We start from the raw sequence: 56,306 nt of genomic DNA, 5'->3' as shown, positions 1-56,306 counted from the left end.
CGGATTCGTCGCGGAAACGACGCACGTCCTCCGGATGGCCGCGGCAGGGATCGTGGCCGGCGGCGAAGTACAGGGCCGGCGGCAAACGGGCGCCTTGGGCGGCGGCGCCGTAATCGAAGCCGTCGTCGCTGTCCACCCAGGGCTTGGGCTGCGCCCACAGCTTGCTTTGCAGATGGCTCTTGTCGCTCTCGTCGTCCGCCCCCAGCCGGATGCGCCGCGCCGGCAGATAGCCGAACAGGCGGATCAAGACCCGCGAGGCGATATTCCACATGAAGTCCACCTCCACCAGCTTGTTCAGATTGCGCACCCGCACGCTGCGCTTGCTGCCGAAGTAAACCAAGCTGGCCACTTGCTCAGCCAGCTCGGGAAAGCGGATCAGGCAGCTGGACATATGCACGCCGCCCCAGGAATGAGCCATCCAATGCAGCGGCGCGCCGTTCTTGAGTTCGCGGATGTGGCGATGCAGCGCCGGCAAATCCTCGCAGATGGTCTCGGTCTGCCCGTGGCGCGAAGCGCGGCTGATCTTGGGCAGGCTGCGGCCGCGGCCCCGCAGATCGGCGACGAACACATCGTAGCCGGCCTCGGCCAGGTAATGAGCCAGCCCTCTGCCGGAATCGCTGTAAAAAGTGCGGCCGTTGGCCATCACCCCGTGCAACAACAGCACCGGCGGGCCGTCCTCGCGGCAATAAATGCGTTTCAGATACAGCTGCTCGCCGCCCACCGCGACAAAGCGGTCCTGCTGGCGCTTTTCCATGCCTTCTCCTCGTATCGGCGTCTGCTTCGTCGTCTGCGCGACAATTCAAACAAGCGCTTGATCATGACAAAAAAGCCGCCAAAGAGAAAGCCCGCCCTGCGTCAGAACCTGTTCAAAGTCTATCGAGCCAAAGCGAGACAAGGCGGACACGGCTGAAGAAGCGGAATGTACGGGTGGTAATGAGCATTCTGAAGACGTTTTCAACGCCGTATCGCCGACGCGCAGCAGATCGTAAACAGGCCCTCAGGGCCTGTTCAAAGTCTCGCGAGCAAGGGCGAGACAAGGCGAAAACGAGCGAAAAAGCGGAGTGTACAAGTGGTACATGAGCATTTTGAGCTTGTACTCACCGTGCAACGCTTCACGAAGCGCAGCAGACTTTGAACAGGTTCTCAGGTCTTCAAGGCCGAAGCCTGCCACACGCCGCCGCCCCGGGCCTGCCGCAAGGCCTCGCCGCGCAGCGCCAGCCACCAGGCCAGCGCGCACAAGCTCGCCATCGCCGCGAATAAAGTCCCGCCGGACGCGCGGGCCAGCATCCAGCCGGCCAGCATCGGCCCCAGCGCTCCGCCCAGACTGGCCAGATTCTGCGCGCCGTAGTAGACGCCCTTGCAGTCCTCCGGCGCGATCGCGTCTATGTACAGGTATTCGGCCGGCACCAGCACGATCTCGCCCACGGTGAACACCAGCATCGCCGCGCACATGCCCAGCAGCCCGCCGGGGACCCAGCCCAAGCCCAAGGTGCCCAGCCCCAGCAGCAGAAAGCCGGCGCCGATGGCCTTCATCAAGCCGGCGTCGCCTATCCGCCGGCCCAGCGGGTATTGCAGCAAGATCACGCCGACCGCGTTGCAGCTGATCAGCGCCGACATCCAGCGCAGCACCTCGGCCTCCGGCAAGCTCTGCATCAGATACAGGGGCAGATAGCTGGAAAAACGCGCGTACACCAGGTTGGCCAAGGCGCAACTCAGGGTGAACAAGACCAGCACCCGGTCTTGCCGCAAACGGCCCAGCGTCGCCAAAAAGCCTGGCGCAGGCGCGCCGGCCTCCCGGCTGGGCGCGCAAGGGCCGCGCGGCGTCGCCGCTCCGCCGGCCGCGGCCAGCGCGATCGCGCACCAGAACGGCCAGTTCCCGTCCCAAGCCAACAGCAGGCTGCACAGCAAGGGCCCCAGCGCCCAGCCGACGTTGGCCAGGGTGTAACGCAGGGAAAAGGCCTTGCCGCGCCGCTCCGGCGGCAGCAAATCGCTGATCATGGCCTTGATCGCGATGCTGTGCACCGCCTGGCCGATCTCGCTGAGCGCCAGCGCCAGCGCGCTCCACCACAGCTGCTGGCTCAGCGGCAGCACCAGATAGTTCAACGCGATCAAGGCCGCGGCGCCCAGCAGCACCGGCCGCCGCGGCCAACGATCCAGCAAATGGCCGCCGTACAAGCCCATCAAGGCGGACAGCAGCAAGACGCCGCCCAGCAGCAGGCCGGTCTGCTCGCCGCTCAAGCTCAGTTGCCGCCCCAGGGTCAGCACCAGCAGCGGCGCGATCACCGCCCGGCTCATCGTCAACAACCAGGAGCCGGCCAGCAGCCAACGCACCTGGATTTCTTTTTCGCCAATCATGCCAAGGCCTATGCAAACAGGAAGTGCCCCCAGTATCCTGCTAAAAGCGGAATGTAAAAATGGATGCGAACCAAACAAATTGCTTCCGCTTTTAGCCTAGTCCTCAACCGGAAACGAGCATGAAGCTGGAACGACAATATCAGGCGCTGCACCAGGCCTACGCCGGCCGGCAGCCCGCCCAGCCGGGGCTGGCCGAGCTGTGCGCGCTGTGGGACTGCAGCGAGCGCAACGCCCGGCTGCAGCTGGCCAAGATGCGCGAGCGCGGCTGGCTGGCCTGGGAGCCGGGCCGGGGGCGCGGCCGCAAATCGCGGCTAAGCCTGCTCTGCCCGCCGGAACAGCTGGAATGGCAGCGTCTGCAGCGCTTGCTGCGCGACGGCAAGCTGGAGCAGGCCTTCGCCCAATTGCCGCCGCAGCGGCGCGAACAATTGCTGAGCGCGCTGCCGCAATACCTGGGCAGCGCCGCGCAAGGCCGCTGCCTGCGCATCCCGATACCGCATGCGCCGCTGAGCCTGGACCCGGTCACCGTCAGCGGCCGGCTGGAATCCCATCTGGTCCGGCAGATATTCGACCGGCTATGCCGTTTCGACCGCGCGCTGCAAAGCCTGCAGGGCGGCCTGGCCCATCACTGGGAAAGCGACGCCGCGGCCAGGCGCTGGCGCTTCTGGCTGCGCCCCGGCCTGCAATTCCACGACGGCTCGCCCTTGCAGGCCGACGCCGCGGCCGCCAGCCTGCTGCGACTGCGCGAATCCGACAATCCTTATCAGCGGCAATACCGCCACCTGAGCGCGGTCGAGGTCCACGATCCGCTGTCCTTCAGCTGTCGCTTGGACGACGGAGATTTTCTATGGCCGCAGCGGCTGGCCACCGCCAACAGCTCCATCGTCCCCTTGCGGCGCGGCGCCGACTTCGAACGCCTACCGGTGGGCAGCGGTCCATTCCGGGCGCTGCGCCACAGCGAGCAGCGGCTGAGCCTGGCCGCCTTCGCCGCCCATTACCGCGAGCGGGCGCTGCTGGACGAGATCGAGCTGTGGTTCATTCCCTCCGGCGACGACGGCCAGGACTTCCACCTGCGCCTGGATTACGCCAACGACGACGCCAACGGCACGCTGCAATCGGCCTGCACCTATTTGCTGCTGAACCCGGCCTTGCCGGACAGCGAGCGCGCTCCGCTGATGCGCTGGCTGGCCGAGCCCGCGCTGGTCCAGGTCAACGACGTTCTGCAGACGCCGGCCGCCGGCCTGCTGCCGGGCTGGCGCCACCCCTTGCCGCGGGCCGAGCGCCGCCCCCGGCTGGACCGCGCCCGCCTGCGCCTGTTCCATTACGACCTGCCCTGCTTTCCGCCGCTGGCCGCCGCCATCCGCCAGCGCCTGGCCGCCCTGTCCATCGACCTGGAGATCCACGCCCTCAGCCGGCGCGCCTTTTTTCACGATCAGGACTGGTGGCGGCAGGCCGATCTGATGTTGTGCAGCGAGGTCTTGCACGACGATCGCGACTACAGCTGCCACGAATGGCTGGGCACCCGGCAACCGTTGCAGCGCGGCCTGGGCGCGGCGGCGCAGGCGCGGCTGAACGCGCAATTGCGGGACATCCAGCGCCAGCCGGACACCCAACAGCGGATGGCCGGTTACGCCGCCATCGGCGACTGGCTGTGCGCCGAGGGCTGGGTGCTGCCGCTATCGCATGAGCGCCAGGGCCATCAAGCCAGCCCGCAACTGGCCGGCCTGCAAATGAGCGAAAACGGCTGGACCGATTTCGCCGGCCTATGGCTGAGACCTGTCCAATCGGACTGATACGCGCGCGTCCCGCCACATTCCGTCCGCGCCGGGGCTTGAGAATCCGCGCGGCGTCCCTATATCGACAACAGGGCCCGTTTTACATCTAATCCATTGATCTAAAAGGAGAGTAAGATGAACATCCTGCCTTCCCGCGGCAATGTTAGCCTGTTTGACGAACTGTTCCGCGACTTCAGCCCCGGCTTTTTCATCAAGCCGCTGCACGGCGATCCCCTGCCCAGCCAGATCAAGATCGACGTGAGGGAATCCGAAACCCAGTTCACCGTTCACGCGGAAATCCCCGGCGTCGGCAAGGAGGATATCCATGTGGAAGTGGACGGCCCGCTGGTCACCATCAAGGCGGAAGTGCGCCAGACGGACAGCGAGCGCAAGGACGAACGCCTGCTGCGCACCGAGCGGTTTTACGGCGCGGTGTCGCGCAGCTTCCAGCTGCCGGCCGAGATCGAACGCAACGCGGCCAGCGCCAAGTATGAAAATGGCGTGCTCAGCCTGACGCTGCCGAAGAAACAAGGCGGACAGGGCGGGCAACGGCTGCGCGTAGAATAAGCCGCGCCGGGCAACCCAAGCCGCCATGAAAAAAGCCCCGGTTTGAAACCGGGGCTTTGTTTTGAGCGGCGCGAGACGGCTCAGGCTTCCAAAATCTTGGACACGATCTCGTACACGTCCTTGGACAGCGTTTGCCCGGCCAGGCGCTGCAATTGCTCGCGCATCAGCGCCTGACGCGCCGGCTCCAGCTTCTTCAGCCGGCGGAAGGCGTTGACGATGCGGCTGGCCACCTGCGGATTGATCGCGTCCAGCGCCAGCACCTGATCGGCGAGGAAGCGATAGCCGCTGCCGTCGGCGGCGTGGAACAAGGCCATATTGGCGCCGAAGCTGCCGATCAGCGCGCGCGCCTTATTGGGGTTCTTCAAGGTGAAGGCCGGATGCTGCATCGCCGCTTGCACGTGCTCCAGCGTGCCCGGCAGCTGGCTGCTGGCCACCAGCATGAAGAACTTGTCCATCACCAGCGCGTCGCCCTGCCAGCGGGCGGCGAAGGCGGTGAAGCAATCGTCGCGCTCGGCGCCGTCGCGATCGCGCAAGGCCAGCATCGCGCCCATCTGGTCGGTCATATTGTCCGCCTCCTGGCACTGCTTGGAGGCGGCCTCCGCCGGCCAGGCGTCGTCCAGGCGGTTCAGCATGGCCAGCGCGCGGTTCTTCAGATCGCGCTTGCCGGCGTCCTGCGGCTTGTAATCGCGGGTCTGGCTCAGCTCGTACGCCTCGCGCCACTCGCCGCGCAGCGCCTGCGCCAGCTCGTCCAGCACGAAATCGCGCACCTGATGGATGCTCGCCGGGTTGGCCGCCTCCACCATCTCCAGGATTTCCGCCTCGGAAGGCAGAGCCAGCATCAAGGCCTTGAACGCCGGATCGGCGACATGGTCCTTGAGCACCGCGCGGAAGGCGGCGACGAAGGTTTCCGGCAACTTCGGCTCGCCGCCGGCGGCCAGCGTCGTCAACAGCTGCTTGAACAGGCGCTCGGCCAAGGTCTGGCCGGCCTCCCAGCGGCTGAAGCTGTCGCTGTCGTTGGCCATCAGGAAAGCCAGTTGGTCGTCGCGCCAATCGAAATCCAGCTTCACCGGCGCGGAGAAGCCGCGCAGCAGCGAAGGCACCGGCTCGGCCGGCACGTCGACGAAGGTGAAGCTCTGCTCCGCCGCCTTGACGTCCAGCACCCGGGTGCCGCCCTGCGCCTCGGCCTCGCCCTCCAGCCGCAGCGGCAGGTCGGCGCCGTCCGCGCCCACCAGACCCAGGGCCAGCGGAATGTGGAAGGGCTGCTTCTGCTCCTGGCCCGGGGTGGCCGGGCAGGATTGGCGCACGTTCAGGGTGTAGCTGCGCGCCACGCTGTCGTAACGGCCGCTGACGCTGAGCACCGGGGTGCCGGCCTGGCTGTACCACAGGCCGAACTGACCCAGGTCCACGTCGTTGGCGTCGGCCATCGCCGCGCGGAAGTCGTCGCAGGTCACCGCCTGGCCGTCATGGCGTTTGAAATACAGGTCCATGCCCTTGCGGAAGCCGGCTTCGCCCAGCAAGGTGTGATACATGCGCACCACTTCCGCGCCTTTTTCATACACCGTCATGGTGTAGAAATTATTCATCTCGATATAGCTGTCCGGGCGGATGGGATGGGAGGTGGGGCCCGCGTCCTCCGGGAACTGATGAGCGCGCAGGCCCTTGACGTCCTCGATGCGCTTGACCGCGCGGCTGCTCATGTCGGCGCCGAACTCCTGGTCGCGGAACACGGTCAGGCCTTCCTTCAGCGACAGCTGGAACCAGTCGCGGCAGGTGACGCGGTTGCCGGTCCAGTTGTGGAAGTATTCATGGCCGATCACCCGCTCCACGCCCTGGAAGTCGGCGTCGGTGGCGGTGTCCTTGCGCGCCAGCACGTACTTGGTGTTGAAGACGTTGAGGCCCTTGTTCTCCATCGCGCCCATATTGAAGTCGCCGACGGCGACGATCATATAGATGTCCAGATCGTATTCCAGGCTGAAGCGCTGCTCGTCCCACTTCATCGAGTGCTTCAGGGACTCCATCGCGTGCTGGGTCTTGTCCTGATCGGCCGGTTCGGTCCAGATCTCCAGCGCCACTTCGCGGCCGCGCATGGTGACGAACTTGTCCTTCAGCGCCGTCAGCTTGCCGGCCACCAAGGCGAACAGATAAGACGGCTTCTTGTACGGGTCCACCCACTTCACCCAGTGGCGCTTCTTGTCCACCATGCCCTCGCCCACCTTGTTGCCGTTGGAGAGCAGCACCGGGAATTTGTGCTTGTCCGCCATGATGGTGGTGGTGAACTTGGCCATCACGTCGGGACGGTCCAGATAATAGGTGATTTTGCGGAAGCCTTCCGGCTCGCATTGGGTGAACAGATTGCCGTTGGACGCGTACAAGCCCATCAGACTGGTGTTGGCCGCCGGATCGATCTCGGTTTCCACTTCCAGGATGAAGCTGTCCGGCACGCCGCGCACGGTCAGTTGATCGTTGGCCAGCGCGTAGCCGCCTTCGCCCAGGCGTTCGCCGTCCAGCGTCACCGCCACCAATGCGGCGCTGCCGTCCAGCACCAGATCGTCCTGGCGCGCGGCCTTGTCGTTGCGGGTCACCACCAGGCGCGCGTGCACGCGGGTGGCGTCGTCTTCGATGTCGAAGCTCAGATCGACGCGGTCGATCAGAAAAGCGGGGGCTGCGTAGTCGTTGCGGTACTTGACTTGCGGCTGTTGAGCCATGTCTACGTCTCCTTCGATGCCGGCTGCGCCGGTCTTGGCTGGAGGGGGACGACGCCGGGCAGCGGCGCCGACCCGATGAATATTAGCGGCGCAGCCACTGCGCGCCGCCGTCCTGCAACAGCAGGCGGCAGGCGTCGGCAGGAGCGGCTTGCAATTCCACTTGCGCGCTGATCAGTTCGTCGCGGCGGAACCAGTGCAGTTTCAGCTTATCGCCGGGCTGGTAGCGCGCCAGCGCCTTGTCCAGGTCAACGGCCTTGAGCTTGTCTATGGCCACGATCACGTCGCCGCCGGACAGGCCGGCGCCTTGCGCCGCGCCGCCGTCGTAGACATTGAGCACGCGCACGCCCTGGGCCTCGGCCACGGCCTTGATCCCCAGGCTGGCCGGCGCAGGCTTGCCGCTCAACGCCAGGCCGCCGCGGTCGCCGGCGTTGACCGCCGGCTCGAAGCGCAGCTCCACGCCCTGGGCCGCCAACAGTTCGGCCAGCGGCAGGGACTCAACGCCGCGCAGCGCGCGATCGAAAAAGGCCTTGAGGTCCAGGCCGGTGACGGCCTGCGCCTGGCTTTCCCACTCGTCCTCGCCCAGGCCCTTGCCATCGTCCAGCCATTTGCGCCACAGCGCGCGCATCACGTCGTCCAGCGACTGACGGCCCTGGCTGTCGCGGCGTATGGTCAGGTCCAGCGCCAGCGCGGCCAGCGCGCCCTTGGTGTAATAGCTGACGATGCTGTTGGGGCTGTTTTCGTCTTGCCGGTAGTACTTGGTCCACGCTTCGAAGCTGGATTGCTCCAGCGTCTGCTTCAAGCGGCCGGCGCCGCGCTCGACGCCGCTGATGGTTTCCGCCAGCAGGCCCAGATAGCGCTTCTCGTCTATCAGGCCGCAACGCACCAGGCTCAAGTCGTCGTAATAGGAGGTGATGCCCTCGAAGGCCCACAGCAGACGGGTATAGCCTTCCTGGTTCAGATCGTAGGGCGTGAACGCCGCCGGCTTCATCCGCTTGACGTTCCAGCTGTGGAAATATTCGTGGCTGATCAGGCCCAGCAGCTTCAGATAGCCGTCGCCGATCTCCTCTACGCCCTGCTGCGGCAAGTCGTCGCGGTTGGCCACCAGCGCGGTGGAGGCGCGATGCTCCAGGCCGCCGTAGATGTCCTTGCCGACGAAAAGCATGAATACGTAGCGCTCGAAGGGCGCCGGCTCGCCGAACAGCTTGATCTGGTATTCGCAGATTTTCTTGGCGTCGCGCGCCAGGCGCTTGAGGTCGGCGCGGAAGCGGCCGGAGACGACGAATTCGTGCGGCACGCCGCAGGCTTTGAAGCTGACGCGTTCGAAAGCGCCCAGTTCCACCGGGTGGTCGATCAACTCGTCGTAAGAGGCGGCCTGATAGCCGCCGAAGCCGGTTTTCTTGTCCGCGCCGCGCTCCGGCAAGCTGGTCGCCACCTTCCAATCGGCGTAGGCCTTGCCTTCCGGCGGCAGGATCTCCACCTCGCAAGCCTCGTTCTCGTAGCCGTCCGCCGCCAGGAACACGCTGCTGCCGTTATAGAAGCCGCGCTGCGCGTCCAGATAAGCGCCGCGCACCGACAGATCAAACGCATAAACTTTATAGCGTAGAACCAACGAGCCCTTGACTGGCGCGGCTTGCCAACTGTTTTTTGTCAGCTGGACCAGCCGCACCGCTTTTCCCGCGGATTCCGCGCGAATTTCCACAATATGTTTGGAGAACTCCCGGATCATGTAACTGCCGGGAATCCACGCCGGCAATGAGAAAATCTGGCCATTCTTGGCGGGCCGGGAAACGGTCAGGACGACCTCGAAAAGATGCGCCTCCGGGGCGCTCGGACATAGGGTGTAGCGGACGGAAACGGTCATGATCTGCCTGCAATCGTTGCAAAACCTTCTGATTTTAGCACTTGCCGCGGGTAAACGCTGCGTTTTATGACATCTTGATCCAGGTCAAGAAGGCTGGGCCGCCAGACAATACAATCTCGGTCAGTAGCAACAGTATTTGCAAGAACTGTCACGCTCGCTTGAGACATAAATAAAGACAAATGGGAAAGCGACATCCCCCGGCCGTCCAAACTGGCCCGATATGGGTAATTGATTTAGAATGCCGGGTTAACTAAATGGGGAAATTGCGCTGTCGCAATACGGGATGAACTGCTAATACAGACATCAGTACCGCTGCGATCTGGGTCAAGCGCTTGATTTTAATAAAAGTCGTTTTCCCTGCGGCATCGTCTGGATACAGTCACATCGGTACAGATGGGGACAGTTTCCCGGACTTCAAGCCGCCGATTAGATATGTCACGTTCTGAGTTAGCAACCTTGGAGAAAACCCTAAATGGAAACGCAATCCACTTATAACTATAAGGTGGTGCGCCAATTTGCCATCATGACCGTCGTGTGGGGCATTGTCGGCATGTTGGTGGGCGTCATCATTGCGGCCCAACTGGTCTGGCCCGAATTGAACTTCGGCCCCTGGTTCCACTTTGGCCGCCTGCGTCCTCTGCACACCAATGCGGTCATCTTCGCCTTTGGCGGTTGCGGCCTGTTCGCCACCTCCTATTACGTGGTGCAGCGTACCTGTAACGTCCGGCTGATCTCCGACAAGCTCGCCGCCTTCACCTTCTGGGGCTGGCAGCTGGTGATCGTGCTGGCCGCCATCACCTTGCCGCTGGGCCTGACCACCAGCAAGGAATACGCCGAGCTGGAATGGCCGATCAAACTGCTGATCGCGGTGATCTGGGTTGTTTACGCCATCGTTTTCTTCGGCACCATCGCCATCCGCAAGGTCAAGCACATCTACGTGGCCAACTGGTTCTACGGCGCCTTCATCCTGGCCGTGGCCCTGCTGCACATCGTCAACTCCGCCTTCGTGCCGGTGTCGCTGTGGAAATCCTACTCCGCCTACTCCGGCGCCGTGGACGCCATGGTGCAATGGTGGTACGGCCACAACGCCGTGGGCTTCTTCCTGACCGCCGCCTTCCTGGGCATGATGTACTACTTCATCCCGAAACAGGCTGGCCGTCCGGTTTACTCCTACCGCCTGTCCGTGGTGCACTTCTGGGCGCTGATCTTCACCTATATGTGGGCCGGTCCTCACCACCTGCATTACACCAGCCTGCCTGACTGGACCCAGTCCGTAGGCATGGTGTTCTCCCTGGTGCTGCTGGCTCCGAGCTGGGGCGGCATGATCAACGGCATCATGACGCTGTCCGGCGCCTGGCATAAGCTGCGCACCGATCCGGTGTTGAAATTCCTGGTGGTTTCGCTGTCCTTCTACGGCATGTCCACCTTCGAAGGCCCGATGATGTCGATCAAGACCGTCAACGCCTTGTCCCACTACACCGACTGGACCATCGGCCACGTGCACTCCGGCGCGCTGGGCTGGGTGGGCTTCATCACCATCGGTTCCATGTACTATCTGATTCCGCGCCTGTTCGGCCGCGAATCCATGTTCAGCCTGAAGCTGGTTGAAGCCCATTTCTGGCTCGCCACCGTCGGCGTGGTGCTGTACATCGCCGCACTGTGGATCTCCGGCGTGACCCAGGGCCTGATGTGGCGCGCGCTGAACCCGGACGGCACCCTGACCTACGCCTTCGTAGAGGCGGTCAAGGCCACCTATCCGTACCACTTCGTGCGTCTGCTCGGCGGCTTCCTGTACCTGCTCGGCATGTTCCTGATGGCCTACAACACCTTCCGCACCGTAACCGCGGGCCGTGCCGTAGACGCCAAGATCCCGGCCATCACCGCCCACGCTCATTGAGGCGCAAGGAAACATCATGGATAAGATACAAAAACTGATCGAAGAACACGTCGGCTATCTGATCGTGTTCACCCTGCTGGTCGTCAGCGTGGCCGGTCTGGTGGAAATTCTGCCGCTGGCCTTCCAGAAATCGACCACTCAGCCGGTGGCCGGCGTCAAGCCCTACACCGCCGTGCAGCTGGCCGGCCGCGACATCTACATCCGCGAAGGCTGCCATACCTGCCACACGCAGATGATCCGTCCGTTCCGCGCTGAAACCGAGCGCTACGGCCACTACTCCGTGGCCGGCGAATCGGTGTACGACCACCCCTTCCTGTGGGGCTCCAAGCGCACCGGTCCGGACCTGGCCCGCGTGGGCGCCCGTTACTCCGACGAATGGCACCGCGTGCACCTGATCAACCCGCGCGACGTGGTTCCCGAGTCCAATATGCCGGCCTTCCCGTGGCTGGCCAAGAATCTGGCCGACGCCGACATTGTGCCGACCAAGATGAAGGCGCTGCGCCTGGTGGGCGTTCCCTATACCGACAAGGACATCGCCGAGGCCAAGGCCCAGGTGGAGGGCAAGTCGGAAATGGACGTGCTGGTCGCTTACCTGCAAGGCCTGGGCCTTGCCTTGAAGAACGTTCGTTAAGCCATGGACTGGGTAACCATCGGACGCTCGCTGTTCACGGTAGTGTGCTTTGCATTCTTCATCGTGGTGCTGGGCATCGCCTACAGCAAGCGCTCCAAGAACCGGTATGAGGACGCGGCCAACCTGCCCTTCCTCGACGACGACAAGGTGCAGGAAGCGGAACAAGACCAAGCTTCCAACGGAGCAAGAAAATGAGTGATTTCGTGAGCGAATTCTGGAACATCTGGATCACCGCGATCGTGCTGGGCGGCCTCGTCTGGCTGACCTATCTGGTGTTTTCGCAATCCAAGATCAAGGTGCAAAAGGGCGAACAGGTGGAGATCACCGGCCACGTGTGGGACGGCGACCTCTCCGAGTACAACCACCCGCTGCCGCGCTGGTGGATGCTGATGTTCTACGTGACCCTGGCCTTCGCCGTGGTCTATCTGATCCTGTATCCCGGCCTCGGCACCTGGAAAGGCGTGTTCGGCTGGACCTCGGTAGACCAGTACAAGAAGGAACGCGCGCAGGCGGAGGCCAAGTATCAGCCGCTGTACGACCAGTTCCTGAAGCAGGACGTCAAGGCCGTGGCCGCGGATCCCAAGGCTCAGGAAATGGGCAAGCGCCTGTTCCAGACCTACTGCGTGCAGTGCCACGGTTCCGACGCCCGCGGCGCCAAGGGCTTCCCCAACCTGACCGACAACAAGTGGCTGTGGGGCGGCGACATCAAGACCATCCACACCACCATCTCCGAAGGCCGTCACGGCCAGATGCCGGCCTGGGGCGCGGCGTTCGGCGAGGAAAAGGTCAAGGACGTGGCCAACTACGTGCTCTCCCTGTCCAAGCGCAAGCATGACGCGGAGCGCGCGGTGCGCGGCAAGGAAACCTTCGCCACGGTCTGTATCGCCTGCCACGGCGCGGACGGCAAGGGCAACCCGCAGCTGGGCGCGCCCAATCTGACCGACAACAACTGGCTGTACGGCGGCAGCGAGAAAACCATCATCGAAACCATCACCAACGGCCGCAACAACCAGATGCCGGCCTGGAAAGACTTCCTGGGTGAAGGCAAGGTGCATCTGTTGACCGCTTACGTCTGGGGCTTGTCCAACAACCCCAAAGCGCCGCAATAACCGGTGCCGACCAACTGCCCGCTCACGCGGGCAGTATTCTTTCGCGAGGATGTTATATGATTTCATATAACATCTCCGCTCCGACGCAGCCGCGCATTTCGCCAAGTCCATGCCGCGCATGGCTTTGGCCAAATCCGCAGAGAAGGAAACGCCCATGTCCGATTCGCTCAAGGAAATTCCGATCAAGGTCGAACCGCCGCGCCAGGCCGGCCAGCAGCCCGACGCCACCGAGACCGTTTCTCTGTACGAGTCGCATACCAAGATCTATCCGCGCGCCGTCAAAGGCCTGTTCAACAATCTGCGCGTGCTCTTCGTCATAGGCACCCAGCTGGTCTTCCTCGGCCTGCCCTGGCTGAGCTGGAACGGACGCCAGGCGCTGCATTTCGACCTGATCGAACGCAAATTCCACCTGTTCGGCCTCACCATCTGGCCGCAGGACTTCGTCTATCTGGCCGCGCTGCTGATGTGCTGCGCCTTCGCCCTGTTCACCTGGACCACCATCGCCGGCCGGCTGTGGTGCGGTTATTCCTGTCCGCAGACGGTCTACACCGAAATCATGCTGTGGATAGAGCAATGGGTGGAAGGCGACCGCAACAAGCGCATCAAGCTGGACAAGTCGCCGATGAGCTTGCGCAAATTCCGTCTCAAATTCACCAAGCACGCCTTGATGATCCTGTTCTCGCTGTGGACCGGCTTCACCCTGGTGGGCTACTTCACGCCGATCCGCGATCTGGTGGCCGCCGCGCCGCGCTTCGACTACGGACCCTGGGAAGCGTTCTGGATGTTCTTCTACGCCGGCTTCACCTATCTGCTGGCCAACTTCATGCGCGAGCAGGTCTGCAAATACATGTGCCCGTACGCGCGCTTCCAGAGCGTGATGTTCGACGCCGACACTCTGATCATTTCCTATGACGAAAAGCGCGGCGAGCCGCGCGGCGCGCGCAAGAAAGGCAGCGACCCGAAGGAACAGGGTCTGGGCGCCTGCATCAACTGCAGCATCTGCGTTCAAGTCTGCCCGGTGGGCATAGACATCCGCAACGGCCTGCAATACGAGTGCATAGGCTGCGCGGCCTGCATCGACGCCTGCGACGAGGTGATGGATAAAATGGCCTATCCGCGCGGCCTGATCCGTTACACCACGGAAAACGCGCTGGAAGGCAAATACCCGGAAAAGGCCATCGCCTCCCGGCTCAAGCGCCCGCGCGTGATACTGTATACGCTGGTGCTCAGCGTCGTCATCGCCACCTCCATCGGCTCCATGCTGATGCGCAAGCCCTTCAAGGTGGACGTGCTGCGCGACCGCGCCTCGCTGGTGCGCGAAACCGATGCCGGCTGGCTGGAAAACACCTATATCATTAAAATTATCAATACTACGGAACAGAATCAGCATTTCAGGATCACAGCATCGGGCTTGCCCGGCCTGAAAGTGCAGGCCGACCGCAAGGACATCGCCGTCGCGGCCACCGGCAACACCGACGTCACCGTCCACGTCCAGGCCGATCCGCAGTACGCGACCAAGGGCAGCCACGAGATCCGCTTCCTGATCGAGTCCATCAACAACCCTTCCCTGCAAGTGGAAGAGAAGTCCAGCTTCATCGGAGAGTAATACATGCAGCACACCCACCCTGCTCCGCGCCCCTGGTACCGCGAGCCCTGGCCCTGGATTCTGTTCGGCCTGCCGCTGATTTCCGTCATCGTCGGCGTGATGTTCCTCGCCACCGCGATCCGCACCGACGACGGCCTGGTCACCGACGACTATTACAAAAAGGGCAAGGCCATCAATATGGAACTGCGCCGCGACAAGCAAGCCTTCAATATGGGCCTGAGCGCGCAGCTGATGGTGGGCTCGGATCAGCGCACGCTGCGGCTGATCACCACCAGCAAGGTGGCGCTGCCCGCCACCATCACCATGCGCATGGTGCACCCGGCTCAGGACGACTTCGACCAACAGGTGGATATGCGCCAAGCCGGCCCCAATCTCTACCAGGCCACGCTGCCGACGGTTCCGGTCAAGGCCAACCACTGGTACATCCTGCTGGAAGACCAGGCCAAGCAATGGCGGCTGCAGGGCGAGTGGAAGCCGGCTGAAGGCCAGACCGTCTCGCTGGGCCACCCCAACCTGGAGCCGGCGGACTGATGATGACGCGATGGTTCCGCGCCCTGTGCGCGCTGACTCTGGGCCTGGCCATGAGCGCCGCCCACGCCGGCGGCTTCGTGCCCGCCTACCTGACCGGCAATATCGCGCCGCAGCAGAGCGCGACGCTGTCCCAGGCCAAGGACGTGCTGGTCAAGGTTCGCCTGCTGGATCAAAGCCGCCAGGACGCGCCGCCCCAGCTGCTGGCCGAGCAAATCCTGGAAAAGCCGCGCAGCATCCCGGCGGACTTCTCCCTGTGCTACGACAAGCAGGCGATCAAACCCGACGGCCGCTACGTGGTGGAAGGACAGATCTTCGTTGACGGCGAACTGCGCTACAACAGCAGCCGCCAGACCGAGGTGCTGCGCGCCGGCGCCGACGAACACCCGCAGCTGAGGCTGGACACCGTCGGCGGCAATTAAACGCCGAAGCGCTCCGCCTCCCGGCCCTGCTTCCCGCAGGGCTTTTTCTTTGTCCGCCGCCGCCGGCGCCCGATCAAGTGTTGCTGTTTTGCCTCAGCGCCGGCGAGCCCAGCCCTCAGCCTCCCCTCCAAGGCCGGCAGCGCCGCAAACACGCTTAAGCCCTTCTCCCGCCGGGATTTTCGACAATAGCCCGAATGTGAAGCCTCACAGCACCCATGTCATTTTGCTTACAAATAAATATGACAAATAAAGACAGTTAGTGACGCATTTACTCTATAAACACTGATTGTATGGCAACAAATATTAAAAAATTTTCACATCCAAACATTTCCTAGTTATTATCAAAAATTGCCTACAAAATCCAAGGCAAGTAAAAACTACAACAACACCTCACTCGATCTTGCTCGTTCAAGTGGTGTCACTCAAGTCACACAAGGAAATAATCTATGTCGACCACTTCGCATCCCAAAGGGCTCTATCTGCTTTTTGTGACCGAAATGTGGGAGCGCTTCAGCTATTACGGCATGCGCGCCATTTTCGTGCTGTTCATGATCAAGGCTCTGATGTTCGACAAGGCTCACGCCGCCGACATCTACGGCACTTATACCGGCCTGGTCTACCTGACTCCGCTGATCGGCGGTTATATCGCCGACCGCTACTGGGGCAACCGCCGTTCCATCCTGGTGGGCGGCGTGCTGATGGCCATTGGCCAGTTCATGCTGTTCTTCTCCGGATCGCTGCACGACAGCAATGTGCAAAGCGCCTCCTGGCTGCTGTACGGCGGCCTGGGCATGCTGATTGCCGGCAACGGCCTGTTCAAGCCGAACATTTCCTCGATGGTGGGCCAGCTCTACCCTGAGGGCGACAAGCGCGTCGACTCCGCCTTCACCATCTTCTACATGGGCATCAACGCCGGCTCGCTGATCGCGCCGCTGGTCTGCGGCACCCTGGGCGACACCGGCCACCCGGCCGACTTCAAATGGGGCTTCATGGCCGCCGGCTTCGGCATGCTGCTGAGCCTGGTCGTGTTCTCGCTGTTCAAGAACAAATACCTGGTGACCCCGGAAGGCAAACCCATCGGCATGGCGCCCAAGCGCCACCACGACAGCGGCGAAAAAGTGGTTCACGCCCCGCTGACCCGCATAGAGAAAGAGCGCCTGGCGGTGATCCTGATCGTGTCCGCCTTCGTGATCTTCTTCTGGTCCGCCTTTGAGCAAGCCGGCGCCTCGCTGACCTTCTTCGCCGAAGAGCAGACCAACCGCAACCTGCTCGGCTTCACCGTGCCGGCCTCCTACTTCCAGTCCATCAACCCGATTTCGGTGGTGATCTTCGCGCCCATCTTCGCCCTCATCTGGACCAAGCTGGGCCACAACAACCGCGAGCCTAACTCCCCGGTGAAAATGGCGCTGGGCCTGTTCTTCCTGGCGCTGGGCTATCTGGTGATCGCCTTCGGCGTGGAAGGCCTGGAACCGGGCGTCAAGGTCAGCATGCTGTGGCTGGTCAGCCTGTACGTGCTGCACACCTTCGGCGAACTGTGCCTGTCCCCGATTGGCCTGTCCCTGGTGGTGAAACTGTCCCCGGCCCGCTTCACCGGTCTGATGATGGGCATCTGGTTCCTGTCCAACGCCGCCGCCAACAAGTTCGCCGGCACCCTGTCTGAACTGTACCCGGACCCGAGCAAGCCGGTGCCGCACTTCCTCGGCTACGCCATCAGCAATCTGCACGACTTCTTCATGCTGTTCGTGGCCATGGCCGGCGTCAGCTCGCTGGTGCTGTTCGCGCTGTCCTACAAACTGAAGAAAATGATGCACGGCCTGCAATAAGGCCAAGCGTCGACGGCCGGGCGCCCAGCCCGGCCCCGCAAGCAGCCGGCGGACGCCGGCTTTTTTTGCGCCGTCCCCGGCCAACACAGACCGGAGAAAAGGCTTTATCATACGGGGCTTCCAGATTCCGGCCCTTATTCGCCGCCGCGCCCGCGCGCGCCGACGGCCCTCCACCCCGAATGAAAAGATCAAGTCTCTCCTGGCAGCAAGGCGCCGTCGCCGTCCTGCTGCTGCTATTGCTGCTCCGCCTCGCCGGCATGTGGGCGATTCCGCTCACCGACACCACCGAGGCGCGCTACGGCGAAATCGCCCGCAAGATGCTGGAAACCGGCAACTGGGTGACCCTGTGGCACGATTACGGCATTCCGTTCTGGGCCAAACCGCCGCTGTCCAGCTGGCTGTCCGCCGCCGGCATGGGCCTGTTCGGCGTCAATGAAATCGCCGCGCGCCTGCCCTCGCTGTTGCTGGCCGTCGCCACCCTGGGCCTCAGCGCCCACCTGATGCGCCGCCGCAGCGGCGGAGACGCCGCCATGGCCGCCGCGCTGATCCTGGCCAGCGGCCTGCTCTTCCTCGGCGCCGCCGGCACGGTGATGACCGATCCGGCGCTGCTCTTCTGCGTGACCCTGAGCCAGGTCGCTTTCTGGCACGCTCTGGCGCGCGACAGCCGCCGCTGGGGCTATGTCTTCTTTGTCGGCCTGGGACTCGGCCTGCTGGCCAAGGGCCCGCTGGCCGTGGTACTGGTGGGCATGCCCATCTTCTTCTGGGTCTTGCTGCGCAATCAATGGCTGGCGCTGTGGCGCAAGCTGCCGTGGATCGGCGGCGTCTTGCTGATGTTCGCCGTCGCCGCGCCCTGGTACGCGCTGGCGGAACAACGCACCCCGGGCTTCCTCGATTACTTCATCATGGGCGAACACGTCAGCCGCTTCCTGGATTCCGGCTGGAAAGGCGACAAATACGGCTTCGCCCACGCCACGCCGCGCGGCATGATCTGGCTGTACGCGCTGGGCGCCATCTTTCCCTGGTCCGTCGCCATGCTGGCCTGGCTGGTCCGCCACGGCGCCAAGCTGCCGCGGCTCTGCCGCGACGACGATGGCTGGCTGCTTTATCTCTCGCTGTGGACGCTGATGACGCTGCTGTTCTTCACGATGTCCGGCAACATCATCTTCCCCTACTCCCTGCCCATGCTGCCGGGCTGCGCGCTGCTGTTCGCCGAACTGTGGCGTCGCGCGCGCGCCGACGACGCGAAGCGCAGCGCGCTGCCCTGGATCGCCGCGATCGGCGGCGTGGTGCTGCTGGCGCTGCTGGCCTTCAACCACTACGACGGCAACCGCTACCTGCGCACCCAGAAACAGGTGATCGCCGCTTGGCGCGCGCAAAACCCGAGCGCGGACAGCGCCTTGGTCTATTGGGCCGGCCGCCGCGAATTCTCCGCCGAGTTCTACTCCCACGGCCGCGCGCGCACCACGCAGGACCCGCAGCAACTGCGCGCCTGGCTGGCGGGCAAACCCGGCAGCTTCATCGTGGCCGACGAAAACGAGCTGGCGCGGCTGCCGGCCGACATCCGCGCCCGCTTCGCGCCGCTGGGCCGCTTCCAGGTCATGAACGACACCATGCTGCTGCTCGGCGACGCCCCGGGCGCGCGGCAAGCTCACCACGAGGACGCCCAGCATGACTGAGGCTTTTGTGCCGCCCTATCTATTGGCCCAACGCGCCAAGGAGCGCCCGGCCGATCCGCTGGTCAGCTGCGTGGTGCCGGCCTACAACGAATCCGCCAACATCGTGCCGATGCTGCAAACCCTGCATCAGTTGCTCGCCGACGCCGGCTACCGACACGAACTGGTGGTGGTGGACGACGGCAGCCGCGACGACACCGTGGAACAGGTGCTGACCCACGCCGCCGGTCTGCCGGTGACGCTGATCCAGCTGTCCCGCAACTTCGGCAAGGAGATCGCGCTCACCGCCGGCGTCGACCACGTCCAGGGCGACGTGGCCGTGCTGATAGACAGCGATTTCCAGCATCCGCCGGAAATGGTGCCGGTGTTCCTGCAGGAATGGCGCCAAGGCTACGACATGGTCTACAGCGTGCGCAGCAGCCGCGAGGACGAGCCGCTGGCCAAGCGCCTGTTCACCCGAGCCTTCTACCAGCTGGCCAATAGCGGCAGCCGCCACAAGATGCCGGCCGACACCCAGGACTTCCGCGTGCTGGACCGCTGCGTGGTGGAAGCGCTGCGCCAGATGCCGGAGCGCAACCGCTTCATGAAGGGCTTGTACCACTGGGTGGGCTTCACCCAGCGCCCGATGCCGACCCAGACCCGCGAGCGCCGCGCCGGCCAGAGCAGCTTCAACTACCGCCGGCTGCTGGACCTGGGCATCACCGGCCTCACCGCCTTCTCCAATATGCCGCTGCGCATCTGGACCGTGGTCGGCTGCCTGATTTCGCTGTGCTCCATCGGCTACGCCGCCTGGGAGCTGACCCACACCCTGCTGTTCGGCAACCCGGTCAGCGGCTGGCCCACGCTGGCGGTGGCGATCAGCTTCCTCGGCGGCGTGCAACTGCTGTCCATCGGCATACTGGGCGAATACGTGGGCCGTATTTTCGACGAGGTCAAACAGCGCCCCACCTATCTGGTCAGCCGCATCAGCGGCCGCGGGCGGCCGGACGCCGGAGACGCAGGGGAATGAGCCGGGAGCTGTTCTGGTTCGGCGTGGTCGGCGTATCCGCCATGCTGGTGCATTTCGGCGTGGTGGCCTGGCTGCTGGTGCCGCTGGGCATGGCGCCGCTGCAAGCCAATGTGCTGGGCTTTCTGATCGCTTTCCAGGTCAGCTACTGGGGCCACCGGCTGCAAACCTTCCAAGCCGCCCACATCCCCCACCGCCAGGCCTTGCCGCGCTTCTTCGGCGTCGCCTGCCTGAGCTTTCTCGTCAACGAGGCGATGTACGCGCTCTTGCTGCGCTTCACCCCGCTGAATTATCGCGCCGCCCTGTTGCTGGTGCTCGTCGTCGTCGCGGCGCTGACCTTCGCGCTCAGCAAGCTATGGGCCTTCCGTGAGCCGCCGTCGACACAGAAACTACACAGAAGCCCTTAATTTTCAGCACAAAGGGATATAAAACTTTACCCGCTTGTCGCGGTCACACTCCCATGACAAAACGACTGACACTCTGCGCCGACGACTTCGCCCAGTCCGACGCCATCAGCGCCGGCATTCTGGAACTGCTGGCCGCCGGCCGCCTGTCCGCCACCAGCGTGATGAGCCAGGCGCCCAGCTGGGCCAGCCGCGCTGCCGAGCTAAAAACCTTCGACGGCAAAGCCGACATCGGCCTGCATTTCAATTTGACTCACCCCTTTGGCGAGCAGGCGCGTCCCTTATCGCATTGGCTGATGAAGAGTCAATTGCGCCAGCTGTCGCGCCCGACGCTGCGTGATGCCGCCATCATGCAAATCGATCTGTTCTGCCAGCATTTCGGCCGGCTGCCGGACTTCATCGACGGCCACCAGCATGTGCATGCGCTGCCGGTGGTCCGCGACGCCTTGTTCGAAGCCGTTGCCCAGCGCTGGCAGGGCCAGACGCTGCCCTATTTGCGCTCCCCGGACCGCCTGGGCCACCCCGGCGACAACCGGCTCAAGGCGCTGGTGCTGCGCAGCGTCAGCACCGGTTTCGACGACGGCGCTCGCGAGCTGGGCTTCAGCACCACGCCCTGGTTCGGCGGCATGTACTCGCTGACGCCGCAAGCCGACTTCGCCGGCCTGATGCAGCAATGGCTGGCCCGCACGCCGGACCGCGGGCTGATCATGTGCCACCCCGGCCACCCGGCTCAAGACAAGGAAGACCCGATCGCCGCGACGCGGGACAAGGAATTCCGCTTCCTCTCCAGCCAGGCCTTCGTCGAACTCTGCGGACAATACGGCGTGGAATTGGCTCGCTTCGACCAGGCCGCGCCCGCTCCCGCGCCGATGGCGGCCTGAAAGCCGGACCCCGGCCCAGCCTAGCCGCTTACGCCGCCGGCCAGCCCAAATCCCAGGGTTGGCCCAAGTCCCGCAACGCCGCGCAGCAGGTCTCGGACAAGAAGGCCTCGCCTCGGCTCGGCGGGCAGACAAAGCGGAAACTTTCGCCCTCCAGTTCGAAGCGCAGCGCATAGGCGTGCAGATAGCCGCGATCCGCCGGCGTTCCGCCGTATAGCAGATCCCCCAGTATCGGCGCGGACTGCGACTTCAAGGCCACCCTCAGCTGATGGGTCTTGCCGCTGCGCGGCCGCAGCAGGAACAAGCGCAGACCCGGCTGCAGCGAATAGCTGAAGAACTGCGTCACCGCCGGGTTCTGCTGGCTGTTCAGCAAGCGCCAGGCGCCGCCTCGGCCCTTGGCCATATCGCCGGCAACCTTGCCCTGTTTCTTGCCCGGCTTGCGGTCCGACAAGGCCAGATAATATTTCTCTATCTCTCGCCCGGCGAAGGCTTCGCCCAGCCGCGCCGCCGTCTCGGCCGAGCGCGCCACCAGGATCAGGCCGGAGGTGATGCGGTCCAGCCGGTGCACCGGCCACAGCGCCTCGTCGCTCAAGCCGGCGCGCAAGGCCTCCATCAGGCCGGCCTCCTCGCCCTCGCGGTGAAAGCTGACGCCGGGCGCCTTGTCCACCAGATAAAAGCGGGGATCGCTATGCAATAGAGTGAACGCCGCCTCAGGCATCGGCGCCGTCCTGCTTGGAGGCCTGGCGCATGCGCTGTTCGGTTTCCATCCTCATCTTCTTGCGGATTTCCGCGTCGCGGAAACGGTGTTGCTGCTCCGTCGTTTCCAGCGTCAGCGGCGGCACCGGCACCGCCTTGCCGTTTTCGAACGCCACCATGGTGAAATAGCAGCTATTGGTGTGGCGCACCGTGCGCTTCTGAATATCCTCGGCCACCACCTTGATGCCCACCTCCATCGAGGTGCGGCCCACATGATTGACGCAGGCGAGAAAAGTCACCAGTTCGCCCACGTGGATGGCCTGCTTGAACAGCACCTGATCCACCGACAAGGTCACCACGTAACAGCCGGCGTAACGGCTGGCGCAGGCGTAAGCCACCTGGTCCAGCAGCTTCAACAGCACTCCGCCGTGGACATTGCCGGAAAAATTGGCCATGTCCGGCGTCATCAACACCGACATCACCAGTTCGCGCTGGCTCGCCTGATCCACCTGTTGCCCCATGCCATACTCCCAAAAGCGGACCTCGCCCGACGCCGGCCGGCGTGGTCCCGCAAAGATTCGAAACCGCGTATTCTGCGCCCTTAAGCTTGTTTTAAACAGTTTTTAGCGGAATTTCCGCCCCTGTCGCCGCCGCAACAGCTTTTGGACAAAAACCCCGCATAGCGGCTAAACTGGAAATATCAAGCTAAGACGATGAATTCATGAGCATTTCCGGGATATCCAGCTACGGCGGCTATGGCGGCTACGCCTTGCAAGCCAGCCATGGCGCCAACTGCCAGTGCCCGGCCTGCCAGCAAAACCTGGCCAGCGCCGCGGCGCCGGCGGCGCTTGCCTCTGCGCCCGGAAACAGCGCGGCCGATCCTAGCGCCGCCGATCAAAAAGAGCCAGCCCGGCCCAATGCCACGCTAGGCGCCGACGGCAAGCCCCTGGACGAGCAGCAGCAAAAACAAGTGGAAGCGCTCAAGGCGAGAGACAGCGAAGTGCGCCAGCATGAGCAAGCCCATCTGACCAGCGGCGGCGCGCTGGCCGGCGGCGGCGCCACCTACACTTATCAGCAAGGCCCGGACGGCAAGCAATACGCGATAGGCGGCGAGGTGGGCATCCGCCTGGCTCGGGGCAGCACGCCGCAGGAAACCATCTCCAACGCCCAAACCGTGCAAAGGGCCGCGCTGGCGCCGGCCGACCCCTCCGGCCAGGATCGCGCGGTGGCCGCGGCGGCCGCGCAGATGGAACAGCAGGCCCGCATCGAGCTGATGCAGCAACAGGCCGGCAAGCAAGGGATGAGTCCGCTGCAGGCGCGCCAACACGTCAACAGCCCCGAGCGGCAAGGCCCGGGGCTGGGGTCCAACATCGATACCTACGCCTGAGAACCTGTTCAAAATCCGCTGCGCTTCGGCGATACGGCGTTGAACAGGCCCTGAGAACCAGGCGCCGTTTCTATCACTCCGCCTTGCGCACGCCGCGCGCCAGCCTCAGGCCGTTGGCGATCACCACCAGACTGGTGCCCACGTCGGCGAACACCGCCATCCACAAGCTGGCCATGCCCAGCATCGCCAACACGAAGAACACCAGCTTGGTGAGCAGCGCCACCGCGATATTCACCTTCAACACCCGCGAGGTGCGCCGCGCGTGGCTGAGCATATCGGCCAGCTTGGCCAGCTTGTCGTCCATCAGCGCCACGCCGGCGGTTTCCAGCGCGCTGTCGGAGCCTGCCGCGCCCATGGCGATGCCCAGATCGGCGCGGGCCAGCGCCGGCGCGTCGTTGACGCCGTCGCCCACCATCGCCACCGTCTTGCCGGAGGCCTGCAAGCGAACGATGCGTTCCAGCTTGTCTTCCGGCAGCAAGCCGCCGTGCGCCTCGACGATGCCGGTCTGCGCCGCCACCGCCTGCGCCACCTGCTGGTTGTCGCCGCTCAACATCACGGTCGCCACGCCCAGCTTGGCCAATTGCCTCAAGGCCGCCGGCGCTTCCGGACGAATCCGGTCGGCCACCGCGATCACGCCCAGCGCGCGCTCGCCCTCCAGCAACACCAGCGCGCCCTGGCCGGCCAGCTCCAGCCGCGACAGCTCGGCTTGCAAGGCCTCGTTCAAAGCGCCCTGCTCCCGCGCCAGCCGGCTGCTGCCCAAGGCCAGCTTCCTGCCGTCCGCCAGGCCGCTGACGCCGCGCCCGGCCTGTTCGCTGACTTGCTCCGCCTCCGGCCAGGACAGGCCGCGGGCGCTCGCCGCCGCCAGCACCGCCTTGGCCAGCGGGTGGGTGGAGTGCGCGTCCAGGGCCGCGGCCCAGCGCAGCAGCTGGTCCTGATCCGCGTCGGCCAGCGCCACCACCTCGGTCACCTGCGGTTCGCCCTCGGTCAGGGTGCCGGTCTTGTCGAAACACACCGCGTCTATCCTGGCCGCCGTTTCCAGCGGCGCGCCGCCCTTGATCAGCAAACCGTGCTTGGCGGCGGAGGCCAGCGCACTGACCACGGTCACCGGCGTGGCGATCACCAGCGCGCACGGGCAGGCGATCACCAGCATCACCAGCGCGTTGTAAACCGCCTCGCCCCAGCTCAGCCAGCCCAGCAAGGGCGTCGCCACGGCGAATAGCAGCGCGGCGACCAGCACCACCGGGGTGTAGATCTCGGCGAAGCGGTCGATGAAGCGCTGCGTCGGCGCCTTGCTGGCCTGGGCGTTGCGCACGGTATCGATGATGCGCGCCAGCACGCTGCCGTTGGCCGCCGCCGTGGTCAGCACTTCCACCACGCCGCTGCCGTTGATGCTGCCGGCGAACACCGCGTCGCCCGGCGATTTGTCCACCGGCAGGCTCTCGCCGGTGATCGGCGCCTCGTTGAAGGCGCTATGGCCTTGTTCGATGCGGCCGTCCAGCGGCACCCGTTCGCCCGGACGCACCCGCACTCGGCTGCCCGGCGCCACTTCGGCGGCCGGACGCTCCACCCATTCCCCGCCGCTTTGCAACCAGGCGGTTTCCGGCGCCAGCGACATCAAGGCCTTCACCGCCTCGCCGGCGCGCGCCAGCGACATCGCCTCCAGGCGCTCGGCGATGGCGAACAGGAACAGCACCATCGCCGCCTCCGGCCACTGGCCGATCAGCATCGCGCCTATCACCGCCACCGACATCAGGAAATGAATGTTGAGCGTGCGCGTGGACAAGGCGATCCAGCCCTTTTTCAAGGTGGGAATGCCGCCCAGCAGGATGGAGGCCAGGGCCAGCACCGCGCTGCCCCAGCCCTGATCCGCGCCGCTGAGCCAGGCCACGCCTTCCGAACCCGCCGCAGCCAAACCGGACAAGGCCAGCAGCCAATTGCCGCGGCGCGAGGATTTGGGCTGCTCCACCGGCGCCGAGGCGTCCGTCAGCTCCACCGCCTTCATGCCCACCTTGGCGATGGCCTGTTTGACTCCGTCCAGATTGGGCAGATCGTGACGCACCAGCAGCACGCGTTCGATGAAGTTGAACTCCAGCGCGGCCACCCCCGTCATACCGCCCAGGGCTTTTTCAATCAGCTTGGCCTCGGTCGGGCAGTCCATCGCCTGGATGTGCAAGCGCGCCTGCTGCCGGCCGCCCTCGCCCAAGGACACCGCGCGCGGCGCTTCCGCGCCGTGGTCGTGACCCGAGCAGGCCTTGCCCGCAGCGTCGTGGCTGTGATCGTGATCATGCGCGGCGGCGGGCCGTTGGGCCGGCATCGCCGCCTCCAGTTTATGGCCGCAGCAATCGTCCGCCGGGCGCGGATCGGGCTTGCCCTCTCCGCCGCGGCAAGAAGCATGGCCGGCATGCGGAGCAAGCTTGTTTCGCCTTCTTTGCGCTGGATGGAACATGGTGGCCTCCCTTGATCGGATTGATATAGCTTCATTGCAAACCCTATAGTCGCTACAAGGTCAAGCTTTTTTGCTAAAATATCCTCACCCGGCGGCACATCGTCGCCATCGCCCAACGGGGCGTCTTGCGGGAGAACTGAGATGCTGATTGGAGAACTGGCGCGCCAGACCGGCTGCGAAGTGGAAACCATCCGTTATTACGAGCGCGAAGGCCTGCTGTCCGCGCCGCTGCGCAGCGCCTCCGGCTACCGACGCTACAACGCCGAGCAATTGGGCGAACTGAATTTCATCCTGCACTGCCGCTCGCTGGGCATGTCGCTGGCCGACATCCGCCAGCTGGCCGCGTTCAAGGCCGACTCCTCGCTGGCCTGCGACGACATCAACCAGTTGATAGACCGCCAGGTGAGCAAGGTCCATCAGCAAGTGGAAAGCCTGCGCCTGCTGGAACAACAGCTGCTGGCGCTGCGCGACCGCTGCCACGACCATCACACCGTGGCGGAATGCGGCATTCTGCAAACCCTGGTGGAGGCGTCCGAAGGCGAACCCTGCGTCTGCCACACGCCCTTCGGCCAGGACCCGCACCCCCATCACCCTTCCGTGGAGAAGCAATGACCCGTTTGTTCAAGCCCGCCACCGCCGCCGCGACCCTGATCGCGCTGGCTCTGTCCGCCTGCACCACCAACCCGCAAACCGGCCAGACCGAGATCAGCAAGACCGCTCTCTACGGCCTGGGCGGCGCGGCGGCCTGCGGCCTGGTGGGCGCGCTGACCCATGGCGGCAAAGGCGCCCGCAATTCGGCGCTGGCCTGCGGCGCGATCGGCGCCGGCATCGGCGGCTATATGGATTACCAGGAAAAACAATTGCGCGAGAAGCTGAAGAACAGCCAGATCGCCGTCGAGCGCATCGGCGACCAGCTCAAGCTGTCCCTGCCCGACAACATCACCTTCCCCACCAACGGCTATCAGCTGAACGCCAGGGCGCAAAAACCGCTGGGCGACATCGCCGGCGTGCTGGTGCAGTTCCCGGACACCTCGATCACCGTGGCCGGCCACACCGACAGCAGCGGCGCCGCCGCCTACAATCAGACCTTGTCGGAAAAGCGCGCCCAATCGGTGACCGAATACCTGCAAGGCCAGGGCGTCAACTCGGTGCGGGTGCGCACCATGGGTTACGGCGCGGCCCAGCCGGTGGCCAGCAACGCCAGCGACAGCGGCAAGGCGCGCAACCGCCGCGTGGAGATCATGATCACCCCGCAGCAAATGGGCTGAACGATCTTGATGCCCAACCCGGCTCCGGCCGGGTTTTTTGTCGCCCGCGCGCCGTGGCGAATAGGCAAAAAAAGGGGCCGACCCACTGGGTCGGCCCTAACAACGCTCGTTTGGGGAGATGAGGAGAAACCACCGCACGCCACCCCACGGGAATGCGGGTCACAACAAGTACACACACAAACTACAACAACAAACCTATCAGCGGCGCGGCGAACACCGTCGCCAAACCGCCCAGCATCATGGTCAGGCTGGCCACCACGCCTTCTTCGGCGCCCAGCTCGCTGGCCTTGGCGGTGCCGGCCGCGTGGGCGGCGGCGCCAAACAGAGCCCCGCGCGCCAGGCTGGAGCGCAGCGGCATCCAGGCCAGCATCACTTCGCCCAGCAACATGCCGCACACCCCGGTCATCACCACGAACACCGCGGTCAGATCCGGCGAGGCGCCGATGCCCGAGGCCGTGGCCAGGGCGAACGGGGTGCTGATCGAACGCGGCGCCAGGCTGCGCTGCAAGAGCTCGGACAAGCCCAGCAGGCGCGCCAGCCAGATCGAGCTGAACACCGCCACCGGCATGCCCACCAGCACGCCGCAGCTCAGCGACAGCCAGTGACGACGTATCATCGCCCGGTGCTCGTAGATCGGCACCGCGAAGGCCACCGTGGCCGGGCCCAGCATCCAGGTCAGCCAGCGGGTGTCTTCGAAATACACCCGGTACGGCACCTTGGCCAGGACCACCAGCGCAATCACCAACAGCGGCACCGCCAGAATCGGGGCGCTCCACCAATTGCGCTTTTTCAGATAAAACTTTTTGACCAGTCCGTACAAGACAACGGTAATCAGCAGACTGGCCAGTGCGATTTCATGCTCCATGCGTCTTCACCTGTTTCTGGCGGCCATGCCAGCGCAGGGCCACTTCCAGCCGGTAACATTTGTCCACCACCCAGGAGGTCGCCGCCATCACCAGCAAGGTGGACAGCACGATCACCGCCACGATCCGCAGCCCGGCGGCCATGATCACGTCCGGGTACTGGATCACCGCCACCACGGCGGGGATGAAGAACAACAACATTTCGGCCAGCAACCAGCGGGCGCCGCTGCGGCACCAATCCAGCGGCAACCAGCCCAGCCAGAGCGCCGCCAGCACCAGGAACATCCCCAGCACGCCGGCAGGCACCACAGGCAGGAAATGGCTGCTCAACTGGCTGGCCGCTATCCACACCACGCTCAGCAAGGCCACCTGACCAACGGTCAGCGCCACTTGCTTGAATGCGGGAAGGTTCGGGTTTGCCATGATTGAGCCACTACACAACACAGGGAGTGTTTCGAGTATAGAGCGCCGGCATGCATTCAAAAAATGAATTAAAATTATTTCACGCATTCCAATCTGGAATACATGATCCGGACAAGCACACATGGACATCCGCGCGCTGCGCTATTTCATCGAGGTGGTCAAACGCCAAAGCTTCACCAAGGCGGCCGAAGCCCTCTATGTGACCCAGCCCACCATCAGCAAGATGGTGCGCCAGCTGGAGGAGGAGCTGGGCTGCCCGCTGATCTTGCGCGAAGGCCGCAGCTTCCGCCTCACCGATGCCGGCCGGGCTACTTACGAGCGCGGCCTGGACGTGCTGTCGGCGATGAACCAGTTGAAAACCGAGCTGTCCGACTTGTCTGCGCTCAAGCGCGGCGAACTGGTGGTCGGCCTGCCGCCGATGGTGGGCGTGGCCTTCTTCGCGCCGGTGGTCAGCAGCTTCCGTCAACGCTATCCGCAGATCGAACTGAAAATGGTGGAAGACGGCGCGCTGGCCATCGAGAGCAGCGTGCGCAGCGGCGAACTGGAAATCGGCGTGGCGGTGCTGCCGGTGGACAATCAGGCTTTCGATCAATTCGCCGTGGTGCGCGACCCGCTGTGCCTGGTGGCGCCGGCCGGCTCGGAGTGGCGGGGCCAGAGCGTGGTGAGGCTGGAACAGATCGCCGGCCAGCCCTTCGTGCTCTACCCGCAGGATTTCACGCTGGCGCGCCGGGTCAGCGACGCCTTCCGCGAGCTGGGCCGCCCGCTTCACGTGGTGGGACGCAGCGCGCACTGGGACTTCATCGTGGAACTGGTCTCCGCCCATATGGGCGTCACCCTGCTGCCGCGCTCCATCGTGGAGCGGCTGGACCGCGCCGCCTACGACGTGATTCCGCTGGCCGAACCCAAGCTGGTCTGGCATCTGGCGCTGATCTGGCAAAAGAACGGATACTTGTCGCACGCCGCGCGCGCCTGGCTGGCGGTGACGCGCGATGTGCTGGGCGGTTTGGAATAAAGCCAGTCAACCCTAGGAAAACCGAATATGAAACGATATCTGAGCATCGCCCTGTTCGCCCTGCTGCTAAGCGGCTGCGCAGCGCTGAACTATCAGAAACCGCAGATCAGCATCGCCGACGTCAAGCCCGGCAAGACCACCCTGTTCGAGCAAAGCTTCGAAGTCAGCCTGCGGGTCAGCAATCCCAACAATCTGGCCTTGAACGCCAAGGGCATGACGCTGGAGCTGAACGTGGCCGGAGAAAAGCTGGCCACCGGGCTCAGCAATCAAGCCATCGCGGTGCCGGCGCTGGGCGAAGGCATGGTCACCCTGCAATTGCACACCTCGCTGGCCGGCTGGCTGAAACAGATCGGCAAGGCGATGGAGGCCGGCAACGGCGGCAAGCTGGAATACCAGCTGAACGGCACGCTGGAGGACCTGAACGGCATGGGCCGGGTGCCTTTCCGCAGCAAGGGGGAATGGAAGCTGCCCGGCCAATAAGAACCGGTTACGATCCGCGGCGCGAGCCGTCGAGATCGTGAACATGCTCTAACATATCCGCAGCCCCGCCGTCCGGCGGGGCCGGAACTCACTGCCGCGGCACCGCCACGCAGTTGTTGCCGTCGAAGCTGACAGTCTCCACCAGTTGGCTCTTGGGATTGACCACGAAATTGGTGGTGCAGCTGTAATGGGTGGAACCGCCGCCTATCATGCCGGTGTTGACCCAGCGTCCCGGCGTTTCTATGGTCTTGGTCTGGCCGTTCTCGTTGTAAGTCACCTTGGCGCCCGGCTCGTACACGCGGTTCTCGCGCAGCGGCTCGCGCTGGGTGAATTCCTTGCTGTAGGTGTAGAGCACGTTGCCGTTCGGCATCTTCAGGGTTTTCTGCGGCGCGCCCCACTCCGCCAGCAATTGATTCACATCGCGCCCCTGCCAGTAATACGCCTTCTGCGCATAGCCTTCCTGGGTCGGAAAGGTGCCGCAGGCGGTCAGCAGCAGCGCCGACATCATCATCAGTCTTTTCATCCGAAATCCTTCAATCCCCGTTTCACTATCCATAGCATAACAAAACGCCGGCCCCTGAACGGAGCCGGCGTTGTATGACTGACCATGCGAAAGCGCGAGAGTTTCCTTACGCGGACAATCGCTGAGTCGGTTTAGAGCCGGAAGCGGTTGAAGGTGCTCTGCATGCCGCGGGCCAGGTCGTTCAAGGAGCCCAGGGTCTGCATCGCCGATTGCAGCGCGGAGTCGGAATCGATGATCTGATTGTTGATCGACTCGGTGCTCTGCGCCATCGCCGTGGTGGCGTTGTGCTGCTCGCTGGTGGACAGGGCTACGTCGCCGATCTTGTCCACCACCTGCTGCATCGCCTCGCTGATGGCGGTCAGGCGCGCGCGCGCCTGAGCGGTCAGGTCCACGCTGTTGTCCACCGCGCCGACGGTGCTGTTCATGTTCTGCACCGCCTTGCCGGTTTCGCCCAGAATGTTTTCCACCATCTGGCTGATTTCCACCGTGGCCTGGCCGGTGCGCTCGGCCAGCTTGCGCACTTCGTCGGCCACCACGGCGAAGCCGCGGCCCTGCTCGCCGGCGCGCGCGGCTTCGATCGCCGCGTTCAAGGCCAGCAGATTGGTCTGGTCGGCGATGTCGCGGATCACATTGGTGATCTTGGAGATTTCCTGCGAGCGCTGTTCCAAGGACGCCAGCAGGCCGGACAGTTCGCCCACCGATTCGCTGGTGCGCGACATCTCGCTGCTGATGCGCTGCATATCGTTGGCGCTCTCGCGCGAATGCTCGCCGGTATTGCGCGCCAGGCTGTCGGTCTCGCGGGTGGCGTCGGCGATGTGGGAGATGCTCACCGTCACTTCTTCGATCGCCGCCGCGTTGGAGCTGGAGATATCCGCCAACACGTGGGAATCGTCGGCCAGACGCTTCACCGCACCGCTGACTTCGATCACGCCCTGGGTCAGTTGCCCGGCTTCGTCGCGCAGTTCGCGGAACATGCCGTTCAGTCGCTGCACGAACTGGTTAAAGGCCTGCGCGGTCTGCGCCACCTCGTCTTCGCCGGCCACTTCGATGCGACGGGTCAGATCGCCTTCGCCCTGAGAGATTTCACGCATCGCGTCGCGCACCTGGAACAGGCCCTTGAGCAGGCGGCCCAGATAGGCGGAGCTGAAGGTCAGCATCACCGCCAGCACGATGGCGACGGCGCCGGCGATCAGCCAGATAATGCCGTTGACCTGGGAGGAGATCACGTCTTCGTCCGCGGCCACGCCCATCACCCAATCGGAACCGGCGATCGGACGCAAGGCCACCATATAAGCGCCGCCGTCAATGTCCACGCTCTTGGCCTGGTCGCTTTGCAACAGGCTGGCGAAGGCGGCTTCGTCCAAGGCCGGAATCACGCTGCCGATGGGCTTGAGCTCATTGCCCGGCTTGGGATAGGCGATGATCTTGCCCTGCTTGGTCAGCAGGAAGGCATGGCCCTTGCCGGCCAGCTTGATGTCCAGCACCGACTTGACCAGCTTGTCGATCAGGATGTCGCCGCCCACCACGATCTCCTGGCCCTTGACCTTGTCGGCGATGGTGATCACCAGCTTGTCCTTGGTTTCCGGCTCGGAATCCTTGTAGGGATCGGTGACGATCAGGCCGTCCTGGGCCTTGGACTGCTGGAACCAGGGACGCTGGGCCGGCTGGTAGTCGGCGCTGGGCTTGGGACGCCCCGGCACCGAGTACTTCATGTCGCCGGTGACGCCGTTGCCGGCGTAGATCACATTGAAGCCGCCGCCCTTGGCCAGCTGCTGCAGATAGTAGCTGACCTGAGCGTCGTCGGCGTGACTGAGGCTGGCGCTGATCAGATTCTTGCGGACCGACAGCCATTCGGACACGAAGCCGCCCTGTAGCTGGGCGACCTGGTTGATCTCGCGCTCGGCCTCTTGGTAGGCATGGGAACGGATATTCAGGCAGGCGGTGATGGTGATGCTGAGCGTGGCGACCAGAATGGACACCGCTGTCAGCAGCGTGAGCTTGTGACGGATGGAGCGCATGATAAGCCGTTGCTGATAAAAGCCTTATTATCCGTCATACGAGATGTCATGCATTGTTAAAAATAACAATGTCTTTAAATATTTGCGCATGTTTTAAATCAAACTACCACCTCAATCATGCATTTCAAATACTCGTAACGCCTGCGAAGCTTATCTTGCCGACGCTTGCGTCACAAAATGTCGACAATTTGCCCTAACCACGACAATTTCACCCCAATTTGAGCGATACTTGCGCCTGGGCGCGGCCACGGCAATGGGCGGCGCCCGGTTATTAGACAGAAAGGGGCCAAGATGAGTAAAAGCGGCGAACGGTCGCAAACCTTTCAGAACATCGTTGACGCCAGCTTGCAGCTGTTCAATCAGGAGGGCGAGCGCGTCATCACCACCAACCATATCGCCGAGCGGATGAATATCAGCACCGGCAAGCTCTACTATCACTTCCGCAACAAGGAAGAGATCATCAGCGAGCTCTACCAGCGCTACGTCAAGGGCATGGCCGAGCAGTTGTCCGCCGCGCTCCGGCACAGCAACTCGATAGAGGCGATGGTGGGGGCGATGGAAAAAACGCTGCGGCACATCTGGAGCTTCCGCTTCCTGCCAAAGAGCATGCCCAGCCTGTACTACCTGCACCCGGAACTGGCGGAAAACCACCAGCAGCTGTCCCGCGGCCAATTGGCCGGCAAGCTGGCCCAGCTGTTCTCACGGCTGCGCGAAGAGGGCGTGCTGCTGGGCGACGACAAGCAGTTGGCGCACCTGGTCCAGCACTTTCAGATGGTGCAGACCGGCTGGGTGACCACGCTCAAGCACTCCGCCACGCCCAGCGAGCTGGAGCGCATGGTGAAAGACGGCTGTCGCAGCCTGCTCTATCTGCTGACGCCTTACGTCGATCCGCGCTACCGGCCGCCGTTCGACCGCGTCTGCGCGCGCTACGCCTGAACGGCGACGCATAAAAAAACACCCCTGGCTGGCCAGGGGTGTTTTGTTTGCGGCTTGCTTGTAAGCGCTTAGATCATGCCCTTGCTTTTCAGCAACTCGAACATGGTCTTGCCGATTTCCGCCGGGCTGCGGGTGTAGGCGATGCCGGCCTTCTCGAAGGCCTTGAACTTCTCTTCCGCCGTGCCCTTGCCGCCGGAGATGATGGCGCCCGCGTGGCCCATGCGCTTGCCCTTGGGAGCGGTCACGCCGGCGATGTAGCCGACCACCGGCTTGGTCACGTAGGACTTGGCGAACTCGGCCGCCTCTTCCTCGGCGGAACCGCCGATTTCGCCGATCATCACGATGGCGTCGGTGTCCGGGTCATCCTGGAACAGCTTCAGCGCGTCGATGTGGCTGGTGCCCGGGATCGGGTCGCCGCCGATGCCGATGCAAGTGGACTGGCCCAGACCCAAAGCGGTGGTTTGCGCCACGGCTTCATAGGTCAGGGTGCCGGAACGGGACACGATGCCGATGCGGCCCGGGTTGTGGATGTGCCACGGCATGATGCCGATCTTGCACTCGCCCGGGGTGATGATGCCGGGGCAGTTCGGGCCGATCAGGCGGATGCCGGCTTCGTCCACGGCCTTCTTCACGTAGAGCATGTCCAGGGTGGGCACGCCTTCGGTGATGCAGACAATCAGCTTCACGCCGCTGTCGATGGCTTCCAGGATGGAATCCTTGGCGAAGGCCGCGGGCACGTAGATCACCGAGGCGTCGGCCTGGGTCTGACGCACGGCGTCCTTCATGGTGTTGAACACCGGCAGGCCCAGGTGCTCGGAACCGCCCTTGCCCGGGGTCACGCCGCCTACGACCTTGGTGCCCACTTTCAGCGCCTGCTCGGCGTGGAAAGTGCCATTCTTGCCGGTGAAGCCTTGCACCAGCACTTTGGTGTCTTTATTTACCAATACGCTCATTTTGTATTCCTCAGCTCAGTGCGGGTCTCAGGCAGCGGCCTTGACGGCGGCGACGATCTTCTCGGCAGCGTCGTTCAGACCCTGGGCGGAAGTCAGTTTCAGACCGGAGTCGTCCAGGATCTTGGCGCCCAGCTCGGCGTTGTTGCCTTCCAGGCGAACCACTACCGGCACGGTCACGTTCACTTCCTTCACCGCGGCGATGATGGCTTCGGCGATCATGTCGCAACGCACGATGCCGCCGAAGATGTTGATCAGCACGCCCTGCACCGAGGTATCGGCCAGGATCAGCTTGAACGCCTCGATCACGCGCTCCTTGGTGGCGCCGCCGCCCACGTCCAGGAAGTTGGCCGGCTGGCCGCCCTTCAGCTTGATGATGTCCATGGTGGCCATCGCCAGGCCGGCACCGTTCACCATGCAGCCGATATTGCCTTCCAGCGCCACGTAGTTCAGATCGAACTCGGAAGCCTTCACTTCGCGTTCGTTTTCCTGGCTCTTGTCGCGTTGCGCCAGCAGTTCCGGGTGACGGTACAGGGCGTTGGAATCCAGGTTGATCTTGCCGTCCACGCAGGCCAGCTGGCCATTTTCGCGCAGCGCCAGCGGGTTCACTTCGAACAGGGCGAAGTCGTTTTCAACAAAGGCCTTGTAAGAACCCAGCATCAGCTTGGTGAAGGCGGCAACCTGCTCGCCCTTCAGTTCCAGCGCGAACGCGGCGTCGCGGGCCTGGAACGGCTGCATGCCCACCAGCGGATCAACCTCGATCTTGATGATCTTTTCCGGGGTTTCCTCGGCGACCTTCTCGATTTCCACGCCGCCTTCGGTGGACACCATGAACACCACGCGCTGGCTGCCGCGGTCAACCACGGCGCCCAGGTAGAGCTCTCGCTGCACCGGGTACATGTCTTCGCACACCAGCACGCTGTTCACCGGCTGGCCGGCCGCGTCGGTCTGGTAGGTCACCAGGTTCTTGCCGATCAGGCCCTTGGCCACTTCGGCGGCTTCTTCGCGGCTTTTCACCACTTTCACGCCACCGGCCTTGCCGCGGCCGCCGGCATGCACCTGGGCCTTGACGACGGCGAATTTGCCGCCCAGTTTGTCATAAGCGGCAGCGGCTTCTTCCGGCGTAGCGGCCAGAATGCCCTGTTGCACCGGCAGGCCGTACTTGGCCAGCAGCTCTTTCGCTTGGTATTCGTGCAGGTTCATCTATGGTTTCCTTTCGGAGAAATGGATGGCGGGCCGAGGCCGACGCCCAATTTCTTTGAGTCGCGTGTAAACCTTGAATGTATCTGGCGCGCGGCGCTTACCCCCCAGGCTAAGCGCCGCCGCCGCATACTCCGTCAATCGGCCCCCGAGGGGGCCGTTTTGCCGAGCCGTGCGCGATTGTACACGACCCGGCCAACGCTTAGCCGTGCAAAGCGCGCTTGTCGGCGGCCAGCGCCGCTTCGTGTATCACTTCCGACAAGGACGGGTGGGCGTGGACAATGCGCGCCAGGTCTTCGCTGGCGGCCTTGAACTCCATCGACACCACGCCTTCGCTGACCAGCTCGGACACCATCGGGCCTATCATGTGCAGGCCCAGGATGCGGTCGGTCTTGGCACAAGCCAGGATCTTGACCGTGCCTTGCGCCTGGCCCAGGCCCAGCGCGCGGCCGTTGGCGCCAAAGCCGGAACTGCCCTTCTTGTACTCGACGCCCTCGGCTTTCAGCTGCTCTTCGGTCTTGCCGACCCAGGCGATTTCAGGCGAAGTGTAGATCACCCAAGGAATCACGCCGAAGTCCACGTGCGGCTTCTGGCCGGCGATGCGCTCGGCCACGGCCACGCCCTCTTCCGACGCCTTGTGCGCCAGCATCGGGCCGCGCACCACGTCGCCGATCGCCCAGACATTGGGCAGATTGGCGTGGCAGTGATCGTCCACCACCACGAAACCGCGCTCGTCCAGCTGCAGGCCCACCACGTCCGCGCCCAGGCCCTGGGTGTTGGGCACGCGGCCGATGGAGACGATCAGCTTGTCGAACTCGGCCTTGACCGCTTCGCCGTTCAGTTCGTAATTGACGGTGACGCTCTTCTTGCCGGCCTTCACTTCGCCGATCTTGACGCCCAGCTTGATGTCGAGGCCGGTGTCCTTGGTCAGGGTCTTGAAGGCTTCCTTGGCGATCTGCTGGTCGGCCGCGGCGAGGAAGGTCGGCATCGCTTCCAGGATGGTGACTTCCGCGCCCAGACGCTTCCAGACCGAGCCCATTTCCAGGCCGATCACGCCGGCGCCGATCACGCCCAGGCGCTTGGGCACCTCGGTCAGCGCCAGCGCGCCTTCATTGTCCAGCACCAGTTTGTTGTCGGTGGCCAGGCCCGGCAGCGCGCGCGGGCTGGAGCCGGTGGCCACGATCACGTGGCTGGCTTCCAGGGTGTCCACCACCTTGCCGCCGTCGCTGACTTCGATCAGCCACTTGTCGCCCTGGCGGCCCTTGAAGGCGGCCAGGCCGTGGATGTTGGCGACCTTGTTCTTCTTGAACAGGAAATTGATGCCGGCGGCGTTCTTGCTGATGATGTCGCTCTTGCGCGCAATCATCTGCGCCACGTCCATCTTGGCGCCGGACACGCTGATGCCGTGCTTGGCGAAGTCATGCTGTACCGCGTGGAAGTTTTCCGACGACTGCAGCAGCGCCTTGGACGGAATGCAACCCACGTTCAGGCAGGTGCCGCCCAGCGACGGCTTGCCTTCCGGATTCTTGAACGCGTCCACGCAGGCGGTGTTGAAACCCAGCTGGGCGGCGCGGATGGCGGCCACATAGCCGCCGGGACCGCCGCCGATCACCACAACATCAAACGATTGGCTCATCTTGTTTTCCTTGGTCGGTGGCGGGCGCGCGGCCCGCCGGCTGCCGGGTCTATTTGCCGACCTTCAGCAGCAGAATGCCGAATGCGATCATGAACAGGCAGAGAATGCTTTTGCCGATCAGGCTGTACAGATCCTCGCGCACGCCGTTGCGGCGTTTTTTCCAGGTCAGCCAGCCTATGGCCACGCCGGCCAGGATGGCGGCGATTCCGTAAAACCAGTCGGGCAACTGCATTCAAGCTCCATTCATCGCAAGACAGGCCGGGAGCGCGCTCCCGGCCGCGGGTGATTACAAGTCGAGGATCAGGCGGGCCGGATCTTCAATCGCGTCCTTGATCGCCACCAGGCTCAGCACGGCTTCGCGGCCGTCGATGATGCGGTGGTCGTAGGACTGGGCAAGATACATCATCGGGCGCACCACCACTTGACCGTTCTCAACCACGGCACGCTCCTTGGTGGCGTGCATGCCCAGGATGGCGGACTGCGGCGGGTTGATGATGGGGGTGGACATCATCGAGCCGAAGGTGCCGCCGTTGGAGATGGTGTAGGTGCCGCCAGTCAGTTCTTCCACGGTCAGCTTGCCTTCCTGCGCGCGCTTGCCGAATTCGGAGATCTGCTTTTCGATGTCGGCCAGGCTCAGCTGGTCGGCGTTGCGGATCACCGGCACCACCAGGCCGCGCGGGCTGCCCACGGCCACGCCGATATCGAAGTAGCCGTGATAGATGATGTTGTTGCCATCCACCGAGGCGTTGACGATGGGGTATTTCTTCAGCGCGGCGACCACGGCCTTGACGAAGAAGCCCATGAAGCCCAGCTTGATGCCGTGTTCCTTCTCGAAGCGGTCCTTGTACTTGGCGCGCAGGTCCATCACCGGCTTCATGTTCACTTCATTGAAGGTGGTGAGGATGGCGTTGGTCTGCTGCGACAGGATCAGACGCTCGGCCACGCGCTGGCGCAGACGGGACATCGGCACGCTCTGTTCCGGACGGTCGGACAGGATGGCGGCGACATTGACCGCGGCCGGGGTGGCGGACAGCGCGGCGCCGGCGGCGGCCGGAGCCAGCACCGGGCCGGCCTGGGCCGGAGCAGCTTGCTTGGCGGCCTGCACGTCTTCCTTCAGCACGCGGCCGTCGCGGCCGGAACCGGCCACCTTGGACAGGTCCACGCCGGTTTCGGCGGCCAGCTTGGCGGCGGACGGCATGGCGGCTCCGCCTGCCGGAGCGGCGGCGGGCGCCGGGGCGGCTGCCGGAGCCGGCGCGGCGGCTGCGGCCGGAGCCACGTCGCCGGCCTTGGCGGCGGTGTCAATCTTGGCGATCAGCTGGCCGGACACCACGGTGGCGCCGTCTTCCACGATGATTTCAACGATCACGCCTGCCTGGGGCGCCGGCAGTTCCAGCACCACCTTGTCGGTTTCCAGGTCGATCAGGTTCTCGTCGCGGCTGACGGCTTGGCCAACCTTCTTGTGCCAGCTCATCAGCGTGGCTTCGGATACGGACTCGGGCAGTTGCGGGACGGTGACTTCAATCAGCATGTTCTTCTCCATGTAGAGGCAGCCCTCCGGCTGCCTCGAACTCATTCAGTGGTTATTTGGCGACCGACATGGCTTCTTCAACGAAAGCCTTGAGTTGGGCGACGTGTTTGCTCATATAGCCTACGGCCGGGGAAGCGGACGACGGACGGCCGGCGAAGGACAGCGACTGCTTGGCGCCCAGCAGGCCTTCCAGGCGGTGGCGGATCTGATACCAGGCGCCCTGGTTGCGCGGTTCTTCCTGCACCCACATCACTTCGCGCGCCTGCGGGAAGCGCGCCAGTTCGGCGGCCACCTGCTCGGTCGGGAACGGATACAGCTGCTCGATGCGGACGATGGCGATATCGTCGTCCAGACCGCGCTCCTTGCGAGCGGCGGCGAGGTCGTAATACACCTGGCCGGCGCACAGCAGCACGCGCTTGACCTTCTTGGCGTCCTGCACCACCGCGTCGCCGATCACCGGGCGGAAACCGCCGCTGGTGAACGCTTCGATCGGGCTCATCGAATCCTTGAAGCGCAGCAGGCGCTTGGACAGGAAGATGACCAGCGGCTTGCGATACGGGCGCAGCACCTGGCGACGCAGCATGTGGAACATCTGCGAGGCTTCGGACGGCATCACCACCTGCATATTGTGCTCGGCGCACAGTTGCAGCCAACGCTCCAGGCGCGCGGACGAGTGTTCCGGGCCCTGGCCGTCGTAGCCGTGCGGCAGGATGGTGGTCAGGCCGCACAGACGGCCCCACTTGGTCTCGCCGGAGGAAATGAACTGGTCGATGGCCACCTGGGCGCCGTTGGCGAAGTCGCCGAACTGGGCTTCCCAGATCACCAGCTGATCCGGAGCGGAACAGGCATAGCCGTATTCATAGGCCAGCACCGCTTCTTCGTTCAGGATGGAGTCGATCACCAGGAAATCGGCCTGGTTGTCGGACATATTGCGCAGCGGCACATAGCTGCCCTGGTCCCAGCTCTCGCGGTTTTGGTCGTGCAAGACCGAATGACGATGGGAGAAGGTGCCGCGGCCGGAGTCTTCGCCGGACAGGCGCACGCCGAAGCCGTTGGTCACCAGGCTGGCGTAGGCCAGGGTCTCCGCCATGCCCCAGTCCGCGTTCTGCTCGCCGGCGGCCATCGCCTTGCGCGCGGCCAGCACCTTCTGCACCGTCGGATGCAGCTTGAAGCCGTCCGGCAGCGAGGTGAACTTCTCGGTCAGGCGCTGGATGTCGGCCTGCGGCAAGGAGGTGTCGGTCGGATGCGCCCAATGGGTGCCCAGATACTGGCTGAAGTCCAGCGCGTGCTCGCGCTTGTAATTGGTCAGCGCGGTCTGCTCCACGTGCTCGCCCTTGTCCAGCGCGTCGCGGTAGGCCTGGATCTGCGCGTCGGCCTCTTCCGCCTTCAGCACGCCTTCCTGCACCAGACGCTCGGCGTACATCGCGCGCACGCCTTGGTGCTTGGCGATCTTCTTGTACATCATCGGCTGGGTCAGGAACGGGTCGTCGCCCTCGTTGTGGCCCAGTTTGCGATAGCACACCAGGTCGATGACCACATCCTTCTTGAAGGTCATCCGGTAGTCCAGCGCGGCCTGCATCACATAGCAGACGGCTTCCGGATCATCGCCGTTGACGTGGAAGATCGGCGCTTCGATCATCTTGGCCACGTCGGTGCAATACATGGTGGAGCGGATGTCGCGGGTGTCCGAGGTGGTGAAGCCCACCTGGTTGTTGATCACGATGTGGATGGTGCCGCCGGTGCCGTAGCCGCGGGTCTGCGACAGATTGAAGGTGCCCTGGTTGACGCCCAGGCCGCCAAAGGCGGAGTCGCCGTGGATCAATACCGGCACCGCGGTCTTGCGTTCCGCGTCCTTGCGGCGTTCCTGGCGCGCGCGCACCGAGCCCTCCACCACCGGGTTGACGATTTCCAGGTGCGAGGGGTTGAAGGCCAGCGACACATGCATCGGGCCGTCGGCGGTCGGGATGTCGGAGGAGAAGCCCATGTGGTACTTCACGTCGCCGGAGGCCATTTGCTGGGCGGCCTTGCCTTCGAATTCGGCGAACAGGTCGCGCGGCAGCTTGCCCAGGGTGTTGACCAGCACGTTCAGACGGCCGCGGTGGGCCATGCCGATGATCAGTTCCTGCACGCCCTGGCCGGTGGCGTTCTGGATCAGGTGATCCAGCGCGGCGATGGCGGACTCGCCGCCTTCCAGCGAGAAGCGCTTCTGGCCGACGTATTTGGTGTGCAGATAGCGTTCCAGCGTCTCGGACGCGGTGATCTGCTTCAGGATGCGCTGCTTCTTGGCCGCGTCGTAATGCGGCGTGGACAGATCGCCCTCGAAGCGCTTTTGCACCCAATGCTTTTCATCCGACTTGGTGATGTGCATGTACTCGACGCCGATATTGCCGCAGTAGGTCTGCTTCAGGCGCGCCAGGATGTCGGACAGCGGCATCTTCTGCGGGCCCACCAGCGAGCCGGCGTTGAATTGCACCGCCATGTCGGCGCCGGTCAAACCGTGGGTAGCCGGGTCCAGTTCGCGCACCAGTTCCTGGTCCATGCGCTTGAGCGGGTCCAGATTGGCCTGGCGGCTGCCCAGCACGCGGTAGGCGGAAATCAGTTTCAGCACCCCCACCTGCTTTTGCATGGTGTCCCATTCAGCCCCGCTGCTGGCGCGCTGGCCGGCGGCCGGCTTCTTGGCCAGCTGAATGAAGGATTCCTGGATCGGCATGTGCGGCACATCGCGTTCGGCAGCGCCCGGCGCTTGCGCCAGCTTGTCGAAATAGTCGCGCCACTCGTTCGGAACGGAGTTGGCGTCAGCGAGGTACTGTTCGTACAGCTCCTCGATGAACGGTGCATTCCCACCGAACAGGTAAGAATGGCTGTACATGGATTGCATCATGGGGCTACCCTTTGTCGTTTCTGTTCGGAATCCGGCCAGCTACGCCCTGGCGCGAACTCCCTGTTGCTGCATGGGGAAAACGCTATCGGAAAAACTTTTTGTTGTGCTTCCCATAACATTCTGACCCTGCCCCGGCCCGCAGTCGGGCCGGAAAAAAAGGCTGGCTGAAGCCCTGCTCCAGCCAACCCTCGTTCCTGCTTACTTGCGCTTCTCCACCGGAATGAAATCGCGGCGGGGGGCGCCGGTGTACAACTGACGCGGACGGCCGATCTTCATCGCCGGGTCGGAGATCATTTCGCTCCAGTGGGCGATCCAGCCCACGGTGCGGGCCAGCGCGAAGATCGGGGTGAACATCGACACCGGGATGCCGATGGCCGACAAGACGATGCCGGAGTAGAAGTCCACGTTCGGGTACAGCTTGCGCTCGATGAAGTAGGGATCGGACAGCGCGATCTTTTCCAGTTCCATCGCCAGCTTGAACTTGGGATCGTTGTGCAGGCCCAGTTCGTTCAACACTTCGTCGCAGGTCTGCTTCATGATGGAAGCACGCGGGTCCATGTTCTTGTACACGCGGTGGCCGAAGCCCATCAGCTTGTAGCGCTTGTCCTTCACGCCTTGCATGAAGTCGGCCACGTTTTCCACGCTGCCGATTTCGTCCAGCATCTTCAGCACGGCTTCGTTGGCGCCGCCATGGGACGGGCCCCACAGGCAGGCGATGCCGGCGGCGATACACGCGAAGGGGTTGGCGCCGGAGGAGCCGGCCAGACGCACGGTGGAGGTGGAGGCGTTCTGCTCGTGATCGGCGTGCAGGGTGAAGATGCGGTCCAGCGCGCGCGCCAGCACCGGGTTCACCTTGTACTCTTCGCACGGGGTGGAGAACATCATGTGCAGGAAGTTTTCCGCGTAGGTCAGGCCGTTTTTCGGGTAGGAGAACGGCAGGCCCTTGTTGTAGCGGTAAGCTTGCGCGGCGATGGTCGGCAGCTTGGCCACCAGGCGATGCGCGGAAATGCGGCGATGCTCAGGATTGGAGATGTCCAGCGAGTCATGGTAGAAGGCGGACAGCGCGCCCACCACGCCCACCATCACCGCCATCGGGTGCGCGTCGCGACGGAAGCCCTTGAACAGGCTCATCAGCTGATCGTGCAGCATATTGTGGCGCATGATGCCGCGCTCGAAGTCCTTGCGCTGCGCCGCGGTCGGCAGCTCGCCGTTCAGCAGCAGGTAGCAGACTTCCAGGTAATCGCTCTTCTCGGCGAGCTGTTCGATCGGGTAGCCGCGATAGTAGAGCTGGCCCAGATCGCCGTCGATGAAGGTGATGCCGGACTCGCAGCTGGCGGTGGCCAGGAAGCCCGGGTCGAACGTGAACATGCCGGTTTTGGAGAAGGTGCGGATGTCGACGACATCCGGCCCCAAAGTGCCGCTCTGGACCGGCAAATCCAGAGTTTCCTTACCCTCGTTGTATGTGAGCGTTACTTTGCGATCAGTTTCCACAGCAATACTCCCAGTCGGTTTATGGTCGTTGTAATTGGGGTGATGCACAGCCGTCAGAGCGAACGGAGAATCGCCACGATGCCCATCTCTTCCGGATCGTCCAGATCGGCCTTGCCGCTGACGACGTCCAGAAAATCGGTATCGGGCAAATCCAGCAACCGCCGATAAGCCTCAATCTCGGCGGGGGCGAGCTGGTCGAAGGGGCCGGCGAAGAATTTCTCCAGCACCAGATCCAGCTCCAGCAGCCCCCGCCGGGACCGCCAACGGATCCGCTTGAGTTCAATCGGATCGTAGGCGGTCATACTGCACGCTTGACCATCAGGTCCTTGATCTTGCCAATCGCCTTGGTCGGATTCAGGCCCTTAGGACACACGTCCACGCAGTTCATGATGGTGTGGCAACGGAACAGGCGGTACGGGTCTTCCAGGTTGTCCAGGCGCTCCTTGGTCGCTTCGTCGCGGGTGTCCGCGATAAAGCGATAGGCGGCCAACAGGCCGGCCGGACCGACGAACTTGTCCGGGTTCCACCAGAAGGACGGGCAGGACGTCGAGCAGCAAGCGCACAGAATGCACTCGTACAGGCCGTCCAGTTCCTTGCGGTCTTCCGGCGACTGCTTGCGCTCGCGTTCCGGCGGCGGCGTGTCGTTGATCACATAAGGCTTGATCGAGTGGTACTGCTTGAAGAACTGGGTCATGTCCACGATCAGATCGCGGATCACCGGCAGACCCGGCAGCGGACGCAGCTCGATCGGCTGTTTCAGGTCGCGGAAGTCGGTCAGGCAGGCCAGGCCGTTCTTACCGTTGATGTTCATCGCGTCGGAACCGCACACGCCTTCGCGACAGGAGCGGCGGAAGCTCAGCGTGTCGTCCTTCACCTTCAGCTTGACCAGCGCGTCCAGGAGCTTGTGCTCAGTGGAGTCCATCTCCACGCTGATGTCCTGCATATACGGCTTGGCATCGGTTTCCGGATTGTAGCGGTAGATGCGGAATTTGACGGTTTCGGTAGTCATCTTGATGGAACCCTTAGTAGGAGCGGGTCTTCAGCGCGATCGTATCGACCGACAGCGGCTTCAGATTGACCGGCTTGTAATCCAGACGGTTGGCTTCGCGATACCACAAGGTATGCTTCAGCCAGTTCTTGTCGTCGCGGCCGTTCGGGGTTTCCTCGGTGTCCTTGGCGTCGTCGCGCACATGGGCGCCGCGGCTCTCGGTGCGGGCGTTGGCCGAGATCATGGTGGCCTTGGCCACTTCGATCAGGTTCTCCAGCTCCAGCGCCTCGATGCGGGCGGTGTTGAAGACATTGGACTTGTCGGAGATCTCGGTGCGCTGCACCATCTTCTCCACTTCCAGAATCTTCTCCACGCCTTCGGCCAGCATGTCCTTGAAGCGGAACACGCCGCAGTGCGCCTGCATGGTGCGCTGCATGGCTTCGCGCGCGTCGTTGACTTGCACGCCGCCGGTCTGCTGATTCAGGCGCTCGACGCGGGCGACGGAGCGCTCGACATCGGCCAGCGCCAGTTCCGGCAGGTCTTCCGGATGCTGCTTGATGAACTCGATCATCGAGTTGGCCGAGCTCTTGCCGAACACCAGCAAGTCCAACAGCGAGTTGGTGCCCAGGCGGTTGGCGCCGTGCACCGACGCGCAGGCGCATTCGCCGGCCGCGTAGAAGCCCTGCACTTTTTCGCCCTGCACCACCACTTCGCCGTGGTAGTTTGTGGGAATGCCGCCCATCTGGTAATGGCAAGTCGGCACCACCGGAATCGGGGCTTTGATCGGGTCCACGCCGGCGAACTTGATCGAAATCTCGCGAATGCCCGGCAGCTTGGACATGATCACTTCCGGATCCAGGTGAGTGATGTCCAGCAGCACGTGATCCTTGTTCGGACCGCAGCCGCGGCCTTCGTTGATCTCAGTCACCATCGCGCGCGACACCACGTCGCGGGACGCCAGGTCCTTGGCGTTGGGCGCGTAGCGCTCCATGAAGCGTTCGCCCTGCGCATTGCGCAGAATGCCGCCTTCGCCGCGCACGCCTTCGGTGATCAACACGCCGGCGCCGGCCACGCCGGTCGGGTGGAACTGCCAGAACTCCATGTCTTCCAGCGGGATGCCCGCGCGGGAAGCCATGCCCAGGCCGTCGCCGGTATTGATGAAGGCGTTGGTGGACGAGGAGAAGATGCGGCCGGCGCCGCCGGTGGCGAACAAGGTGGCCTTGGCCTGGAACACGACGATTTCCGAGGTTTCCATTTCCATGGCGATCACGCCCTGGACATTGCCATCGGCGTCGCGGATCAGATCCAGCGCCATCCATTCAACGAAGAAATGGGTATTGGCGCGCACATTGCGCTGGTATAGCGCGTGCAGCATGGCGTGGCCGGTGCGGTCGGCTGCGGCGCAGGCGCGGCGCACCGGCTTTTCGCCGAAATTCGACATATGGCCGCCGAACGGGCGCTGGTAGATGGAACCGTCGGCGTTGCGGTCGAACGGCATGCCGAAGTGCTCCAGCTCCACCACCACCTTGGGCGCTTCGCGGCACATGAATTCGATGGCGTCCTGATCGCCCAGCCAGTCCGACCCCTTGACGGTGTCGTACATATGCCAGTGCCAATGATCTTCCTCGGAGTTGCCGAGAGAAGCGGACACGCCGCCCTGGGCGGCAACGGTGTGGGAGCGGGTCGGGAATACCTTGGACAGCACCGCTGTCTTCAGGCCGGCCTCGGACAATTGCAAGGCCGCGCGCATGCCTGCTCCGCCTGCCCCAACGATAACGGCGTCGAAATGACGAACAGGAATACCCATTACAGCCCCCAGACCACTTTAACGGAATAGATAAAACAGGAAACCAGCCAGACGATGGTGAACACGTGCAGCGCCAGGCGTACGCCCACCGGCTTCACATAGTCCATCCACAGATCGCGGATGCCCACCCATACGTGGAGGAACAGAGCGATCAGGCTCACCTGGGTCAGCAACTGCACCCAGAACTGGCCGAAGAACGCCTTCCAGCCTTCGTAGCCGGACGGCATGGTCAACAGGAACAAAGCCAAAGCCACGGTGTAGATCAACATGACCACCGCGGTGACGCGCTGCATGATCCAATCGCGCAGGCCATAGCCGGCGCCGACGACATTGCGATTTACCATAGAGCAACTCCCAGAACCACGGTCAGCGCCAGACTGACGGCCACAACGGTCTTGGCGGTGGCGCGGGCGGTCTGCAGTTCGAGACCTTTATGAATATCGAGGAAGAGGAAACGGATACCGGCACAGAAGTGGTGCATATACGCCCACAACAGGCCGAGCAGCACCAGCTTCATTAGCGGGTTGCCCACCACGGCGCGGTAGGTTTCGAACGATTCGGCCGAACTCAGCGAACCGTGCAACAGGTAAATCAACAGTGGGAGAGAAAAGAACAGCGCAACACCGCTGATCCGGTGCAAGATCGAGACGATGCCGGGAATCGGCAATCTGATCTTGGCCAGATCCAGGTGCTTTGGTCGTTGCTTCTGCATATGGCTTCCTTGGATGTTTTTAGAACCAAGAGGTTACACAACAGACGGTCCGCTACGAGACCGCCCGCTTGAAGGGCTCCGTTGTTGTTATGGCTGGATGCCCGTCATTACCGCTCATGCCGCACCAGGAATATCGCGGTGCAATATGACCCGGGGATTCTAGCAAAACTGGCTGGCCGCGGCCTGTTTTTCGCCGCCGGCCCAGCCGTCCACGTCACGTCAAAAGCCCGCCGCGTCAAGCCCGGCGGGCGGTGTAAGCCCAGTTGTGCGTCAGACAGTAACGCTGCCGCCACTCCAGCGGCACGCCCTCCATCGAGCCGGAAATCCGGATCAGACTCAAGGCCGGCGCCTCGGCCACCATGCCGGTGACGCCGAGCAGCGCGCTTTCCTCGCGCGGCAGCATCAACGCGCGAAACTGCTCGCACAATACTTTCAAACGGATGCCGAAACGCTGCTGCAGCGCCTGGTACACCCCGGACGAGCCGCGCAGCCATCGCGCGTCCAGCCCCTCGAACTCGTCGGCCGGCAAGAAGGCCTCGTCCACCGCGACCGGGATGCCGTGCCAACGCCACAGCTGCCGAACTCTCAATAAAGGCGCAGCGCGCCGCAATTGCAATGCCGCGGCCATGTCGTCGCTGGCGTTGCCCCGCGAAATGCCGAGGAACTCCCGCGCCAGATCGTCCGGCTGCTCGTTGAACAGGCCCGGCGTCAACAGCAGGCCTTCGCCCCACTCGCTGGGCGCCGGCGCCACGAAAGTGCCCCTGCCCTGCGCGCGATACAACAGGCCGTCGGCCACCAGTTCGCCCAAGGCCTTGCGCACCGTGCCCTGGCTTGCGCCCAGCTCGTCCGCCAAGTCCCATTCGCTGGGCAAGGCATCGTTCTCCTGCCATTCGCCATCGCCGATCCGGCGCAGCAATTGCTGCTTGATCTGGCTGTACAGCGGCTGTCTACGCAGCGGTCGATCTGTCATGTTCTCTGTTGTATCACCAAACAAATCAAGCGTAAATACAAGTCTTATATAAGATACAAGACTTTACCGGACCCATCAGCTTTTCTGATGAGGATTACACCCCCACTTTGGCTATACTCCGTGTTACACTCAGCCGCACAAAAGCATTCAATGCTGCAGAGCAACATCTGCATATCGTCATTATCGGATACATCAAAGGAGAGTCCGCCAATGAAAGCTCCCGTTCGCGTCGCCGTCACCGGCGCAGCCGGCCAAATCGGCTATAGTCTGCTGTTCCGCATTGCCAGCGGCGAAATGCTCGGCAAGGATCAACCGGTCATCCTGCAACTGCTGGACCTGCCGCAAGCCCAAACCGCCCTCAAGGGCGTGATGATGGAACTGGAAGACTGCGCCTTCCCGCTGTTGGCCGGCATGGTTGCCACCGACGACCCGAACGTGGCCTTCAAGGACGTCAAGGTCGCGTTGCTGGTGGGCGCCCGCCCGCGCAGCAAGGGCATGGAGCGCAAGGACCTACTGGAAGCCAACGGCGCCATCTTCACCGTTCAAGGCAAGGCGCTGAACGACCACGCCGCCCGCGACGTGAAAGTGCTGGTAGTGGGCAACCCGGCCAACACCAACGCCTGGATCGCGATGAAGTCCGCTCCGGACCTGAATCCGAAAAACTTCACCGCCATGTTGCGTCTTGACCACAACCGCGCGCTGTCCCAGATCGCCGCCAAGACCGGCAAGCCGGTGGCCGCCATCGAGAAGCTGGCGGTATGGGGCAACCACTCGCCGACCATGTACGCCGACTACCGCTTCGCCAGCATTGATGGCCAGCCGGTCAAGGCCATGATCAACGACGAAGCCTGGAACCGCGACGTATTCCTGCCCACCGTGGGCAAGCGCGGCGCCGCCATCATCGAAGCGCGCGGCCTGTCTTCCGCCGCCTCCGCCGCCAATGCCGCCATCGACCACGTCCACGACTGGGTGCTGGGCAGCCAGGGTAAATGGGTGACCATGGGCATTCCGTCCGACGGCTCCTACGGCATCCCGGAAGGCGTGATGTACGGCTTCCCGGTTGTATGCGAAAATGGCGAATACAAGATTGTGCAAGGTCTGGAAATCGACGAGTTCAGCCGCGAGCGGATGAACTTCACCCTGGCCGAACTGGAAGAAGAGCGCGCCGCCATCGCTCACCTGTTTGGCTGATCCATCCCAAGTCTTTTCAGCAAAAGCGCACCTTACGGTGCGCTTTTTTGTCTTTGATCAAGACCCGATTTCCCGACTGCCTATATTTAACAGACTGCCATTTGGAGTTGAGCATGATTGAAGTCGAAGTACTGAACCAAATCGCGGCCAAGATAGACGACCTGGCCACCCGTGGCGCCGACATCCGGGGGTATCTTTGACTACGACGGTAAAAAAGACCGTCTGGAAGAAGTTTCCCGCCTGACCGAAGACCCGGATATCTGGAATGATCCCAAGCGCGCCCAGGAACTGGGCCGCGAGCGCAAACAGCTGGAAGACGTGGTGCTGGTGATCGACGAGATCAGCGCCATGGTCGGCGACAGCGCCGAATTGTTCGAGATGGGCCGCGCCGAAAACGACGACGACACCATCCTGGCCGTGCAGGCCGATCTGGACACCGCCGAAGCCAAGCTCGCGCAGCTGGAATTCCGCCGGATGTTCCACGATCCGATGGACCCGAACAACTGCTTCCTGGACATCCAGGCCGGCGCCGGCGGCACCGAGGCCCAGGACTGGGCCGGCATGCTGCTGCGCATGTATATCCGCTACGCCGAACGCAAGGGCTTCAGCGTGGAAGTGCTGGAAGAATCCGAAGGCGAAGTGGCCGGCATCACCAGCGCCACGCTGAAGATCAGCGGCGAATACGCCTACGGCCTGCTGCGCTCTGAAGTGGGCGTGCACCGCCTGGTGCGCGTGTCGCCGTTCGACTCCAACGCGCGCCGCCACACCTCCTTCTCCTCGGTCTTCGTCTATCCGGAAGTGGACGACAGCTTCGTGATCGACATCAATCCGGCCGATCTGCGCGTCGACACCTACCGCGCCTCCGGCGCCGGCGGTCAGCACATCAACAAGACCGACTCCGCCGTGCGCATCACCCACAATCCCACCGGGATCGTGGTGCAGTGCCAGAACGACCGCTCCCAGCACCGCAACCGCGACGAAGCGATGCAGATGCTGCGCGCCAAGCTGTACGAACTGGAACTGAAAAAGCGCAACGAGGCCAAGCAGGCGCTGGAAGACACCAAGACCGATGTGGGCTGGGGCCACCAGATCCGCTCCTATGTCTTCGACCAGTCCCGCATCAAGGATCTGCGCACCAGCTACGAAGTGGGCAATATCAAGGGCGTGATGGACGGCGACCTGGACGGCTTCATCGAGGCCAGCCTGAAACAGGGCGTCTGAACCTAAACCCGCTTAACCCGGCCGCCGCCCGCGCGGCGGCCAACAGCCATTGCATTGAATTACGGAGTGAACATGTCTGAACACGAGCAAGCATCGCCCAGCCAGGACGAAAACCAGATCATGGCGGAGCGCCGCCAAAAGCTGAAGAGCATCCGCGAACAGCGCATCGCCTTCCCCAACGACTTCAAGCGCAGCCACTTCGCGCAAGTCCTGCAGGACGCTCACGCCGGCAAGGAAAAGGAAGCGCTGGAAGCCGAAAAGATCGAGGTTGCCGTCGCCGGCCGCATGATGTTGAAACGTGTGATGGGCAAGGCCAGCTTCGCCACGCTGCAAGACGGCAGCGGCCGCATCCAGGCCTATATCTCCAATGACGGCGTGGGCGAAGAGCTGCACGCCGAGTTCAAGCACTGGGATCTGGGCGACATCGTCGCCGTCAAGGGCGTGCTGTTCAAGACCAAGACCGGCGAACTGACGGTGCAGGCCAGCGAAGTGCGCCTGCTGTCCAAGAACATCCGTCCGCTGCCGGAGAAATTCCACGGCATCACCGATCAGGAAACCAAGTACCGTCAGCGCTACGCCGACCTGATCATGAACGAGGACAGCCGCCAGACCTTCATCAAGCGCTCCAAGATCATCCAGAAGGTGCGCGACGTGATGGTGGGCGAAGGCTATCTGGAAGTGGAAACCCCGATGATGCACCCGATCCCGGGCGGTGCCGCGGCCAAGCCTTTCGTCACCCACCACAATGCGCTGGACATGCCCTTGTACCTGCGCATCGCGCCTGAGCTGTATCTGAAGCGCCTGGTGGTGGGCGGTCTGGAGCGCGTGTTCGAGATCAACCGCAACTTCCGCAACGAGGGGATGAGCACGCGCCACAACCCCGAGTTCACCATGATCGAGTTCTACGAGGCTTACAGCGACTACCAGCGCATGATGGAGATGACCGAAGCCATCATCCGCGAATGCGCGCTGGTATCCTGCGGCTCCACCACCGTCAGCTACCAGGGCAAGGAAGTGGATCTGGGCAAACCGTTCGACCGCTTCACCATCGTCGGCGCGATCAAGCACTACAACCCGCAATACACAGATGCCCAACTGGACGACACGGCCTGGGTGGCCAGCGAGATCAAGCGCCTGGGCGGCAAGCTGCCGCCGGCGCCGGGCCTGGGCAGCCTGCAACTGGCGCTGTTTGAAGAGTGCGCCGAAAGCCTGCTGTGGAACCCGACCTTCATCATCGACTACCCGGTGGAAGTGTCCCCGCTGGCGCGCGGCTCCGACAGCAAGCCGGGCCTGACCGAACGCTTCGAGCTGTTCATCGTCGGCCGCGAGCACGCCAACGGCTACTCCGAGTTGAACGATCCGGAAGACCAGGCCGCGCGCTTCCTGTCCCAGGTGGCGCAGAAGGACGCCGGCGACGACGAGGCGATGCACTACGACGCCGACTACATCCGCGCGATGGAATACGGCCTGCCGCCGACCGGCGGCTGCGGCATCGGCATCGACCGCCTGGTGATGCTGCTGACCGACGCGCCGTCCATCCGCGACGTCATTCTGTTCCCGCAGATGCGTCCGGAATAAGCGCTTCAAGCCTACGGCTCGACCCAGCCGCCCGCCTTCCGGCGAGCGGCTTTTTCTTTTCCCGCGCCCCCTCCCCCCGCATCGCGCTTTTCACGCGTGGACAAAGCCGTCGGCGCGGAGTCCCGCTGACCAGGGCTGCCGGCTACTCGGCCCCAAGCGGCTCCGGCCCGCGCGCAAAGCCCGCATGATTGAGCTCGCTGAGCGCCAGGTTCACGTCGAAAATCCTGCCGCTGACCTCGGTCACCCCCAAGGCTTTCAGTCTTGCGCTGTGCATGCGCAGATAAGCTTGCGCCGTTTCTTCGCTGGCAAACAGATAAATGCCGCCGGCCTCTTGCCGATCCGGGCTCTCCGTCCATATTTTCCAGAGGAAGCCGGGCTCCTGATTGATGGACGCCGCCAGCTCTTGCAAGCGGCTTGCCATCTCGTCGCCGAAAGGACCGGAAAAATCAAAGTGGACTTGCAGAAGTTTTTGCATGAAAGCGTTTCCTATAGAAGACAAGACTCGCGGCAACGCAGGGCGCCTTGCCAGGCTGCCCATCGCGGCCGGGAAGTTTTGCTTTTGTTTGCTAAACCTCCTTTCCGCCAACAATAGACATCATTCCGTCCTTCAGCTTCGCGCATGCGCAATAGTGCCGGACGATATTGGCAGTACAACACTCGCTTGTACGACTAAAAGGACATTCGCCATGAAACGTCTATTCGCATTCGCCGCGCTGAGCGCCTCGGCATGGCTCTGCGCCATGCCGGCCCAGGCCGGCGTCTCCATCACCATCGGCCAGCCCGGTTTCTACGGACAACTCAGCCTGGGCGGTTTCCCGACGCCGCAGCTGATCTATCCACAACCGGTGGTCATCCAGCCCGCCCCGGTGGCGGTGGCGCCGATGTATCTGCGGGTGCCGCCCGGCCACATGAAGGATTGGCGTCGCTACTGCGGCCGCTACGGCGCCTGCGGCCGCCCGGTCTACTTCGTTCGCGACGAGTGGTACCGCCAAGTCTATGTGCCGCGTTATCAGCAGGTTCAACGCGGCCATGAGTACAGGCGCGAACACGAACGCCACGGCTGGCATGGCGACGACGATCACGACCATGGCCGCGGCCATGAGCGCGACCGCCGCGACTGGCGGCGAGACCGCTAAAACCGCACTCAGCGCTGCACCGTCGCCATCACCTCGGACGCGTAGCGCAGGCCGCTGACGGCCTCCGGCGGAAAGACCGCGTCGATTTCCGCCCGCTCCGCCGGACTCAGTGCCAGCGTCAGCGCGCCCAGATTGTCGTCCAGATTGCGGATGCGGCGCGCGCCGGGAATGGCGACGATGTGATCGCCGTGCGCCAGCACCCAGGCCAGCGCCAATTGCGCCGGCGTGCAGCCCTTGGCTTCGGCCAAGGCCTTCACCCGGTCCACCAGCGCCAGATTGCGGCGGAAATTCTCGCCGAGGAAGCGCGGATTGCCGCGCCGGTAGTCGTCGGCGTCGAAGTCGTCCGGGCTTCTGATCGCCCCGGTCAAAAAACCGCGCCCCAGCGGGCTGTAGGCGACGAAACCGACGCCCAGCTCCCGGCACAAGGCCAGCGTTTGCTGCTCCGGGTCCCGCGTCCACAGCGAGTATTCGCTTTGCAGCGCGTGGATGGGATGGACGGCGTGCGCGCGGCGCAAGGTGTCGGGCGCGGCCTCGGACAGGCCCAGGTAACGGACCTTGCCGGCGCGCACCAGCTCCGCCATCGCGCCCACCGTTTCTTCGATAGGCACTTGCGGGTCCACGCGGTGCAGATAGTAAAGATCGATGACGTCGACGCCCAGCCGCTTGAGACTGCCTTCGCAACTGCTGCGCACGTATTCCGGCCGTCCGTTGACGCCGCGCGCGGCCGGATTGGCCGGGTCCATCACGATGCCGAACTTGGTGGCCAGCACCACCTCGCTACGGCGCGACTTCAGCAGCTGCGCCAGCAATTCCTCGTTGCGGTAAGGTCCGTACATATCCGCGGTGTCCAGCAGATTGACCCCGCGATCCAGCGCGTGATTCAGCGTGCGCAGCGATTCCGCGTCGTCATGCGCGCCGTAGAAAGCGCTCATGCCCATGCAGCCCAAACCCAAAGCGGAAACGGAGGGGCCGTTACGGCCCAGGATACGTTGTTTCATGCCTGCCATCCTTCGTGGTCGGTTAAGATGCCTGAAGCATATGCGCTTGCCTTCATCGGAAAAACCGGCTTAATCTGCATGCATTACGTAGAAAATCTTCACAATGCCGCAAAACTCTCTGCACGCCTTGCACGCCTTCCGCCTCATCGCCCAGCACGGCAGCTTCACCCGCGCCGCCGCCCAGCAAGAGGTCACCCCCTCGGCGCTGAGCCAGACGCTGCGCCAATTGGAGGCGCAACTGGGCGTGCGCCTGCTGAACCGCACCACCCGCAAGGTTGGGCTGACCGAAGCCGGCCAGGCGCTGCTGGCGCGGATAAGGCCGCTGCTGGAACAACTGGACGGCGCGCTGGAAGACACTCGCCAATGGCAAGGGCAGCTCAGCGGCACCCTGAAGCTGACCTTGCCGCATACCGCCGCCGCCCTGCTGCTGTATCCCTTGCTGGCCGGCTTCATGCGCGCGCATCCGCAGCTAAAGCTGGAACTGGACGTCAACAATCAATTGGTGGATATCGTGGAGCGCGGTCTGGACGCCGGCCTGCGCTTCGGCGAGAGCCTGCAACAGGATATGCAGGCGGTGGCGGTCAGCGCCCCGCTCCGCTTTTGCGTGGCGGCCAGCCCGGCTTATTTGCGAACGCGCGGCGTACCCGCGCATCCGGCCATGTTGCGACAACATGATTGCCTGCGCTATCGCTTCGCCAGCAGCGGCCAGGTCTACCGCTGGCAATTCGTCGACGCCGGCCGGCCGTTCGAAGTCGCGGTGCAAGGGCCGCTAACCGCCAACGACACCGCGGCGGCGCTGCACGTCGCGCTGGGCGGACTCGGCCTCGCCTATCTGCCGCAGGCGATGGCCGAACCCCACCTGGCGGACGGCGGCCTGATCGCCGTATTGGAAGAATGGATGCCGCCAGCGGAGGCCTTCTACCTGTATTACCCGCACCACCTGCATCAGCCGGCGAAACTGCGGGCGTTCATCGACTACCTGAGACAGGCGATGACCGCCCGTTGACGGCCCGCCGGCCTCACCCCGCCCGACAGCAATTGCGCCCCGCCGCCTTGGCCTGATACAAGGCGGCGTCCGCGCGCTGCAGCAAGACCTCCACTTCCAGGCCCGGCTGCGCGCAGACATGGCCTATGCTCAGGGTCAAGGGCACCGGATGCTGCTGCCATTGCAGATTGGCGGCGGCGAGCCGCTGCCGGGCCTGTTCCGCCAAGGCGGCGGCCTTGGCCTGATCGGCGTCCGGAGCCAGCAGCAGAAACTCTTCCCCGCCCCAGCGCGAACAGAGCAAGTCCGGAAACGTCTCGCTCAGTAAGCGCGCCGCTTCCACCAGCACATAGTCGCCGCCGTCATGGCCGAAATGGTCGTTCACCAGCTTGAAATGGTCGATATCGCACAACAAGACCGCGAACGGCCGGCGCGTCTGCAGCCATTGCAGCCAGGCGGCCTCCATCTGACGCACCGCCTCGCGGCGGTTGATCAAACCGGTGAGAAAATCCGTGCGCGACAACCTGACGTTCTCGTCCATCGCGCACTTGAGGTCGTCCACGTCGCGGAAGGTGACGATGTGCCAGTTGGGCAGCAGGTCGGCATGCAGTTGCGCGGTGACGATGAACCAGCGCAGGCGGCCGTCGGCGCAGCACACCCTCACTGTCATCTCCGCCAGGTTGCGGCCCAGCGCCAGGCTGTCCTTCACCGCCTGCAGCCAGCTTTGCTCCACCTCCAAGCGGTAGGCCGGATCGGGATAAGCCAGACGAAACCAGGCCTCCATGTCCGGCATCTGCTCCAGCGTGTAGCCTATTTGCTGCAGGAAAGCGCGGTTCAGATAGCGATGCACGCGCCGGCCGGGCTGGTCCAGCTTGGCGTCGGACTCTGAAATCAGGATGGGAATGGGCACGAAGTCCAGGCTGCGCGACAACACTTCCTTGCCGACATCCACCGCCTCGTCGCCAATCTTGAAAGTCATCCGCGCGCTCCCGTCCCTGCCCTTGGGTCAGCTCACTCCTGCGGCAACAGGCAGTCCTGGGCCAGCAGTTTGACGAACTCGTCCGCCGGCAGCGGCCGGGCGATCAAGTAGCCTTGCACGTATTCGCAGCCTTCGCGTTGCAGGAAGTGCCATTGCTCTATCGTTTCCACCCCTTCCGCCACCACCTTCATATTCAGGTTCTTGGCCATATTGATGATGGCGCGGGCAATGGCGGTGTCGTCGGCGTCGTGCGGGATGTCGCGCACGAAGGAACGGTCGATCTTCAGCTTGTCCGCCTTGAAGCGCTTCAGATAGGACAGGCTGGAATAGCCGGTGCCGAAATCGTCGATGGACAGCTTCAGCCCCATATTCTTCATATTGTCGATGGCCTGTATGGTGGCCATCGCGTCTTCCATCACCACGCTCTCGGTCACCTCGATGTCCAGCGCGTGACCGGGCAGGCCGTTGGTGGCCAGCGCCGAGGTGATCTGATCCGCCAGATCGGACTGGCGGAACTGCAAGGCGGACAGATTGATGGCCAGGGTCAGTTCCGGCAGGCCCTGGCTGCGCCAGGCGGCCAGCTGGCGCGTGGCCTCGCCTATCACCCAGTTGCCAATCTGCACGATGAAGCCGCGCTCCTCCGCCACCTCGATGAAACGCACCGGCCCCAGCACGCCCAGCGACGGATGGTTCCAGCGGATCAGCGCCTCGGCTCCTATGATGCGGCCGCTGGCCATTTCCACTTGCGGCTGATAATGCAGCACGAACT

General features: G+C 63.7%; 53 protein-coding genes (2 of these 53 running past the window's edge). 25 read left to right on the top strand and 28 right to left on the bottom strand.

Annotated elements, in window-relative coordinates; translation table 11 throughout:
* Positions 1-754 carry the 5' portion of an alpha/beta fold hydrolase gene (locus DB032_RS03055; protein WP_107798196.1) on the bottom strand. 164 nt of this gene lie to the left of the window's left edge, so the window shows 754 of its 918 coding nt (coding positions 1-754); the start codon lies at positions 752-754; its stop codon lies beyond the left edge, outside the window.
* Positions 755-1,143: 389 nt separating this feature from the next.
* A complete protein-coding gene (locus DB032_RS03050) occupies positions 1,144-2,355 on the bottom strand; it encodes an MFS transporter (RefSeq protein WP_107798195.1) in 1,212 nt (403 codons plus the stop codon).
* Between the two features lie 119 nt (positions 2,356-2,474).
* Between DB032_RS03050 and DB032_RS03045 the strand changes: the two genes are divergently transcribed.
* Positions 2,475-4,145 carry an SgrR family transcriptional regulator gene (locus DB032_RS03045; protein ID WP_107798194.1) on the top strand — a complete coding sequence of 557 codons (1,671 nt, stop codon included), beginning with the start codon at positions 2,475-2,477 and terminating at the stop codon, positions 4,143-4,145.
* Between the two features lie 117 nt (positions 4,146-4,262).
* Positions 4,263-4,694, top strand: coding sequence for an Hsp20/alpha crystallin family protein (locus DB032_RS03040; RefSeq protein ID WP_107798193.1), 432 nt, complete (start codon positions 4,263-4,265; stop codon positions 4,692-4,694).
* An 80-nt stretch (positions 4,695-4,774) separates the two neighbouring features.
* Here DB032_RS03040 and pepN read toward each other — a convergent pair whose 3' ends face one another.
* Positions 4,775-7,399: an aminopeptidase N gene (pepN, locus tag DB032_RS03035; RefSeq protein ID WP_107798192.1), complete on the bottom strand. Its 2,625-nt coding sequence runs from the start codon at positions 7,397-7,399 to the stop codon at positions 4,775-4,777.
* 82 nt (positions 7,400-7,481) lie between these two features.
* Complete coding sequence (locus DB032_RS03030; RefSeq protein WP_107798191.1) at positions 7,482-9,260, bottom strand: M61 family metallopeptidase; 1,779 nt, start codon at positions 9,258-9,260, stop codon at positions 7,482-7,484.
* A 472-nt stretch (positions 9,261-9,732) separates the two neighbouring features.
* Here DB032_RS03030 and ccoN point away from each other — a divergent pair, with 472 nt between their 5' ends.
* The 12 genes from ccoN (at position 9,733) to DB032_RS02970 (ending at position 21,240) form a co-directional block, all read left to right on the top strand.
* Positions 9,733-11,157 carry a cytochrome-c oxidase, cbb3-type subunit I gene (gene ccoN, locus DB032_RS03025; RefSeq protein ID WP_107798190.1) on the top strand — a complete coding sequence of 475 codons (1,425 nt, stop codon included), beginning with the start codon at positions 9,733-9,735 and terminating at the stop codon, positions 11,155-11,157.
* Positions 11,158-11,173: 16 nt separating this feature from the next.
* The gene (ccoO, locus tag DB032_RS03020) at positions 11,174-11,788 is read left to right on the top strand and encodes a cytochrome-c oxidase, cbb3-type subunit II (protein WP_019102681.1); all 615 of its coding nucleotides are present in this window, start codon (positions 11,174-11,176) and stop codon (positions 11,786-11,788) included.
* A gap of 3 nt (positions 11,789-11,791) precedes the next feature.
* The gene (locus DB032_RS03015; RefSeq protein ID WP_048410958.1) at positions 11,792-11,983 is read left to right on the top strand and encodes a cbb3-type cytochrome c oxidase subunit 3; all 192 of its coding nucleotides are present in this window, start codon (positions 11,792-11,794) and stop codon (positions 11,981-11,983) included.
* Positions 11,980-12,897, top strand: coding sequence for a cytochrome-c oxidase, cbb3-type subunit III (gene ccoP, locus DB032_RS03010; protein ID WP_019102683.1), 918 nt, complete (start codon positions 11,980-11,982; stop codon positions 12,895-12,897). Before DB032_RS03015 ends, ccoP begins: the two co-directional genes overlap by 4 nt.
* Positions 12,898-13,051: 154 nt before the next feature.
* On the top strand, positions 13,052-14,503 hold the full coding sequence (ccoG, locus tag DB032_RS03005; RefSeq protein ID WP_107798189.1) for a cytochrome c oxidase accessory protein CcoG: 1,452 nt from the start codon (positions 13,052-13,054) through the stop codon (positions 14,501-14,503).
* Positions 14,504-14,506: 3 nt separating this feature from the next.
* Entirely contained in the window at positions 14,507-15,034 is a 528-nt protein-coding gene (locus DB032_RS03000; RefSeq protein ID WP_107798188.1) for a FixH family protein, read from the top strand.
* Entirely contained in the window at positions 15,034-15,453 is a 420-nt protein-coding gene (locus tag DB032_RS02995) for a YbaY family lipoprotein (RefSeq protein WP_227106993.1), read from the top strand. Before DB032_RS03000 ends, DB032_RS02995 begins: the two co-directional genes overlap by 1 nt.
* A gap of 446 nt (positions 15,454-15,899) precedes the next feature.
* On the top strand, positions 15,900-17,276 hold the full coding sequence (locus DB032_RS02990; protein ID WP_107798187.1) for a peptide MFS transporter: 1,377 nt from the start codon (positions 15,900-15,902) through the stop codon (positions 17,274-17,276).
* A 179-nt stretch (positions 17,277-17,455) separates the two neighbouring features.
* Complete coding sequence (locus tag DB032_RS02985; protein WP_107798186.1) at positions 17,456-18,952, top strand: glycosyltransferase family 39 protein; 1,497 nt, start codon at positions 17,456-17,458, stop codon at positions 18,950-18,952.
* Complete coding sequence (locus tag DB032_RS02980; RefSeq protein ID WP_107798185.1) at positions 18,945-19,958, top strand: glycosyltransferase family 2 protein; 1,014 nt, start codon at positions 18,945-18,947, stop codon at positions 19,956-19,958. Before DB032_RS02985 ends, DB032_RS02980 begins: the two co-directional genes overlap by 8 nt.
* Entirely contained in the window at positions 19,955-20,362 is a 408-nt protein-coding gene (locus DB032_RS02975) for a GtrA family protein (protein ID WP_107798184.1), read from the top strand. The genes DB032_RS02980 and DB032_RS02975 overlap by 4 nt, the downstream gene beginning before the upstream one ends.
* A 53-nt stretch (positions 20,363-20,415) precedes the next feature.
* Positions 20,416-21,240: a ChbG/HpnK family deacetylase gene (locus DB032_RS02970; protein WP_107798183.1), complete on the top strand. Its 825-nt coding sequence runs from the start codon at positions 20,416-20,418 to the stop codon at positions 21,238-21,240.
* Between the two features lie 28 nt (positions 21,241-21,268).
* Here DB032_RS02970 and DB032_RS02965 read toward each other — a convergent pair whose 3' ends face one another.
* Both DB032_RS02965 and DB032_RS02960 read right to left on the bottom strand, forming a co-directional pair.
* Positions 21,269-21,955, bottom strand: coding sequence for a TIGR01621 family pseudouridine synthase (locus tag DB032_RS02965; protein ID WP_107798182.1), 687 nt, complete (start codon positions 21,953-21,955; stop codon positions 21,269-21,271).
* Complete coding sequence (locus DB032_RS02960) at positions 21,948-22,454, bottom strand: acyl-CoA thioesterase (RefSeq protein WP_199225795.1); 507 nt, start codon at positions 22,452-22,454, stop codon at positions 21,948-21,950. The genes DB032_RS02965 and DB032_RS02960 overlap by 8 nt, the downstream gene beginning before the upstream one ends.
* 200 nt (positions 22,455-22,654) lie before the next feature.
* On the opposite strand from DB032_RS02960, the gene DB032_RS02955 reads away from it, so the two are divergent.
* Positions 22,655-23,320: a putative metalloprotease CJM1_0395 family protein gene (locus DB032_RS02955; protein WP_107798181.1), complete on the top strand. Its 666-nt coding sequence runs from the start codon at positions 22,655-22,657 to the stop codon at positions 23,318-23,320.
* Positions 23,321-23,393: 73 nt separating this feature from the next.
* On the opposite strand, the gene DB032_RS02950 is transcribed toward DB032_RS02955, so the two are convergent.
* Complete coding sequence (locus DB032_RS02950) at positions 23,394-25,634, bottom strand: heavy metal translocating P-type ATPase (RefSeq protein ID WP_107798180.1); 2,241 nt, start codon at positions 25,632-25,634, stop codon at positions 23,394-23,396.
* Between the two features lie 273 nt (positions 25,635-25,907).
* Between DB032_RS02950 and DB032_RS02945 the strand changes: the two genes are divergently transcribed.
* Together DB032_RS02945 and DB032_RS02940 are read left to right on the top strand one after the other, a co-directional pair.
* The gene (locus tag DB032_RS02945; protein WP_107798179.1) at positions 25,908-26,378 is read left to right on the top strand and encodes a Cd(II)/Pb(II)-responsive transcriptional regulator; all 471 of its coding nucleotides are present in this window, start codon (positions 25,908-25,910) and stop codon (positions 26,376-26,378) included.
* Positions 26,375-27,034, top strand: a complete 660-nt coding sequence (locus DB032_RS02940) for an OmpA family protein (RefSeq protein WP_107798178.1) — start codon at positions 26,375-26,377, stop codon at positions 27,032-27,034. The genes DB032_RS02945 and DB032_RS02940 overlap by 4 nt, the downstream gene beginning before the upstream one ends.
* 181 nt (positions 27,035-27,215) lie before the next feature.
* Here DB032_RS02940 and DB032_RS02935 read toward each other — a convergent pair whose 3' ends face one another.
* Both DB032_RS02935 and DB032_RS02930 read right to left on the bottom strand, forming a co-directional pair.
* A complete protein-coding gene (locus DB032_RS02935) occupies positions 27,216-27,899 on the bottom strand; it encodes an LrgB family protein (protein WP_048415644.1) in 684 nt (227 codons plus the stop codon).
* Positions 27,889-28,320, bottom strand: coding sequence for a CidA/LrgA family protein (locus tag DB032_RS02930; protein WP_107798177.1), 432 nt, complete (start codon positions 28,318-28,320; stop codon positions 27,889-27,891). Before DB032_RS02930 ends, DB032_RS02935 begins: the two co-directional genes overlap by 11 nt.
* Positions 28,321-28,441: 121 nt before the next feature.
* On the opposite strand from DB032_RS02930, the gene DB032_RS02925 reads away from it, so the two are divergent.
* Entirely contained in the window at positions 28,442-29,332 is an 891-nt protein-coding gene (locus DB032_RS02925) for a LysR family transcriptional regulator (RefSeq protein ID WP_107798176.1), read from the top strand.
* A gap of 27 nt (positions 29,333-29,359) precedes the next feature.
* Entirely contained in the window at positions 29,360-29,812 is a 453-nt protein-coding gene (locus DB032_RS02920) for an LEA type 2 family protein (RefSeq protein ID WP_107798175.1), read from the top strand.
* Between the two features lie 88 nt (positions 29,813-29,900).
* Here DB032_RS02920 and DB032_RS02915 read toward each other — a convergent pair whose 3' ends face one another.
* Positions 29,901-30,335, bottom strand: coding sequence for a hypothetical protein (locus tag DB032_RS02915; protein WP_107798174.1), 435 nt, complete (start codon positions 30,333-30,335; stop codon positions 29,901-29,903).
* A gap of 131 nt (positions 30,336-30,466) precedes the next feature.
* Positions 30,467-32,353 carry a methyl-accepting chemotaxis protein gene (locus DB032_RS02910; protein ID WP_107798173.1) on the bottom strand — a complete coding sequence of 629 codons (1,887 nt, stop codon included), beginning with the start codon at positions 32,351-32,353 and terminating at the stop codon, positions 30,467-30,469.
* 291 nt (positions 32,354-32,644) lie between these two features.
* On the opposite strand from DB032_RS02910, the gene DB032_RS02905 reads away from it, so the two are divergent.
* Positions 32,645-33,289: a TetR/AcrR family transcriptional regulator gene (locus tag DB032_RS02905; protein ID WP_081544319.1), complete on the top strand. Its 645-nt coding sequence runs from the start codon at positions 32,645-32,647 to the stop codon at positions 33,287-33,289.
* A gap of 68 nt (positions 33,290-33,357) precedes the next feature.
* Here DB032_RS02905 and sucD read toward each other — a convergent pair whose 3' ends face one another.
* From sucD to DB032_RS02840, 13 genes are all read right to left on the bottom strand, one after another.
* Positions 33,358-34,242 (bottom strand): succinate--CoA ligase subunit alpha, encoded by an 885-nt coding sequence (gene sucD, locus DB032_RS02900; protein ID WP_043592732.1) that lies wholly within the window; start codon positions 34,240-34,242, stop codon positions 33,358-33,360.
* Positions 34,243-34,269: 27 nt separating this feature from the next.
* Positions 34,270-35,442: an ADP-forming succinate--CoA ligase subunit beta gene (gene sucC, locus DB032_RS02895; RefSeq protein WP_048411387.1), complete on the bottom strand. Its 1,173-nt coding sequence runs from the start codon at positions 35,440-35,442 to the stop codon at positions 34,270-34,272.
* Between the two features lie 199 nt (positions 35,443-35,641).
* A complete protein-coding gene (gene lpdA / locus DB032_RS02890; protein ID WP_107798172.1) occupies positions 35,642-37,075 on the bottom strand; it encodes a dihydrolipoyl dehydrogenase in 1,434 nt (477 codons plus the stop codon).
* A gap of 49 nt (positions 37,076-37,124) precedes the next feature.
* Positions 37,125-37,307 carry a hypothetical protein gene (locus tag DB032_RS02885; protein ID WP_048411385.1) on the bottom strand — a complete coding sequence of 61 codons (183 nt, stop codon included), beginning with the start codon at positions 37,305-37,307 and terminating at the stop codon, positions 37,125-37,127.
* Positions 37,308-37,361: 54 nt separating this feature from the next.
* Positions 37,362-38,603, bottom strand: a complete 1,242-nt coding sequence (gene odhB / locus DB032_RS02880) for a 2-oxoglutarate dehydrogenase complex dihydrolipoyllysine-residue succinyltransferase (protein ID WP_081544315.1) — start codon at positions 38,601-38,603, stop codon at positions 37,362-37,364.
* 52 nt (positions 38,604-38,655) lie between these two features.
* On the bottom strand, positions 38,656-41,484 hold the full coding sequence (locus DB032_RS02875; RefSeq protein ID WP_107798171.1) for a 2-oxoglutarate dehydrogenase E1 component: 2,829 nt from the start codon (positions 41,482-41,484) through the stop codon (positions 38,656-38,658).
* Positions 41,485-41,682: 198 nt separating this feature from the next.
* Positions 41,683-42,975 carry a citrate synthase gene (gltA, locus tag DB032_RS02870; protein WP_107798170.1) on the bottom strand — a complete coding sequence of 431 codons (1,293 nt, stop codon included), beginning with the start codon at positions 42,973-42,975 and terminating at the stop codon, positions 41,683-41,685.
* A gap of 53 nt (positions 42,976-43,028) precedes the next feature.
* Positions 43,029-43,277 (bottom strand): succinate dehydrogenase assembly factor 2, encoded by a 249-nt coding sequence (locus DB032_RS02865; RefSeq protein WP_107798169.1) that lies wholly within the window; start codon positions 43,275-43,277, stop codon positions 43,029-43,031.
* Positions 43,274-43,984 (bottom strand): succinate dehydrogenase iron-sulfur subunit, encoded by a 711-nt coding sequence (locus tag DB032_RS02860; protein WP_107798168.1) that lies wholly within the window; start codon positions 43,982-43,984, stop codon positions 43,274-43,276. The genes DB032_RS02865 and DB032_RS02860 overlap by 4 nt, the downstream gene beginning before the upstream one ends.
* Positions 43,985-43,997: 13 nt before the next feature.
* The gene (sdhA, locus tag DB032_RS02855; protein WP_107798167.1) at positions 43,998-45,770 is read right to left on the bottom strand and encodes a succinate dehydrogenase flavoprotein subunit; all 1,773 of its coding nucleotides are present in this window, start codon (positions 45,768-45,770) and stop codon (positions 43,998-44,000) included.
* Positions 45,770-46,114 (bottom strand): succinate dehydrogenase, hydrophobic membrane anchor protein, encoded by a 345-nt coding sequence (gene sdhD, locus DB032_RS02850; RefSeq protein ID WP_107798166.1) that lies wholly within the window; start codon positions 46,112-46,114, stop codon positions 45,770-45,772. Before sdhD ends, sdhA begins: the two co-directional genes overlap by 1 nt.
* Positions 46,108-46,482: a succinate dehydrogenase, cytochrome b556 subunit gene (gene sdhC, locus DB032_RS02845; protein ID WP_019103264.1), complete on the bottom strand. Its 375-nt coding sequence runs from the start codon at positions 46,480-46,482 to the stop codon at positions 46,108-46,110. The genes sdhD and sdhC overlap by 7 nt, the downstream gene beginning before the upstream one ends.
* 235 nt (positions 46,483-46,717) lie before the next feature.
* Positions 46,718-47,452, bottom strand: a complete 735-nt coding sequence (locus tag DB032_RS02840; protein WP_048415654.1) for a GntR family transcriptional regulator — start codon at positions 47,450-47,452, stop codon at positions 46,718-46,720.
* Positions 47,453-47,662: 210 nt separating this feature from the next.
* On the opposite strand from DB032_RS02840, the gene DB032_RS02835 reads away from it, so the two are divergent.
* The 3 genes from DB032_RS02835 to lysS all read left to right on the top strand — a co-directional run bounded on the left by DB032_RS02835 (position 47,663) and on the right by lysS (position 51,442).
* Entirely contained in the window at positions 47,663-48,643 is a 981-nt protein-coding gene (locus DB032_RS02835) for a malate dehydrogenase (protein WP_048411376.1), read from the top strand.
* Between the two features lie 116 nt (positions 48,644-48,759).
* Positions 48,760-49,864, top strand: a protein-coding gene (gene prfB / locus DB032_RS02830; RefSeq protein WP_146176780.1) for a peptide chain release factor 2 whose coding sequence is annotated in 2 segments (ribosomal slippage) — positions 48,760-48,840 and positions 48,842-49,864 — 1,104 coding nt in all. Because the reading frame shifts where the segments join, the coding sequence is not laid out codon by codon here.
* A gap of 72 nt (positions 49,865-49,936) precedes the next feature.
* Positions 49,937-51,442 carry a lysine--tRNA ligase gene (gene lysS, locus DB032_RS02825; RefSeq protein WP_107798164.1) on the top strand — a complete coding sequence of 502 codons (1,506 nt, stop codon included), beginning with the start codon at positions 49,937-49,939 and terminating at the stop codon, positions 51,440-51,442.
* A gap of 142 nt (positions 51,443-51,584) precedes the next feature.
* On the opposite strand, the gene DB032_RS02820 is transcribed toward lysS, so the two are convergent.
* Positions 51,585-51,917 (bottom strand): monooxygenase, encoded by a 333-nt coding sequence (locus tag DB032_RS02820; protein ID WP_107798163.1) that lies wholly within the window; start codon positions 51,915-51,917, stop codon positions 51,585-51,587.
* Between the two features lie 211 nt (positions 51,918-52,128).
* Between DB032_RS02820 and DB032_RS02815 the strand changes: the two genes are divergently transcribed.
* Entirely contained in the window at positions 52,129-52,578 is a 450-nt protein-coding gene (locus tag DB032_RS02815; RefSeq protein WP_107798162.1) for a hypothetical protein, read from the top strand.
* A gap of 8 nt (positions 52,579-52,586) precedes the next feature.
* On the opposite strand, the gene DB032_RS02810 is transcribed toward DB032_RS02815, so the two are convergent.
* Complete coding sequence (locus DB032_RS02810) at positions 52,587-53,576, bottom strand: aldo/keto reductase (protein WP_107798161.1); 990 nt, start codon at positions 53,574-53,576, stop codon at positions 52,587-52,589.
* A gap of 103 nt (positions 53,577-53,679) precedes the next feature.
* On the opposite strand from DB032_RS02810, the gene DB032_RS02805 reads away from it, so the two are divergent.
* The gene (locus tag DB032_RS02805; RefSeq protein WP_107798160.1) at positions 53,680-54,582 is read left to right on the top strand and encodes a LysR family transcriptional regulator; all 903 of its coding nucleotides are present in this window, start codon (positions 53,680-53,682) and stop codon (positions 54,580-54,582) included.
* Positions 54,583-54,595: 13 nt separating this feature from the next.
* On the opposite strand, the gene DB032_RS02800 is transcribed toward DB032_RS02805, so the two are convergent.
* Together DB032_RS02800 and DB032_RS02795 are read right to left on the bottom strand one after the other, a co-directional pair.
* Positions 54,596-55,537 carry a sensor domain-containing diguanylate cyclase gene (locus DB032_RS02800; RefSeq protein WP_107798159.1) on the bottom strand — a complete coding sequence of 314 codons (942 nt, stop codon included), beginning with the start codon at positions 55,535-55,537 and terminating at the stop codon, positions 54,596-54,598.
* Positions 55,538-55,569: 32 nt separating this feature from the next.
* Positions 55,570-56,306, bottom strand: the end of a protein-coding gene (locus DB032_RS02795) for a bifunctional diguanylate cyclase/phosphodiesterase (protein ID WP_107798158.1). 2,074 nt of this gene lie beyond the right edge of the window; 737 of the gene's 2,811 nt are visible here — the last part of the coding sequence; its start codon lies off the right edge, out of view; the stop codon is at positions 55,570-55,572.

Origin of the sequence: Chromobacterium sp. Panama, assembly GCF_003052555.1 — a bacterium.
Lineage (GTDB): Bacteria > Pseudomonadota > Gammaproteobacteria > Burkholderiales > Chromobacteriaceae > Chromobacterium.
This window is presented reverse-complemented; position numbering and strand designations above follow the sequence as displayed.

Bases quoted from the DNA above. Each gene is read 5' to 3' on its own strand.
- DB032_RS02935 (WP_048415644.1), bottom strand. From the start codon at position 27,899: ATGGAGCATGAAATCGCACTGGCCAGTCTGCTGATTACCGTTGTCTTG.
- ccoG (WP_107798189.1), top strand. From the start codon at position 13,052: ATGTCCGATTCGCTCAAGGAAATTCCGATCAAGGTCGAACCGCCGCGC.
- DB032_RS02835 (WP_048411376.1), top strand. From the start codon at position 47,663: ATGAAAGCTCCCGTTCGCGTCGCCGTCACCGGCGCAGCCGGCCAAATC.
- DB032_RS02875 (WP_107798171.1), bottom strand. From the start codon at position 41,484: ATGATGCAATCCATGTACAGCCATTCTTACCTGTTCGGTGGGAATGCA.
- pepN (WP_107798192.1), bottom strand. From the start codon at position 7,399: ATGGCTCAACAGCCGCAAGTCAAGTACCGCAACGACTACGCAGCCCCC.
- DB032_RS03045 (WP_107798194.1), top strand. From the start codon at position 2,475: ATGAAGCTGGAACGACAATATCAGGCGCTGCACCAGGCCTACGCCGGC.
- lpdA (WP_107798172.1), bottom strand. From the start codon at position 37,075: ATGAGCCAATCGTTTGATGTTGTGGTGATCGGCGGCGGTCCCGGCGGC.
- DB032_RS02970 (WP_107798183.1), top strand. From the start codon at position 20,416: ATGACAAAACGACTGACACTCTGCGCCGACGACTTCGCCCAGTCCGAC.
- DB032_RS02885 (WP_048411385.1), bottom strand. From the start codon at position 37,307: ATGCAGTTGCCCGACTGGTTTTACGGAATCGCCGCCATCCTGGCCGGC.
- DB032_RS02940 (WP_107798178.1), top strand. From the start codon at position 26,375: ATGACCCGTTTGTTCAAGCCCGCCACCGCCGCCGCGACCCTGATCGCG.
- DB032_RS02995 (WP_227106993.1), top strand. From the start codon at position 15,034: ATGATGACGCGATGGTTCCGCGCCCTGTGCGCGCTGACTCTGGGCCTG.
- DB032_RS02955 (WP_107798181.1), top strand. From the start codon at position 22,655: ATGAGCATTTCCGGGATATCCAGCTACGGCGGCTATGGCGGCTACGCC.
- DB032_RS02810 (WP_107798161.1), bottom strand. From the start codon at position 53,576: ATGAAACAACGTATCCTGGGCCGTAACGGCCCCTCCGTTTCCGCTTTG.
- DB032_RS03040 (WP_107798193.1), top strand. From the start codon at position 4,263: ATGAACATCCTGCCTTCCCGCGGCAATGTTAGCCTGTTTGACGAACTG.
- sucC (WP_048411387.1), bottom strand. From the start codon at position 35,442: ATGAACCTGCACGAATACCAAGCGAAAGAGCTGCTGGCCAAGTACGGC.
- DB032_RS02960 (WP_199225795.1), bottom strand. From the start codon at position 22,454: ATGGGGCAACAGGTGGATCAGGCGAGCCAGCGCGAACTGGTGATGTCG.
- DB032_RS02915 (WP_107798174.1), bottom strand. From the start codon at position 30,335: ATGAAAAGACTGATGATGATGTCGGCGCTGCTGCTGACCGCCTGCGGC.
- DB032_RS02840 (WP_048415654.1), bottom strand. From the start codon at position 47,452: ATGACAGATCGACCGCTGCGTAGACAGCCGCTGTACAGCCAGATCAAG.
- sdhA (WP_107798167.1), bottom strand. From the start codon at position 45,770: ATGGGTATTCCTGTTCGTCATTTCGACGCCGTTATCGTTGGGGCAGGC.
- ccoP (WP_019102683.1), top strand. From the start codon at position 11,980: ATGAGTGATTTCGTGAGCGAATTCTGGAACATCTGGATCACCGCGATC.
- DB032_RS02975 (WP_107798184.1), top strand. From the start codon at position 19,955: ATGAGCCGGGAGCTGTTCTGGTTCGGCGTGGTCGGCGTATCCGCCATG.
- DB032_RS02820 (WP_107798163.1), bottom strand. From the start codon at position 51,917: ATGCAAAAACTTCTGCAAGTCCACTTTGATTTTTCCGGTCCTTTCGGC.
- DB032_RS02980 (WP_107798185.1), top strand. From the start codon at position 18,945: ATGACTGAGGCTTTTGTGCCGCCCTATCTATTGGCCCAACGCGCCAAG.
- DB032_RS02925 (WP_107798176.1), top strand. From the start codon at position 28,442: ATGGACATCCGCGCGCTGCGCTATTTCATCGAGGTGGTCAAACGCCAA.
- DB032_RS02965 (WP_107798182.1), bottom strand. From the start codon at position 21,955: ATGCCTGAGGCGGCGTTCACTCTATTGCATAGCGATCCCCGCTTTTAT.
- odhB (WP_081544315.1), bottom strand. From the start codon at position 38,603: ATGCTGATTGAAGTCACCGTCCCGCAACTGCCCGAGTCCGTATCCGAA.
- ccoO (WP_019102681.1), top strand. From the start codon at position 11,174: ATGGATAAGATACAAAAACTGATCGAAGAACACGTCGGCTATCTGATC.
- DB032_RS02865 (WP_107798169.1), bottom strand. From the start codon at position 43,277: ATGACCGCCTACGATCCGATTGAACTCAAGCGGATCCGTTGGCGGTCC.
- DB032_RS02800 (WP_107798159.1), bottom strand. From the start codon at position 55,537: ATGACTTTCAAGATTGGCGACGAGGCGGTGGATGTCGGCAAGGAAGTG.
- sdhD (WP_107798166.1), bottom strand. From the start codon at position 46,114: ATGGTAAATCGCAATGTCGTCGGCGCCGGCTATGGCCTGCGCGATTGG.
- DB032_RS02805 (WP_107798160.1), top strand. From the start codon at position 53,680: ATGCCGCAAAACTCTCTGCACGCCTTGCACGCCTTCCGCCTCATCGCC.
- lysS (WP_107798164.1), top strand. From the start codon at position 49,937: ATGTCTGAACACGAGCAAGCATCGCCCAGCCAGGACGAAAACCAGATC.
- DB032_RS02910 (WP_107798173.1), bottom strand. From the start codon at position 32,353: ATGCGCTCCATCCGTCACAAGCTCACGCTGCTGACAGCGGTGTCCATT.
- DB032_RS03030 (WP_107798191.1), bottom strand. From the start codon at position 9,260: ATGACCGTTTCCGTCCGCTACACCCTATGTCCGAGCGCCCCGGAGGCG.
- DB032_RS02985 (WP_107798186.1), top strand. From the start codon at position 17,456: ATGAAAAGATCAAGTCTCTCCTGGCAGCAAGGCGCCGTCGCCGTCCTG.
- DB032_RS02930 (WP_107798177.1), bottom strand. From the start codon at position 28,320: ATGGCAAACCCGAACCTTCCCGCATTCAAGCAAGTGGCGCTGACCGTT.
- DB032_RS02945 (WP_107798179.1), top strand. From the start codon at position 25,908: ATGCTGATTGGAGAACTGGCGCGCCAGACCGGCTGCGAAGTGGAAACC.
- DB032_RS03050 (WP_107798195.1), bottom strand. From the start codon at position 2,355: ATGATTGGCGAAAAAGAAATCCAGGTGCGTTGGCTGCTGGCCGGCTCC.
- sdhC (WP_019103264.1), bottom strand. From the start codon at position 46,482: ATGCAGAAGCAACGACCAAAGCACCTGGATCTGGCCAAGATCAGATTG.
- DB032_RS02920 (WP_107798175.1), top strand. From the start codon at position 29,360: ATGAAACGATATCTGAGCATCGCCCTGTTCGCCCTGCTGCTAAGCGGC.
- DB032_RS03000 (WP_107798188.1), top strand. From the start codon at position 14,507: ATGCAGCACACCCACCCTGCTCCGCGCCCCTGGTACCGCGAGCCCTGG.
- DB032_RS02950 (WP_107798180.1), bottom strand. From the start codon at position 25,634: ATGCCGGCCCAACGGCCCGCCGCCGCGCATGATCACGATCACAGCCAC.
- sucD (WP_043592732.1), bottom strand. From the start codon at position 34,242: ATGAGCGTATTGGTAAATAAAGACACCAAAGTGCTGGTGCAAGGCTTC.
- ccoN (WP_107798190.1), top strand. From the start codon at position 9,733: ATGGAAACGCAATCCACTTATAACTATAAGGTGGTGCGCCAATTTGCC.
- DB032_RS02815 (WP_107798162.1), top strand. From the start codon at position 52,129: ATGAAACGTCTATTCGCATTCGCCGCGCTGAGCGCCTCGGCATGGCTC.
- DB032_RS03015 (WP_048410958.1), top strand. From the start codon at position 11,792: ATGGACTGGGTAACCATCGGACGCTCGCTGTTCACGGTAGTGTGCTTT.
- DB032_RS02860 (WP_107798168.1), bottom strand. From the start codon at position 43,984: ATGACTACCGAAACCGTCAAATTCCGCATCTACCGCTACAATCCGGAA.
- DB032_RS02990 (WP_107798187.1), top strand. From the start codon at position 15,900: ATGTCGACCACTTCGCATCCCAAAGGGCTCTATCTGCTTTTTGTGACC.
- DB032_RS02905 (WP_081544319.1), top strand. From the start codon at position 32,645: ATGAGTAAAAGCGGCGAACGGTCGCAAACCTTTCAGAACATCGTTGAC.